At 56.1% G+C, this 45,538-nt stretch carries 48 protein-coding genes (1 of these 48 running past the window's edge); 19 read left to right on the plus strand and 29 right to left on the minus strand.

The features are described from left to right. Both IAE27_RS18230 and IAE27_RS18235 read right to left on the minus strand, forming a co-directional pair. Window positions 1-210, minus strand: partial view of an alpha/beta fold hydrolase gene (locus IAE27_RS18230; RefSeq protein WP_135800800.1) — the 5' portion only. Its footprint begins 561 nt before the window's first position; only the first 210 of its 771 coding nucleotides appear in the window; the start codon lies at window positions 208-210; its stop codon lies off the left edge, out of view. Between the two features lie 71 nt (window positions 211-281). Then, window positions 282-455 carry a GhoT/OrtT family toxin gene (locus IAE27_RS18235; protein WP_004101823.1) on the minus strand — a complete coding sequence of 58 codons (174 nt, stop codon included), beginning with the start codon at window positions 453-455 and terminating at the stop codon, window positions 282-284. 197 nt (window positions 456-652) lie between these two features. Here IAE27_RS18235 and yncL point away from each other — a divergent pair, with 197 nt between their 5' ends. Then, on the plus strand, window positions 653-745 hold the full coding sequence (gene yncL, locus IAE27_RS18240; protein WP_004101822.1) for a stress response membrane protein YncL: 93 nt from the start codon (window positions 653-655) through the stop codon (window positions 743-745). A 52-nt stretch (window positions 746-797) separates the two neighbouring features. Here yncL and IAE27_RS18245 read toward each other — a convergent pair whose 3' ends face one another. Further along, window positions 798-1,082: a hypothetical protein gene (locus IAE27_RS18245; protein ID WP_154022165.1), complete on the minus strand. Its 285-nt coding sequence runs from the start codon at window positions 1,080-1,082 to the stop codon at window positions 798-800. Between the two features lie 567 nt (window positions 1,083-1,649). Between IAE27_RS18245 and IAE27_RS18250 the strand changes: the two genes are divergently transcribed. Continuing rightward, window positions 1,650-1,772 carry a small membrane protein gene (locus IAE27_RS18250; RefSeq protein ID WP_004101819.1) on the plus strand — a complete coding sequence of 41 codons (123 nt, stop codon included), beginning with the start codon at window positions 1,650-1,652 and terminating at the stop codon, window positions 1,770-1,772. Between the two features lie 342 nt (window positions 1,773-2,114). Here IAE27_RS18250 and patD read toward each other — a convergent pair whose 3' ends face one another. The 6 genes from patD to IAE27_RS18280 all read right to left on the minus strand — a co-directional run bounded on the left by patD (window position 2,115) and on the right by IAE27_RS18280 (window position 9,172). Next, window positions 2,115-3,542 (minus strand): aminobutyraldehyde dehydrogenase, encoded by a 1,428-nt coding sequence (patD, locus tag IAE27_RS18255; RefSeq protein ID WP_064396094.1) that lies wholly within the window; start codon window positions 3,540-3,542, stop codon window positions 2,115-2,117. Window positions 3,543-3,564: 22 nt separating this feature from the next. Continuing rightward, window positions 3,565-4,371 carry an ABC transporter permease gene (locus IAE27_RS18260; RefSeq protein WP_017145957.1) on the minus strand — a complete coding sequence of 269 codons (807 nt, stop codon included), beginning with the start codon at window positions 4,369-4,371 and terminating at the stop codon, window positions 3,565-3,567. Next, on the minus strand, window positions 4,361-5,290 hold the full coding sequence (locus tag IAE27_RS18265) for an ABC transporter permease (protein ID WP_004112757.1): 930 nt from the start codon (window positions 5,288-5,290) through the stop codon (window positions 4,361-4,363). The genes IAE27_RS18260 and IAE27_RS18265 overlap by 11 nt, the downstream gene beginning before the upstream one ends. Window position 5,291: 1 nt before the next feature. Continuing rightward, window positions 5,292-6,302, minus strand: a complete 1,011-nt coding sequence (locus tag IAE27_RS18270; RefSeq protein ID WP_004112756.1) for an ABC transporter ATP-binding protein — start codon at window positions 6,300-6,302, stop codon at window positions 5,292-5,294. Between the two features lie 19 nt (window positions 6,303-6,321). Beyond that, complete coding sequence (gene ydcS, locus IAE27_RS18275; RefSeq protein ID WP_200092765.1) at window positions 6,322-7,467, minus strand: putative ABC transporter substrate-binding protein YdcS; 1,146 nt, start codon at window positions 7,465-7,467, stop codon at window positions 6,322-6,324. Window positions 7,468-7,759: 292 nt separating this feature from the next. After that, a complete protein-coding gene (locus tag IAE27_RS18280) occupies window positions 7,760-9,172 on the minus strand; it encodes a PLP-dependent aminotransferase family protein (RefSeq protein ID WP_004101808.1) in 1,413 nt (470 codons plus the stop codon). Window positions 9,173-9,499: 327 nt separating this feature from the next. On the opposite strand from IAE27_RS18280, the gene IAE27_RS18285 reads away from it, so the two are divergent. From IAE27_RS18285 to IAE27_RS18300, 4 genes are all read left to right on the plus strand, one after another. Next, window positions 9,500-10,897 carry a cytochrome ubiquinol oxidase subunit I gene (locus IAE27_RS18285; protein WP_070557556.1) on the plus strand — a complete coding sequence of 466 codons (1,398 nt, stop codon included), beginning with the start codon at window positions 9,500-9,502 and terminating at the stop codon, window positions 10,895-10,897. Continuing rightward, complete coding sequence (gene cydB, locus IAE27_RS18290) at window positions 10,897-11,907, plus strand: cytochrome d ubiquinol oxidase subunit II (RefSeq protein WP_004101805.1); 1,011 nt, start codon at window positions 10,897-10,899, stop codon at window positions 11,905-11,907. The genes IAE27_RS18285 and cydB overlap by 1 nt, the downstream gene beginning before the upstream one ends. Next, window positions 11,907-12,032 carry a DUF2474 domain-containing protein gene (locus IAE27_RS18295; protein ID WP_004112746.1) on the plus strand — a complete coding sequence of 42 codons (126 nt, stop codon included), beginning with the start codon at window positions 11,907-11,909 and terminating at the stop codon, window positions 12,030-12,032. Before cydB ends, IAE27_RS18295 begins: the two co-directional genes overlap by 1 nt. A gap of 168 nt (window positions 12,033-12,200) precedes the next feature. Continuing rightward, a complete protein-coding gene (locus IAE27_RS18300; protein WP_004101803.1) occupies window positions 12,201-12,434 on the plus strand; it encodes a DUF2554 family protein in 234 nt (77 codons plus the stop codon). A gap of 13 nt (window positions 12,435-12,447) precedes the next feature. On the opposite strand, the gene IAE27_RS18305 is transcribed toward IAE27_RS18300, so the two are convergent. Both IAE27_RS18305 and IAE27_RS18310 read right to left on the minus strand, forming a co-directional pair. Beyond that, window positions 12,448-14,412, minus strand: a complete 1,965-nt coding sequence (locus IAE27_RS18305; RefSeq protein ID WP_200092767.1) for a peptidase U32 family protein — start codon at window positions 14,410-14,412, stop codon at window positions 12,448-12,450. Window positions 14,413-14,660: 248 nt separating this feature from the next. Then, complete coding sequence (locus IAE27_RS18310; RefSeq protein WP_004101801.1) at window positions 14,661-15,197, minus strand: helix-turn-helix domain-containing protein; 537 nt, start codon at window positions 15,195-15,197, stop codon at window positions 14,661-14,663. Window positions 15,198-15,356: 159 nt separating this feature from the next. On the opposite strand from IAE27_RS18310, the gene IAE27_RS18315 reads away from it, so the two are divergent. Continuing rightward, window positions 15,357-16,544 carry a benzoate/H(+) symporter BenE family transporter gene (locus IAE27_RS18315; RefSeq protein ID WP_260616466.1) on the plus strand — a complete coding sequence of 396 codons (1,188 nt, stop codon included), beginning with the start codon at window positions 15,357-15,359 and terminating at the stop codon, window positions 16,542-16,544. Here the strand turns inward: IAE27_RS18315 and IAE27_RS18320 are convergent. Further along, window positions 16,524-17,390, minus strand: a complete 867-nt coding sequence (locus IAE27_RS18320) for an AraC family transcriptional regulator (protein ID WP_016807859.1) — start codon at window positions 17,388-17,390, stop codon at window positions 16,524-16,526. The two genes, IAE27_RS18315 and IAE27_RS18320, sit on opposite strands and share 21 nt — an antisense overlap. 182 nt (window positions 17,391-17,572) lie before the next feature. Here IAE27_RS18320 and IAE27_RS18325 point away from each other — a divergent pair, with 182 nt between their 5' ends. Beyond that, a complete protein-coding gene (locus IAE27_RS18325) occupies window positions 17,573-18,469 on the plus strand; it encodes a DMT family transporter (protein ID WP_023329643.1) in 897 nt (298 codons plus the stop codon). Between the two features lie 96 nt (window positions 18,470-18,565). Here IAE27_RS18325 and IAE27_RS18330 read toward each other — a convergent pair whose 3' ends face one another. Continuing rightward, window positions 18,566-19,234 carry a DUF3313 domain-containing protein gene (locus IAE27_RS18330; protein ID WP_032728184.1) on the minus strand — a complete coding sequence of 223 codons (669 nt, stop codon included), beginning with the start codon at window positions 19,232-19,234 and terminating at the stop codon, window positions 18,566-18,568. Between the two features lie 139 nt (window positions 19,235-19,373). Then, the gene (locus IAE27_RS18335; RefSeq protein WP_023320885.1) at window positions 19,374-20,966 is read right to left on the minus strand and encodes an ABC transporter substrate-binding protein; all 1,593 of its coding nucleotides are present in this window, start codon (window positions 20,964-20,966) and stop codon (window positions 19,374-19,376) included. 113 nt (window positions 20,967-21,079) lie between these two features. On the opposite strand from IAE27_RS18335, the gene pepT reads away from it, so the two are divergent. Continuing rightward, the gene (gene pepT, locus IAE27_RS18340; protein ID WP_004101787.1) at window positions 21,080-22,309 is read left to right on the plus strand and encodes a peptidase T; all 1,230 of its coding nucleotides are present in this window, start codon (window positions 21,080-21,082) and stop codon (window positions 22,307-22,309) included. Here pepT and tehB read toward each other — a convergent pair. Then, window positions 22,306-22,902, minus strand: a complete 597-nt coding sequence (gene tehB / locus IAE27_RS18345) for a tellurite resistance methyltransferase TehB (protein ID WP_049095637.1) — start codon at window positions 22,900-22,902, stop codon at window positions 22,306-22,308. The genes pepT and tehB overlap by 4 nt on opposite strands. A gap of 2 nt (window positions 22,903-22,904) precedes the next feature. Then, window positions 22,905-23,903, minus strand: coding sequence for a dicarboxylate transporter/tellurite-resistance protein TehA (gene tehA / locus IAE27_RS18350; protein ID WP_154022167.1), 999 nt, complete (start codon window positions 23,901-23,903; stop codon window positions 22,905-22,907). A gap of 110 nt (window positions 23,904-24,013) precedes the next feature. On the opposite strand from tehA, the gene ydcK reads away from it, so the two are divergent. After that, on the plus strand, window positions 24,014-24,994 hold the full coding sequence (gene ydcK / locus IAE27_RS18355; RefSeq protein WP_154022168.1) for a YdcK family protein: 981 nt from the start codon (window positions 24,014-24,016) through the stop codon (window positions 24,992-24,994). 119 nt (window positions 24,995-25,113) lie between these two features. Here ydcK and rimL read toward each other — a convergent pair whose 3' ends face one another. The 5 genes from rimL to IAE27_RS18380 form a co-directional block, all read right to left on the minus strand. Then, window positions 25,114-25,686, minus strand: coding sequence for a 50S ribosomal protein L7/L12-serine acetyltransferase (gene rimL / locus IAE27_RS18360; RefSeq protein WP_004101779.1), 573 nt, complete (start codon window positions 25,684-25,686; stop codon window positions 25,114-25,116). 75 nt (window positions 25,687-25,761) lie between these two features. After that, window positions 25,762-27,417: a glucan biosynthesis protein D gene (locus tag IAE27_RS18365; protein WP_004101777.1), complete on the minus strand. Its 1,656-nt coding sequence runs from the start codon at window positions 27,415-27,417 to the stop codon at window positions 25,762-25,764. 270 nt (window positions 27,418-27,687) lie between these two features. Next, window positions 27,688-28,311 carry an isochorismate family cysteine hydrolase YcaC gene (ycaC, locus tag IAE27_RS18370; RefSeq protein ID WP_004101775.1) on the minus strand — a complete coding sequence of 208 codons (624 nt, stop codon included), beginning with the start codon at window positions 28,309-28,311 and terminating at the stop codon, window positions 27,688-27,690. A gap of 173 nt (window positions 28,312-28,484) precedes the next feature. Then, on the minus strand, window positions 28,485-29,993 hold the full coding sequence (locus IAE27_RS18375) for a carboxylesterase/lipase family protein (protein ID WP_154022169.1): 1,509 nt from the start codon (window positions 29,991-29,993) through the stop codon (window positions 28,485-28,487). Window positions 29,994-30,035: 42 nt separating this feature from the next. Continuing rightward, window positions 30,036-31,379, minus strand: a complete 1,344-nt coding sequence (locus IAE27_RS18380) for a VOC family protein (protein WP_154022170.1) — start codon at window positions 31,377-31,379, stop codon at window positions 30,036-30,038. Between the two features lie 238 nt (window positions 31,380-31,617). On the opposite strand from IAE27_RS18380, the gene pcaH reads away from it, so the two are divergent. From pcaH to IAE27_RS18395, 3 genes are all read left to right on the plus strand, one after another. Further along, window positions 31,618-32,358 carry a protocatechuate 3,4-dioxygenase subunit beta gene (pcaH, locus tag IAE27_RS18385; RefSeq protein ID WP_004101761.1) on the plus strand — a complete coding sequence of 247 codons (741 nt, stop codon included), beginning with the start codon at window positions 31,618-31,620 and terminating at the stop codon, window positions 32,356-32,358. Beyond that, entirely contained in the window at window positions 32,355-32,975 is a 621-nt protein-coding gene (gene pcaG, locus IAE27_RS18390; RefSeq protein WP_004101759.1) for a protocatechuate 3,4-dioxygenase subunit alpha, read from the plus strand. Before pcaH ends, pcaG begins: the two co-directional genes overlap by 4 nt. A gap of 172 nt (window positions 32,976-33,147) precedes the next feature. After that, on the plus strand, window positions 33,148-34,071 hold the full coding sequence (locus tag IAE27_RS18395; protein WP_004101757.1) for a LysR substrate-binding domain-containing protein: 924 nt from the start codon (window positions 33,148-33,150) through the stop codon (window positions 34,069-34,071). 82 nt (window positions 34,072-34,153) lie between these two features. On the opposite strand, the gene IAE27_RS18400 is transcribed toward IAE27_RS18395, so the two are convergent. Then, on the minus strand, window positions 34,154-34,339 hold the full coding sequence (locus tag IAE27_RS18400) for a hypothetical protein (RefSeq protein WP_154022171.1): 186 nt from the start codon (window positions 34,337-34,339) through the stop codon (window positions 34,154-34,156). Window positions 34,340-34,378: 39 nt separating this feature from the next. Between IAE27_RS18400 and IAE27_RS18405 the strand changes: the two genes are divergently transcribed. Together IAE27_RS18405 and IAE27_RS18410 are read left to right on the plus strand one after the other, a co-directional pair. Next, entirely contained in the window at window positions 34,379-36,751 is a 2,373-nt protein-coding gene (locus IAE27_RS18405) for a membrane-bound PQQ-dependent dehydrogenase, glucose/quinate/shikimate family (protein ID WP_070557550.1), read from the plus strand. A gap of 276 nt (window positions 36,752-37,027) precedes the next feature. Beyond that, complete coding sequence (locus IAE27_RS18410) at window positions 37,028-37,306, plus strand: hypothetical protein (RefSeq protein ID WP_004101752.1); 279 nt, start codon at window positions 37,028-37,030, stop codon at window positions 37,304-37,306. 52 nt (window positions 37,307-37,358) lie between these two features. On the opposite strand, the gene IAE27_RS18415 is transcribed toward IAE27_RS18410, so the two are convergent. The 4 genes from IAE27_RS18415 to cybB form a co-directional block, all read right to left on the minus strand. Next, window positions 37,359-38,477 (minus strand): S-(hydroxymethyl)glutathione dehydrogenase/class III alcohol dehydrogenase, encoded by a 1,119-nt coding sequence (locus IAE27_RS18415; protein WP_004101749.1) that lies wholly within the window; start codon window positions 38,475-38,477, stop codon window positions 37,359-37,361. A gap of 22 nt (window positions 38,478-38,499) precedes the next feature. Next, the gene (locus IAE27_RS18420; RefSeq protein WP_004101746.1) at window positions 38,500-38,775 is read right to left on the minus strand and encodes a metal/formaldehyde-sensitive transcriptional repressor; all 276 of its coding nucleotides are present in this window, start codon (window positions 38,773-38,775) and stop codon (window positions 38,500-38,502) included. A gap of 104 nt (window positions 38,776-38,879) precedes the next feature. After that, on the minus strand, window positions 38,880-39,353 hold the full coding sequence (locus tag IAE27_RS18425; protein WP_004101741.1) for a GNAT family N-acetyltransferase: 474 nt from the start codon (window positions 39,351-39,353) through the stop codon (window positions 38,880-38,882). Between the two features lie 90 nt (window positions 39,354-39,443). Next, on the minus strand, window positions 39,444-39,971 hold the full coding sequence (gene cybB, locus IAE27_RS18430; protein ID WP_004101740.1) for a cytochrome b561: 528 nt from the start codon (window positions 39,969-39,971) through the stop codon (window positions 39,444-39,446). A 215-nt stretch (window positions 39,972-40,186) separates the two neighbouring features. Between cybB and IAE27_RS18435 the strand changes: the two genes are divergently transcribed. After that, window positions 40,187-40,429 carry a DinI family protein gene (locus IAE27_RS18435; RefSeq protein ID WP_004101739.1) on the plus strand — a complete coding sequence of 81 codons (243 nt, stop codon included), beginning with the start codon at window positions 40,187-40,189 and terminating at the stop codon, window positions 40,427-40,429. Between the two features lie 383 nt (window positions 40,430-40,812). On the opposite strand, the gene IAE27_RS18440 is transcribed toward IAE27_RS18435, so the two are convergent. Further along, window positions 40,813-41,010 (minus strand): hypothetical protein, encoded by a 198-nt coding sequence (locus tag IAE27_RS18440; protein ID WP_004101732.1) that lies wholly within the window; start codon window positions 41,008-41,010, stop codon window positions 40,813-40,815. A 279-nt stretch (window positions 41,011-41,289) separates the two neighbouring features. On the opposite strand from IAE27_RS18440, the gene ydfZ reads away from it, so the two are divergent. After that, entirely contained in the window at window positions 41,290-41,493 is a 204-nt protein-coding gene (gene ydfZ, locus IAE27_RS18445) for a putative selenium delivery protein YdfZ (protein WP_004101729.1), read from the plus strand. An 81-nt stretch (window positions 41,494-41,574) separates the two neighbouring features. Here ydfZ and IAE27_RS18450 read toward each other — a convergent pair whose 3' ends face one another. Continuing rightward, complete coding sequence (locus IAE27_RS18450) at window positions 41,575-42,546, minus strand: sensor domain-containing diguanylate cyclase (protein ID WP_004101728.1); 972 nt, start codon at window positions 42,544-42,546, stop codon at window positions 41,575-41,577. Between the two features lie 131 nt (window positions 42,547-42,677). Beyond that, entirely contained in the window at window positions 42,678-43,604 is a 927-nt protein-coding gene (locus tag IAE27_RS18455; protein ID WP_064407050.1) for a LysR family transcriptional regulator, read from the minus strand. 86 nt (window positions 43,605-43,690) lie between these two features. On the opposite strand from IAE27_RS18455, the gene IAE27_RS18460 reads away from it, so the two are divergent. Both IAE27_RS18460 and gap read left to right on the plus strand, forming a co-directional pair. Further along, window positions 43,691-44,185, plus strand: a complete 495-nt coding sequence (locus IAE27_RS18460) for a GNAT family N-acetyltransferase (RefSeq protein ID WP_004101724.1) — start codon at window positions 43,691-43,693, stop codon at window positions 44,183-44,185. A gap of 258 nt (window positions 44,186-44,443) precedes the next feature. Then, window positions 44,444-45,442 carry a type I glyceraldehyde-3-phosphate dehydrogenase gene (gene gap / locus IAE27_RS18465; RefSeq protein ID WP_154022173.1) on the plus strand — a complete coding sequence of 333 codons (999 nt, stop codon included), beginning with the start codon at window positions 44,444-44,446 and terminating at the stop codon, window positions 45,440-45,442. Window positions 45,443-45,538: the final 96 nt, after the last annotated feature.

Here is a 45,538-nt window from a genome sequence, read left to right on the forward strand (position 1 = left end):
GAAAGATGGCGGCTTGTCGCTGTAGCCGTATCCGGGTAAATCGACCAGAATCGTTCGCCGTCCGGCCAGCGCAGGATCGGCGGCCACGCGAGGATAGTCATAGGTTGAGGCGCAGCCCAGGCCGTGGATAAAGATAATCGGTTCACCGCGGCCGGGCAGGTCCAGCCAGCGCACGTTGCCGCCGGCCTGAGAGGAATAGAAACTGTTCATCGAAGATCATCCGTTAGTTGAGCCTGTTTTTTTATACAGTCATCACTAAAAGTTAGCCATCGATTTTTCAATCAGAACAAAGAGACCAGCAACGCCATGGGAAAGCTGAACGGCCATGTCGCGCCAATCAGCAGCGCCGCCAGCAGGCGGATCCAGCGGCTCTCTTTCGTTAAGAACCAGCTTATTACCGCGCAGATACAGCCCATAACTGCATAAAAAACCAGCATTTTCTGGTACAACGTCATTTTTCTTCTTCCTTCCCTGAGAGGCATTTTCGCGTCAAGCGATGCCTTTTCGTACCCCAGCGTACGTCAGAGTTTATGGCATAATAAAACGAGTCACGGCTTTAATTTTCAGAAATACGCCCGATTCGGCTTAGTCCGATAGCGCAACCTTTGACCTCGTACTATAACTGTAGAGGCTAATTCATTAAGGTGGCGTTATGGATGTTTCCAGCAAAACCGTCCTTCTGATAAATGTCGGCGCAGCGCTTGCGCTAATCGGCCTGTTGTCCGTTCGTTTTGGTTGGTTTTAGCGATTTTACTCAGCAATGAAACCTAAAAAAGCAGCCTTTGAAGGCTGCTTTTTTACGATTTAATAGCGCTTGCCTCAGCTGCAGAGGCGTGTTGTTGCACGGTCATCAGCTTCTGCAATTCAGGATCCCACGCCGAGAGCAGGTCAACTTTTTCACTGTCCCACGCGGCCGCAGCACAAACCGCTTCTGCTACGCCCTGTTTTTCACAATCAACAATCTGTTTAGCGGGAAAATTCCCGTAAAGCATCGCTGTGGCGCAGGTCACGAAGAGAAAACACGCTATTTTTTTCAAAACTATATCAACGTCGAAGCAACAAATTGCGCCGAATGTTCGCATGAGCGGCTATATAAAGTCAAACCCGCTTCCCTGCCCCACCAGCCGTCATCATCGCGACTTATTTAACATAAACATTACATATTCGCTAAATTTAAAGGGGGGCACGAAAATATTAATGGCGATAAATGAATATCTCTTGCCTTTCAGAACTTATTCTCACAACCCGCAGTTAATAACACCTTTATTTATAGGGTTATATATTTGATGGCTTGAGTTTAAATAAGCCTTATTTGCCGCAATCAGCGCTGCGCGCTATTCTCCGAAGCTCACGGGCCTTTCCTGGCGCAGGGCAATTGTTCACTATTCTTTATCCAATCATCAGCATTGAGCCAAGAGGCGATCATCATAATTAGCGGGTTCAATGGCGGCCAGGATACAGTAAAACGGGTTAAAAAGATAAAATATCATTATTTATCAATAACTTATAAAACAAAAATAGCGATAAAACTTTTCTCTCGACTTTAAATGATAAGAAATATCATTTGCCTTGTTTCGCATAAAATCATACATTCATAATTACAAGTTATGCGAAGCTTGTTTTTTACTCATTGCTTTTTGAGGTGGTACATGTCCGGAATCGCCGTGCTTATTGTGGCGTTAATTTTACTTATTGCTGCAATTTATAATCTTTTTTCTTATGTTCGCGAGCGTCGTCAATCAAGTTTACCGAGCAAAAAAAACAAACGTTAGCCTGTTAATCATTTGCCAAAAAATAAATAACGCCGTACGTATTTAATTTCTGATGACCTGATATCAGGCAAAATCACAGCAACAAGTTAATATCTCCAGCGCAACAAAAAGCCCCTGCATTGCCTGCAGGGGCTGGCGAACTTTTCCGTCAGTTAACGAGAGGACCCGGAAGAGCGCATCCCTCGCCCCGAGGACTAACCGGCCCCACCCGGCGCTTATCTCCGGCACTCATCATGGCTTAGCTCTTGAAGGGGCTTAAGAATATTCTCATAAACGCACGCTTCTGTTTTAACATTTTTTGCTATGGTAACTATTAGCAGGCTAATCTGAATCACTCATCCTCTACCCGTGCTTGATCATCACATGACGGATGGTCGTATAATCCTCCAGGCCATACATCGACATATCCTTGCCGTAGCCGGAGAGCTTCTGCCCGCCATGCGGCATTTCGCTAACCAGCATAAAATGCGTATTGACCCAGGTACAGCCATACTGCAGGCGGGCGCTGAGCCGGTGCGCTCTGCCGACATCGCGAGTCCATACCGACGAGGCAAGACCATATTGGGAATCGTTGGCCCAGCACAGCGCCTGCTCTTCATCGCTAAATGCGGTGATGCTGACAACCGGACCAAAAACCTCCCGCTGCACAATCGCATCGTCCTGCTTCGCCCCTGCCAGCAGCGTGGGCTGGAAGTAGTAACCATTGCCCGGCGCTTTGCTGCCGCCGGTCACCACCTGAATATGCGGCAAGGCACGAGCCGCATCGACGGCGGCGCTGACCCTGTCCAGATGCGCCTGCGAGCTCAGCGGGCCCAGTTCGGTCGTTTCATCGTCCGGCGGTCCAATCTTCAGGCTGGCGACCGCCGCGCCGAGCTTTTCCACCAGTTGGTCATAGATTCCGGCCTGCGCGTAAATGCGGCAGGCGGCGGTACAGTCCTGACCGGCGTTATAAAACCCAAAGGTCCGTACCCCCTCCACCACCGCGTCAATATCCGCATCATCAAAAACGATAACCGGCGCCTTCCCGCCCAGCTCCATATGGGTTCGCTTAATCGACGCCGCGGTATGGCCGATAATATGCGCGCCGGTAGCAATCGAGCCGGTTAGCGACACCATGCGAACCCGGGCATGGGCGGTCAGCGGATCGCCGACGGTTGCTCCGCGCCCGAACAGAACATTAAGCACCCCGGCGGGGAAAATCTCCTGCGCCAGTTCACCTAACTTCAGCGCGGTGAGCGGAGTGATCTCAGAGGGTTTTATTACCACGCAGTTGCCTGCCGCCAGCGCTGGCGCCAGTTTCCAGGCCGCCATCATGAGCGGATAGTTCCACGGCGCGATAGAAGCCACCACGCCGACCGGATCGCGGCGGATCATCGAGGTGTGGCCTTCGAGGTATTCACCTGCCGCCATACCCGGCAGACAGCGCGCTGCACCGGCGAAAAATCGGAAAACATCGGCAACCGCCGGTAGCTCATCGTTGACCACGCAGTGCAGCGGTTTGCCGCAGTTCAACGACTCCAGTTGAGCCAGCTCCTGGGCATGTTCAGTAATCAGGTCCGCCAGCCGCAGCAGGCATTCGGCGCGGGTTTTCGGCGTCGTCTGACTCCAGCCGGCAAAGGCCTGGTCAGCGGCGTCAACCGCGGCATCAACCTGCGTCGCCGAGGCCTCCGCAATCGACAAAATCTCTTCGCCGGTGGCTGGATTTAACACCGGCACAGTCTCGCCTTCGCCAGCCACTAACTTACCGTTTATCAAAAGGTTATTTTGCATAGCATTATCCTGTATCGGTTTTTTATTTTCCGTTTTCCGCGCTGATGTCGCCGTCACGAGTGAGCCACCAGGCCCCCAGAATCGGAAACATCGTCACCAGCATGACCAGCAGCGCGACGACGTTGGTGACCGGGACATCGCGCGGGCGCCCGAGCTGATTAAGCAACCAGAGCGGCAGCGTACGCTCGTGCCCGGCGGTAAACGTGGTCACGATAATTTCATCAAACGACAGAGCAAACGCCAGCATTCCCCCCGCCAGCAGCGCCGATCCCAGATTGGGCAGTACCACGTAACGAAAGGTTTGCCAGCCGGTTGCGCCTAAATCCATCGACGCTTCCACCAGACTCCATGAAGTGCGGCGAAAGCGGGCAATCACGTTGTTAAATACCACGACCACGCAGAAGGTCGCGTGTCCCACGACGATAGTCAGCAGCCCGGGTTCCAGATTGACGGCCTTAAAGGCGGTCAGCAGCGCAAGCCCGGTAATAATGCCGGGCAGCGCAATCGGTAATAGCAGCAGTAGCGACACGGCGTTTTTGCCAAAAAACGTGCTGCGCCACAGCGCACCTGCAGCCAGCGTGCCAAGTACGAGAGCGATGGCGGTCGACAGCGCGGCGATTTTGAGTGACAACGTCACGGAATCGATAATATCGCTACGCCCCGCCGCTTCGCTAAACCAGCGCAGCGTCAGGCCTGCAGGCGGAAAGCTGAAGGCGGCGTCTTCGGTATTGAATGCGTAGAGAGCGATAATCAGCAGCGGGAAATGCAGGAATATCACGCCACCCCAGGTGGCGACCTTCAGGAACAGCGGTGCGCGATCAGAGTGCATCAAATGCTCCCAGACGTTTCACGAACGCCAGATAGAGGGCAATCAGTACAATGGGCACCAGGGTAAACGCCGCCGCCATCGGCATGTTGCCAATCGCCCCCTGCTGGGAATAGACCATATTGCCGATAAAGAATCCCGGCGGCCCCACCAGCTGCGGCACGATAAAATCGCCCAGCGTCAGGGAGAAGGTAAAAATGGACCCCGCCGCAATGCCGGGGATCGCTAACGGCAGCACCACATAGCGAAAGGTCTGGCGCGGACGGGCGCCAAGATCGGCGGAAGCCTGCAGCAATGAAGACGGCAGGCGTTCCAGCGCCGCCTGCACAGGCAGGATCATAAACGGCAGCCAGATATAGACGAACACCAGGAAGCGCCCCAGCCCAGAGGTCGACAGCGTATTGCCGCCGACCGCCGGGATCGTCAGCACCATGCTCAGTACGCTTTCCAGACCAAGATGGCGCAGGAACCACTGGGCGACGCCATCTTTAGCCAGCAGCAGCGTCCAGGCATAGGCTTTGACGATATAGCTCGCCCACATCGGCAGCATCACGGCGATATAGAAAAAGGCTTTCATCTTGCCACGGGTATAGCGGGCCATATACCAGGCCATGGGCAGTGCCAGAATCGCGCTGGCGACGGTCACCGATAGCGCCATCACCAGCGTGCGCACAATAATGTCGTAGTTAGCCGGATTAAACAGCGCGCGCAGATTGGCCAGCGTCAGGTCGTTGGTGACCGACATGGTGAAATCATCAAAGGTATAGAAACTTTGCCACAAAAGGGTCAACAACGACCCCAGATAGACAATGCCAAACCACATGAGCGGCCCCAGCAGTAGCAGAAACAGAGCCAGCGAGGGATGACGCCAGAAGGTGCCGGCCAGGCGTCCACCTCCGGCAGAGGGTATCGCCATCGTCATATCACCCTCCGCTCTCCAGGGGGACCATCGCCGCACGCGACCATGAAGCCAGCACCTGTTGCCCTACCGGAGGGGCGTTCAGCGCAGCCTGACCATCGACATTCGCCTGACTCACCAGCAGCTTCTCGCCGTCAGCCAGCTTCAGCTCGACGCGCGTGGCGGCGCCCATATACTGCACCGCCTGCACGATCCCCTGAATCTGCACCTCCCCGCCGGCATTCAGCCGAATATGCTCCGGACGCAGCGACCAGGCGCCCGTCATCGCGCACAGCTTCTGCGCCAGCTCGCTGCTAAACACGTTGGCGGTACCGACAAACCCGGCGACAAACGCCGTTCTTGGCCGCAAATAGAGATCCTGAGGCGCATCAACCTGCTCAATGCGTCCCTGATTAAAGACCGCCACGCGGTCAGACATCGACAGAGCCTCTCCCTGATCGTGGGTCACAAAAATGAAGGTGATGCCCAGCGCCTGCTGCAGTTTTTTCAGCTCCAGCTGCATCTGTTCGCGCAGTTTTAGATCCAGTGCCCCCAGCGGTTCATCCAGCAGCAGGACCCTGGGCTGATTCACCAGCGCCCGGGCGATGGCTACTCGCTGGCGCTGGCCGCCGGAAAGCTGAGAAGGCTTGCGCGCATGCACAAAAGCGAGCGCCACCTTCTCCAGCGCCTCCTGCGCACGGGCGTGGCGCTCCTTTTTGCCGATCCCCTTAACCATCAACCCGTAGGCGACGTTATCGAGTACCGACATATGAGGAAACAGCGCATAATCCTGGAAAACGGTATTCACATCGCGCTGCCAGGGCGGCAGCGCGCTGGCCGGTTGGCCAAAAATACGTATCGTTCCGCCCGAAAGCTGTTCAAATCCGGCAATCAGGCGCAGGCAGGTGGTTTTGCCGGAGCCAGATGGCCCCAGCATAGAGAAAAACTCGCCGTCGCGAATAGCGATGCTGACGCCATCCACCGCCCGCACGTCGCCGTACAGGCGCGAAACATTATCCAGCTCTACCGCGTGCATGTTCTTCGCCTCCGGCGACTTAACGACCGCCCATAATCGCGATGTAATCCTGCGTCCAGCGGCTGTAGGGGACGAATTTCCCGCCTTCGGCAACCGGCGTTTTCCAGAACGCAATTTTGGCGAATTCGTTGTAACCATTGGTTTCGCAGCCTTGATCCCCGAGCAGCGCGCTGGCTTTGCAACCCGCAGGTACGACCGGCAGCGAACCAAACCAGGCGGCGACATCCCTCTGCACTTTCGGGGTGAGCGACCAGTTCATCCATTTATAAGCGCAAACCGGATGTTTAGCATCGCTGTGCAGCATAGTGGTATCCGCCCAGCCGGTGACGCCCTCTTTCGGAAAAACGGTGGCGATCGGCTGGCCTTCCGCTTTCAGACCGTTGGCCTGATAGGGCCAGGCGCTGGAGGCCACCACGCCTTCGTTTTTAAAATCGCTCATCTGCACGGTGGTATCGTGCCAGTAGCGGTGGATCAGCGGGTGCTGTTCGCGCAGGACTTTCAGTACTGCCTGATACTGCGCTTCGGTAAGTTGATAGGGATCATTAATACCCAGCTGCGGCTGAGTGGCTTTAACGAATAGCGCGGCGTCGGCAATATAAATCGGCCCATCATAAGCCTGTACGCGGCCCTGATTGGTTTTTCCGTCCGGCAGATTTTGTTTTACGAACACCACGCTCCAGCTATCCGGCGGCGTCGGGAAGGTTTTGCTGTTGTACATCAGCAGGTTTGGCCCCCACTGGTACGGAGTGCCGTAGACCTGTCCGCCGACGTTAAACCACGCGCCTTTTTCCACGCGCGGGTCGAGGGAGTGCCAGTTAGCAATCAGCGCAGTGTTAATCGGCTGCACGCGCTTACCCATAATCAGGCGCAGCGAAGCGTCGCCGGACGCGGTGACCAGGTCATAGCCTCCTTTTGCCATCAGGCTGACCATCTCATCGGACGTGGCGGCGGTTTTGACATTAACCTGACAGCCGGACTCTTTTTCAAACTGGCTCACCCAGTCGTAGCTTTTATCGGTTTGTCCCCGCTCGATATATCCCGGCCAGGCAATAATATCGAGACGACCTTCGCCTTTATCGAGAGAAGTCGGCGGCTCGGCGGCCTGCGCCGTCAGGAAAACCATCCCCAGCACGCAAAGGCTGCCACGGGCAATTTTTTTGCTCATCGGGTCATACTCCTGTCACAAGAAAATGAGCGGCAGCCGTGCCGTAAAAATATCTTCCTTCATAACAGTAGACGGCGCGCCTGGGGCCCCCGGGGAAATTTATTCAGGTTGTGACAAGGGGCGCATTACGCAAAAAACGGCATACACGGAATAACTTTATGGATTATAGACAAGGAGTTAGCGAGGCAATACGACTATGCGAATTTCCTATGGTTGGCATCAGTAAAATAATAACCCACCTGTTCGCCGGCTTATTTTTCGGCCCGGTATCACTGGCGGGAAATAAATAACGCTAAGCCAGCATTTCGCGAATCAGTTCGCCCAGGCGTTTAACCCCCAGCTCCTCTTTTTCGCCCCAGCCCCACGCGGTATTAAAGCGGAAGAATGAAGTCCAGCTGGCGGTGGTGGAAAACATTTTCCCCGGCGCAATGCTGATGTTATACGCCAGCGCGCGGGCGCTCAGCTCCCCCGCATCGGCTCCGGCGGGAAGCTCAAGCCAGAGAAAATAACCGCTATCGCTATGATGAATTTTTACCTCTGCGGGAAGATGGCGCAGCAGGGCCTGCCAGGCCAGCTGTTTGCGCTCGGCAAGCTGGCGGCGTAAACGGCGCAGGTGGGCATCGTAGCGTTTAGTCGAAAGGTAATCGACCAGCGCCAGCTGCATTGGCGAACTGGTGGAGAGCGTACTCATCAGCTGTAGCTGCTGGATCCGTCGGGCGTGCTTGCCCGCCGCCACCCAGCCGATACGGAACCCGGGTACCAGACATTTGGAGAAGGAGCTGCAGTGCAGCGTCATATCGTCGCGATCCCAGTATTTTGCCGGCAGCGGTTTCTCACGACCAAAGTAGAGCTCGCTGTAAACATCATCTTCAATCAGCATCACGTTATAGCGCGCCAGCAGTGCCACCAGTCGCGCTTTTTTCTCCGCGCTGAGGGTAAAGCCGAGCGGGTTTTGCCCATTGGTCATCAGCCAGCAGGCTTTCACCGGATAGCTCTGTAGCGCCTGCTCCAGCGCGGCGAGATCGATCCCCTCTTTAACATCCGTGGCCACCGATAGCGCTTTCAGGCGCAATCTTTCAAGAGCCTGCAGCGCCCCGTAGAAGCAGGGATTTTCCACCACCACCCAATCGCCCGGTTCGGTGACGGCCTGCAGACTAAGGTTCAGCGCTTCCAGCGCGCCGGCGGTGATCACGATGTCGTCCGGCGAGATATTCATTCCCTGCAGCGCGTAGCGCCGGGCAATCGCATGGCGCAGTTCATCGTTCCCCGGCGGCAGGTTTTCAATCACGCTCATGGCGGTTGCGGTTTTGCTCACCTGCGCCAGCGAGCGGTTGAGCTGCGGTAAGGGGAACAGTCGCGGATCGGGAAAAGCCGAGGCGAAGGGCAACATAGAGGCCTGGCGGCTGGCCTGCAGCACTTCAAAGATATAAGTGTTGATATCAACCGCTTCATCACGCGTTACCTGGGCGGGCGGCGCGGGCTGCCGCGGTTTAGTGGGCTGCGGCGCGACATAATAGCCGGACTGCGGACGGGCGATGATGCGTCCCTGGCTCTCCAGTAGCTGATAGGCGTGGCTGACGGTCATAAAACTCATTCCGCTGCTTACCACCTGTTCGCGCAGCGAGGGCAACCTGTCGCCGGGTAACCACACCCCAAGCGCGATCTGTTCAGTAATCTGCTGCGCCAGCCGCTGGTACTTTTTCATCCGTCGATCCGTGTCGCTATTCGTAAGGTCAATTATATATCAGATGAGAAATAATGGCAGTTTATAAAAACTGTTATGGTGTGTAGTGAAATAATACCTTACCGGAGGCGTTGCTGGCGCATCTATCCGGGCTAGCGGACCGCAGACGGCTGGGAGCCCGTAGCCCGGCTAAGCGCAGCGCAGACCAGGAGAGCGCCATTCTGCGTTTTGCCAAAAGGTCATAACAGCCCCCCAACTGTTATAGGGAAAAACAGCGTTTCTGTTCCTGCAACCCGTTATCAACGAAGCCTAGAATTGCGCTGAGTCAATTTTGTTGCGGAGTTCTGCATGTTCGGTCTTGATGCATTCCACCTGGCGCGGATCCAGTTCGCTTTCACCGTGTCATTTCATATTATCTTCCCCGCCATCACCATCGGGTTAGCCAGCTACCTGGCGGTACTGGAAGGCTTATGGTTAAAAACCAAAAAACCGACCTGGCGCTCGCTGTACCACTTCTGGTCAAAAATCTTCGCCGTTAACTTCGGCATGGGAGTCGTCTCCGGCCTGGTGATGGCCTACCAGTTCGGTACCAACTGGAGCGGATTCTCGGAATTCGCCGGGAGCATTACCGGCCCGCTGCTGACCTATGAGGTTCTGACCGCCTTCTTCCTTGAGGCCGGATTCCTCGGCGTGATGCTGTTCGGCTGGAACCGTGTCGGACCTGGCCTGCACTTTTTCGCCACCTGTATGGTCGCGCTGGGGACGATTATCTCCACCTTCTGGATCCTTGCATCTAATAGCTGGATGCAAACGCCGCAGGGATTTGAGATCGTCAATGGTCAGGTGGTGCCGGTGGACTGGCTGGCGGTGATTTTTAACCCGTCTTTCCCTTACCGCCTGCTGCATATGTCGGTGGCGGCTTTCCTCAGCAGCGCGCTGTTCGTCGGCGCGTCGGCAGCCTGGCACCTGCTGCGAGGGAACAATACCCCCGCCGTCCGCGCGATGTTCTCCATGGCGCTGTGGATGACGCTGATTGTCGCCCCTATTCAGGCGCTGATTGGCGATATGCACGGGCTGAATACGTTGAAACACCAGCCGGCCAAAATCGCCGCCATTGAAGGGCACTGGGAGAACGCGCCCGGAGAGCCCACCCCGCTGCTGCTGTTCGGCTGGCCGGATATGCAGCAGGAGCGTACCCGCTATGGCCTGGAGATCCCGGCTCTCGGCAGCCTGATTCTCACCCACAGCCTGGATAAGCAGGTGCCGGCGCTGAAGGAGTTCGCCCCGGAAGATCGCCCTGACTCCACCATCGTATTCTGGTCCTTCCGCCTGATGGCCGGGCTCGGCATGCTGATGATCCTGCTGGGCGCGCTGGCCTTGTGGCTACGCTATCGCGGCCGCCTCTATCACAGCAGGCCCTTTTTACGCTTTGCGCTATGGATGGGACCTTCGGGACTTATCGCGATTCTGGCGGGCTGGGTGACCACCGAAGTGGGCCGCCAGCCGTGGGTCGTCTATGGCGTTCAGCGCACCGCTGATGCCGTCTCCGCTCACGGCGACCTGCATATGTCGATCAGTCTGCTGACTTTTATCGTTGTCTACGGTTCGGTGTTCGGCGTCGGCTACAGCTATATGCTACGCCTGATTCGCAAAGGTCCGCAGACCGCGCAGCCGCCGGCCTCCGGTACGCCAGCGCGTCCACTCTCCGCCGCTACGGGCCATGAACAGCAGAAGGAGTTCCGCTAATGGGTATCGATTTATCGGTTATTTGGTTTGTTATTATTGTCTTCGCCACCCTGATGTATATCGTAATGGATGGCTTTGACCTGGGCATTGGCATTTTATTTACCACTACCCGGGACACGGCGGACCGCGACGTGATGGTAAACAGCGTCGCCCCGGTCTGGGACGGCAATGAAACCTGGCTGGTGCTTGGCGGCGCGGGGCTGTTTGGCGCATTTCCTCTGGCCTACGCGGTCATTATTGATGCGCTGGCGATCCCGCTCACCCTGATGTTGATCGGTCTTATTTTTCGCGGCGTTGCCTTTGAATTTCGCTTTAATGCGACGCCATCGCATCGTCCATTCTGGGATCGCGCTTTTATGGTCGGCTCCCTTCTGGCCACCTTCACCCAGGGCATGGTGGTCGGAGCGGTGATCAACGGTTTCCCGGTCAACGGCCGCAGCTTCAGCGGTGGGATGTTTGACTGGTTTACGCCGTTTACCCTGTTCTGCGGTCTGGGGCTATGCGTTGCCTACGCGCTGCTGGGCGCCAGCTGGCTGGTGATGAAAAGCGAAAATGCGCTCCACCGCAATATGCGCATGACCGCGCGCGGCTTGCTGTTGGCGCTGCTGGCGGTCATTGTCGCCATCAGCATCTGGACGCCGCTGGCGCAACCGGCCATCGCCCGGCGCTGGTTTAGCCTGCCTGACCTCTTCTTCCTGCTGCCGGTACCGCTGCTGGTGGCGGCGATCGGCGCCTGGCTCTGGCGAACGCTTCGCAATAGCGCCAGCCACCTGCTGCCTTTTACTCTCACGCTGGGGCTGATCTTCCTCGGCTTTAGCGGGCTGGGGATCAGTATCTGGCCGCATATTATTCCGCCGGACATTACCCTCTGGCAGGCCGCCGCGCCGCCGCAAAGCCAGGGCTTTATGCTGGTTGGCGCGCTGCTTATTCTGCCGGTTATCCTCGGCTACACCTTCTGGAGCTACTACGTTTTTCGCGGCAAAGTTCAACACGGCGAGGGGTATCACTGATGCAACGAGTATGGCTTAAGCGAGCGGTATGGATGATAGTGCTGTGGGGAGGCAGCGTGCTGGCGCTGGCGGCGGTGAGCATGGGGTTTCGGCTGCTGATGACGGCCGCCGGGCTGAAGGTTTGAGCCGCCCGTGACGTCATTTTAGTCGGCCCGACGGCTCCACCGTCGGGCTTTTTTTCGCCATCCGTCAGGGAGCGCTGACAAAGGCTTTTCCCATCTTTGATAAACGCGGAAATAAGCTCAACAAATCCCTGGCATAGTAGCCCCACTCACCGACAGAAGGGAAAAGATATGCTCAGAAGATACGTTTCAGCGCTACTGCTGGTGTGCGCCCTGTTTTCCGGCCACGTGCTGGCCCACCAGCACGGACACGATTTCTTCCCGGTACAGGGCCTCGAGCAGCAGCTACAGCACGAAGCCGATAGCGATGAGCTACGCAGCCAGAGCGAAGAAGCCGCGTCCGATCTGCGCGAACATCACCGCTGGCAAAATGCGCGAAAGCCGAAAATGCACTTCTATCCCTAAGACCTGTCAGTCATCAGGCGCCCTTGCGTTTCGGCAGGGTTTTCATCAGCTCATCCGGGCTGACGGACGCCACGATGCTGCCCGGTAGCGGCATTTTAAGGATATGATTTTTTATCTTACCGACGACGTGCATTTCGCAGGGGCGGCAGTCAAATTTCAGCGTCAACACTTCATCGCCGTGAATCAACTGCATCGGCGTGGCTTTCCAGCTCTTAATCGACCCTTTAGCCTGTTTCGGACACAGATTAAAAGCAAAGCGCAGGCAGTGCTTAGTGATCATGACCGGCACATCGCCCTTCTCCTGATGCGCTTCATAGGCGGCATCGATCAGCTGCACGCCGTAACGCTGGTAAAACTCGCGCGCCTTATGGTTGTAGACGTTCGCCAGAAACGACAGGTGCGTTTCCGGATAGACCGGCGGCGGGACGGAAACCGGCTTGCGGCAGCCGCGCACCACGGCTTTCAGCCGCGCGTCATCCAGCATATCTACGGTTTCCCGACGCAGCTGGTTCAACAGGCTGTTCGGCACGAATAGCGCACCCGGCAGGTTAATTTCCATGTTGCGCGAGTAGTAAAGGGTCTGGCCCAGCTTCGCCAGGCCGTCGCGCAGATTCGTCAGCGCTTTCTCCGCCTGGGTCGCTTCGGCAAAATCGCCGTCCAGAGTATGGGTGACGCTGACGCCCTCCTCGCTGGTCATGGTTAAGACCAGCTGTTCCTGCCAACCGCTCAGTTCGATATCCACCGCGATGCGACGCTCGCTGGAGGTTTTTAGCAGCGCCTGCTGCCAGTTATGATCGAGGTTGCGGTTTAGCGGCTGATGCGGGCGCACTTTGTATAAATCCGCGGGCATCTCGTTCGGCCATACGCGGTAGCGATTTTCGCCCGTTTTTTCAACCGTGTTGGCGCGAAAGCCAACAACCTCACGTTTGATCATCACGTTCAGGCCGTCGCCGTTGGTCAGGGCTTCGCTCACCTCAACGTCGAGAAAATCCTTGCCGACTTTCAGCACTTCACCCACCGGCAGGCCAATAAACTTCGGCGAATCAAACGCGCCGATATCGCCTTTGCGGGCGTTGACAAAATAGTCGGTGCTGCCGCGATGGAAGGTTTTATCCGTGGACGGGATGAAGAAGTGCTCCGTACGTCCCAACGACGAGCGGGCCAGATCGCCGCGATCTTCAATGATGGCGTCAAGCATCTGGCGATAATGCGCGGTAATATTCTTCACATAGCTCATGTCTTTGTAGCGTCCCTCAATCTTAAAGGAACGCACTCCGGCATCGATCAGCGCGGCCAGGTTGGCGGTCTGATCGTTGTCTTTCATCGACAGCAAATGCTTTTCATAGGCCACCACGCGGCCCTGGTCATCTTTCAGGGTATAGGGCAGACGGCAGGCCTGCGAGCAGTCGCCGCGGTTGGCGCTGCGCCCGGTCTGAGCATGGGAAATATTGCACTGACCGGAATAGGCCACGCACAGCGCTCCGTGGATAAAGAATTCGATGGTCGCGTCGGTATTATCGTAAATCGCTTTGATCTGCTGAAGATTCAGCTCGCGGGCGAGGACGATTTGGCTGAAGCCGACATCGGAAAGAAATTTCGCTTTCTCCACGCTGCGAATATCGCACTGGGTGCTGGCATGCAGCTCAATCGGCGGAATATCCAGCTCCAGCACGCCCATATCCTGGACAATCAGCGCGTCCACGCCGGTTTCGTACAGATCGGTTATCAGACGTTGCGCCGGTTCCAGTTCATCATCATGAAGAATGGTGTTCAGGGTCACGAACACCTTCGCGCCGTAGCGGTGGGCAAATGGCACCAGTCCGGCGATGTCGCTCAGGCTATTGCTGGCGTTGTGACGCGCGCCGAAGCCCGGTCCGCCGATATAGACCGCATCCGCGCCGTGTAAAATCGCTTCACGGGCGATCCCGGCATCGCGGGCAGGACTCAATAGTTCAAGATGATGGTTTTGCAGGCGCATACGCTCGTCGTTATCCATTATAGGGGGTCGAAATGGCGGCTATTGTAGTCAGAACTGCGCGCAGACCAAAACATTTTCCACCGCCGCCGCAGGGGGAATTTTCACTTTTCAGCAAAGTATTGAAGGAAAAGATATTTCCCACAAAAAGCGCCTGAGGATACAGTCATCGCGTATTCCGGATTTTCCTCGTCACGTTGTGATTTGTTGTCTCAGTCATTTGCCTGGCCGCGAGTTTGCTCGCGGCTTTTTTATTGTGCTTTTGGGTAGTGGATCAGCGAATGGAAATGGGCGGTCTGCGCGCCGCTATTGCGGTAGGCGTGCGCTAAATCACCGGCGAAACGCCGCCCTTCCCCTGGCTGCAGCGACAGCCACTCGCCCTGCAGGCACAGATCCAGCACGCCGCTAATCACCACCACATGTTCGATAACCCCTTCCTCGTGCGGCGTGGACTCGCTTAGCGCGCCGGGCGCCAGGGTAATGGAGAAGTGATCGAAACGCAGCACCGGGTCCCAGGGAAAAACAGGCGTCACAACCATCGCCTGCTGCTGCGGGTCGAAGGCGGCTGGTTCAGCGCTATCATCGGCGATAATAAAGGCGGAAAACGGTACGTTCAGGCCGGTGGCAATTTTCCACAGCGTCGCCACGGTCGGACTGGATTCGTTACGTTCAATCTGGCCCAGCATGGCTTTCGATACGCCGGTTTCTTCCGCCAGGCGCGACAGGCTCCAGCCGCGCTGCTGGCGCAGCGTTTTTAGCGTCGCCGACAGATGTTGCGCAATATTCATTCAACCTCCCAATAATCTCTTAGGGAATTATACGCACATTTGCCTGATTCTACAGGGTAACGACATCATCAGCCCCCTCTTCGCAGCCCTGTACTGGCCCGGCGGTGGTGAAAGGTAGTTGTGCGCTATAACGCACAATGCTACATTACAACGACCGTTATAACGCACAAGGTAATGTTTATGCGCTCTTTTACTCTGCCTTTTCCGACTCTGCTTGCCGGTTTTGTCGCAGTCTTAGTCGGCTACGCCAGTTCTGCCGCCATTATCTGGCAGGCAGCGGCGGCGGCAGGCGCTGATGCGTCGCAAATCGCCGGCTGGATGACCGCCTTAGGCCTGGGAATGGGCGTGAGTACCCTTGCGCTCACCTTATGGCGGAAGGTACCAATCCTGACGGCGTGGTCAACGCCCGGGGCGGCGCTGCTGGTTAGCGGCCTGCACGGCGTCACGCTGGCGCAGGCGATTGGCGTGTTTATCTTTGCTAACGGCTTAATCGTACTGTGCGGCGTAACCGGTCTGTTTGCCCGGCTGATGAAAATCATTCCCCATTCGCTGGCGGCGGCGATGCTGGCCGGTATTTTGCTGCGTTTTGGTATGCAGGCTTTCTCCAGCCTGCAGGGCAATCTGCTGCTATGCGGCAGCATGTTAGCCGCCTGGCTGATATGCAAAGTCTGCCTTCCCCGATTTGCCGTGGTGGCCGCCCTGCTGGCGGGAATCGCGGTGGCCGCCCTCAGCGGAGATGTGACAGGGTCACATATCAGCTGGCGCTTTGTCGCCCCCGCTTTTATCGCTCCTGAATTTACGCCCGCGCTGCTGCTTAGCGTCGGCGTACCCTTTTTCCTTGTTACCATGGCTTCGCAGAATGCCCCCGGCTTTGCTACCCTGCAGGCTTCGGGCTATCGGGTTCCGGCTTCATCGCTGATCGTGGCGACCGGCGGTCTGGCGCTGTTGCTGTCGCCGTTTGGCGTCTACTCGATCTGTATCGCCGCGATTACGGCCGCGATTTGCCAAAGCCCGGAAGCCCATCCGGACCCGCAAAAGCGCTGGCTCGCGGCGGCGGCGGCGGGCGTTTTTTATCTGCTGGCGGGAATCTTCGGCGGCTCCATCACTTCGTTGATGTCGGCGCTGCCGGCGGCATGGATCCAGATGCTTGCCGGACTGGCGCTGCTGGGCACCATCGGCGGCAGCCTGTTTCAGGCGCTCAATCATGAGCGTGAACGCGATGCCGCGGTGGTGACTTTTCTGGTCACCGCCAGCGGCGTGGAGCTGGCCGGTATCGGCTCTGCTTTTTGGGGGCTGGTTCTCGGCGGCGTCAGCTACGTTTTACTGTCAGCGCTGCGCCGCGCGTAGCTGCGAGGGCGTCAGGCCGGTGGCGCTTTTTACCCGATTGCTAAAGTGGCTGGCGCTGCTAAAACCGCAGGCCATAGCAATATCGGTTAACGGCAGCAGACTGCGGGTAATGAGCGCCTGCGCTTTAACCATCCGGCGCTGCATCACGTACTGATGCGGCGCCATTTTCATTGACTGGCGGAACATCCGCGCAAAATGGTATTCGCTGAGCGCCGCTTCCTGCGCCAGATCGGCAAGGGTGAGCGGCCGGTCGAGGTTCTCCTCAATCCATGCCAGCAGATTACGCAAGACGTGCGGCGCCAGGCCGCCGGTCACCGTCGGCAAACGCCACTGAACGTTTGAATAATGCTGAATCAAGTGCGTGAGCAGCAGCGTGCTGGCGGAACTCAACGTAAGGTGGTTCGCCTGCTGCTGCCAGTCGTTGTCCAGCAGAAACTGGCGATAGACAGCGGTAATTTTATCATCGCTGGAAAAGGTTTTTTCCTGCAGCGTGAACGAAGCCGGGCTACGGTCCCAAATCTGCTCGCCTACCCGGCGGAGATGTTCATCGGTGCAGTAAAGATGGACAAAAGAGAGGTCGCCGCGAATATCCCAGGTGCTCTCATCCCCTTTCGGCATCAGGCAGAAACGATCGGGCCCGCCGCCGTTTTTCCAGCCATGTGGCGTCTTCTGGTAGCTTTCGTAGCCATCGGCAATATACAGGCTCAGAGTGTGGTGATCGCTTTGTACCGTTATGGTATCGAGATTGTTATACCACGCCGCCAGCTGAATCCCGGAGTTGAGCTTAACCGTCTCCCGCAGCACGGCATTTTTTTGACGCAATGTTTCGAAAGTCCCGTAAGCCATAGCCTTCACAATTCAGTTTCCGCAGATCCCTAGTCTAAGAAGAGTCGCTGACGGTTACCAGCTTTCGCCCGCCGCCAACGCAAAATAAGCGCAAGATTTTGCAAGTCGGCAACATGTGGATGACAGCGCGGAGCATGGCGAGGCTGCAAAATGACGGGTAAAACACTCACAGGAGAGACATTTTGAACGCATTACTCTACGGGTTAGTCGTCGTTATCTGGGGTACGACATGGATTGCTATCTTTTTGCAGCAGGGGCCGGTCGCCGCGCCGGTGTCTATTTTCTGGCGTTTTGCCGTCGCCAGCATCACCATGCTGACCATTCTGCTGGTTACCCGCCGTCTTCGCCCGCTGGCCGCCCGGGACCATCTTTTCTGCCTGCTGCAGGGCTGCTGCGTCTTCTGCTTTAATTTCTGGTGTTTCTATACCGCCGCTGCGTATATCAATACCGGGCTGGAGTCGGTGATCTTCTCCATGGCGGTGCTGTTTAACGCGATTAACAGTTTTCTCTTTTTCCGCCAGCAGCCGCCGGGCCGTTTCTGGCTGGCCGCCGCGCTGGGACTGGCGGGGATCGTAACGCTCTTCTGGGATGATTTGTGGGCCAACGGCCTCAATGCATCGCTGCTGCTCGGTATTACGCTCAGCGCATTAGGCACCTACGGATTTTCGCTCGGCAATATGCTCAGCCTTCGCCACCAGCGCCGCGGCCTGGAAACCTTGACCACCAACAGCTGGGCAATGCTTTACGGCACGCTGGTCATGGGCGCTATCGCGCTGGTACGCGGCGATAGTTTTGCCCCGCAGTGGACGCTAAGCTATATGGGCGCGCTGCTGTATCTGGCGGTGTTTGGCTCGGTGATCGCTTTCGGCGCCTATTTCACGCTGGTGGGGCGAATCGGCGCCAGCAAAGCCGCCTACAGTACCCTGTTGTTTCCGCTCGTCGCGCTGACGATTTCCACCTTTTATGAGGGCTACGTCTGGCATAGCAACGCCGTCGCCGGGTTAGCGCTGATTCTGCTCGGCAATCTGGTGATGTTTGCTCGCCCGGAGCAGTGGCTGCTGCGGCGCAGGCTGGCCTGAGTTCGCTCGGATCGCTGCTGATGCTCGCGCTGCCGTCGAGGAGAAATGAAAAAGGCGCTATCAACCACTAGCGCCTTTATTCACGGATACGCCTGATTAACGGTTATTGGGGTCGAACTTCACCGCGTCAATCGCCATATCATCGATCACCTGCTTCAGGGTCTCGACGGTGAGCGGCGTATTTTCGTTGGACAGGTTTTTACCTTCGCCCTTACGGACCACTTTGATAACCGGCTTTTTGGTCGCCGCGTCAATCAGCTCACCTTCAAAGAACAGGTTGGTGTCCATGGTACGGTGACCGGTTGCCGCCTGGGTACCGGCGATAATCATCGCCACCGGAATCACTTCGTAGAACTGCAGGCCTTCTTTGCTGGAATCCACGCCGGTGATGGCGCCGCGGAAGATCAGGCTGCGTTTCCCTGCGGTGGTAGCCAGCGGTTTACGCTCGGAAATAGCCTGTTTCATCTCTTTGTTGGTGTAATTCAGGATATCGCTGAGCGCCTTTTCGCCAACCTGGGTCGTCGGTTTAGGGACCGGATAATAGGTGATGGGGTTATAAACGATATTGTCATAGTTGTTCGGATTGTAATCCGCAGAAATCCAGCGCAGCTCCGGTTTACCGGAAGCGGAGGTGGTTTCTTTTAGACCAGAGTAATCTTTTAAAAAACCGGAATATTGTTCAGGTTTAGCCAGTTTTGATGAACAACCGGCCAAGGCTAACAGGCCAGCCAGCGCGGCGACCTTAAAAAATAACTGAGTACGCATATAGGTTGATCCCTGTGAATACCATCTATCGGCAAGTGTTATAGCAAAAGACAGGGGTAAGTTTTGTGGCAAAAGTGGTGGTACGTCAAGTAGCGTAAAAAAATAAACCCGCCGCTGCCGGCGGGCCGTTTTTTCGTATTTATTTTATATCAACCTGATAAAAAATATGCTTGCCGAAGGGGTCGATTTCGTAACCAGAAACGTTTTTACGTACCGGTTCAAAAATTGTCGAGTGGGCAATCATCACCGCCGGCATCTGGTCGTGCATCATCTGCTGCGCCTGCAGATAGAGCGTCTCGCGTTTTTGGCGATCGGTTATCGATTTCGCCTCGGCGATGAGGTTATCGAACGGCTGATAGCACCATTTCGCCGAGTTAGAGCCGCCGTTTGCCGACTGGCAGGTAAACAACGGGCCAAAGAAGTTATCCGGGTCGCCGGTCGCGGTGGTCCAGCCCATCAGCGCCGCCTGGTGTTCACCATCCTTAACCCGCTTTAAGTATTCACCCCACTCATAGGTTGTGATCTTAGTTTGCACGCCGATTTTCGCCCAGTCGGCCTGAATCATCTCGGCCATGCGTTTGGCGTTCGGATTATAAGGACGCTGCACCGGCATCGCCCACAGGTCGATGGTTATCGGCCCGGAAACGCCCGACTCCGCCAGCAGCGCTTGCGCTTTCTGCGGGTCATACTCGTAATCTTTAAGCTGGCTATCCGCGCTCCATACCCCCGGCGGCAGCAGGTTTTTCGCCGCCGTACCGGTGCCGTGGAAGACGGCTTCAATGATCGCCGGTTTATTGATCGCCATCGCTAAGGCCTGGCGCACCTTGACGTTGTCCAGCGGCGCTTTTTGCGTATTAAATGCCAGGAAACCGGTGTTGAGGCCCGCTTTGCTCATCAGATTGATCGCGTTGTTCTCTTTCATTCGCGGCAGGTCTGCCGGATTGGGGAACGGCATTACCTGGCACTCGTTTTTCTCCAGCTTGGCGTAACGCACCGAAGCGTCCGGCGTGATGCTGAAAATCAGGCGATCGATATGGGCTTTCCCCTGCCAGTATTCCGGGAAAGCGGTGAAGAGAATGCGGGAATCTTTTTGATACTGTGCGAGTTTGAACGGACCGGTGCCAATCGGGTCCATGTCCACGCGTTCTGGCGTGCCGGCTTTTAACATCGCATCGGCATATTCCGCCGATAAAATAGAGGCAAAATACCAGGCAAGATCGGCGACAAATGGCGCTTCAGGATGCGCTAATGTAAAACGCACCGTATATTCATCAGGCTTATCGATTGCGGTAATTAACTGACCAAACTCCAGGCTTTCAAAATTAGAATAATTGCCGTTGGAGACATTGTGATAAGGATGATGAGGATCTTTTTGCCGCATAAATGAAAAAATAACATCATCGGCATTAAAATCGCGGCTGGGTTTGAAATATTTATTACTCTGGAATTTAACGCCTTTACGTAAATGGAAAGTATAAACTTTGCCATCTTCGCTGACTTCCCAGCTTTCGGCCAGGCTCGGCACTAATTCCGTAGTACCGGCTTTAAAGTCAACCAGCCGGTTATAGACCGGTACCGCGCTGGCATCCACGCTGGTTCCCGAGGTATAGAGTTGAGGGTTAAAGTTTTCCGGCGATCCTTCTGAACAGTAGACCAGCGTTTTTGCGCTAATAGCTGAGCTGGCCGTCAGGGCCGCTACCGCCAGAGCAAGCGTCGTGAATCTGCGTTGCATATGTTTTCCTTTTTAATTTGTCAGCTAATGAATAGCTTGTTGTTTTCCCTTCCATACATAACACTAAAGCCTGATTGCAAACACCTGAAAACTCGAATAAAGAAGGAATCACTATGTCATCAGCCCTGGCCAGTCAATTAACCCAACGCTTCTTTCGCTATCTGGCGATAACCAGCCAAAGCGATCCGCGAGCGTCCACCCTACCCACCACCGCCGGGCAACACGCGATGGCGCAGGCCCTTGCGGATGAGCTACGCCAGCTTGGGCTGGATGACATTGTGATTGACGAACACGCCACCGTGACGGCGGTGAAAAAAGGCAATGTCCCAGGCGCGCCGCGGATTGGCTTTATTACCCACATCGATACCGTTGACGTTGGTTTGTCACCGGAGATTCATCCACAAATTCTGCGCTTCACTGGTGAAGATCTCTGTTTGAACAGCGAGAAAGATATCTGGCTGCGCGTCGTCGAGCATCCGGAAATCCTCGCTTATCCCGATGAAGAGATTATTTTTAGCGACGGTACCAGCGTGCTCGGGGCGGATAACAAATCCGCCGTCACGGTGGTGATGACGGTGCTGGAAAACCTCACGGCGGAGCATCGCCACGGCGATATCGTGGTGGCCTTTGTGCCGGATGAAGAAGTGGGTCTGCGGGGAGCGAAAGCGCTGGACCTCTCGCGCTTTGCCGTCGATTTTGCGTGGACCATCGACTGCTGCGAGCTCGGCGAAATCGTCTATGAGAACTTTAACGCCGCCGCCGCGGAGATCCGTTTTACCGGCGTCACGGCCCATCCGATGTCATCAAAGGGCGTACTGGTGAACCCGCTGCTGATGGCCACCGATTACATGAGCCATTTCGATCGCCAGCAAACGCCGGAATATACGGCCGGACGCGAAGGCTACGTGTGGTTTAACGGCATCCAGGGCGATCAAAATAGCACCCTACTGCAGGCCAGCATCCGAGACTTCGATCTCGCCAGCTTTAATCGCCGCAAGCAGCAGATCGGCGAAGTGGCGCAAAAAATCGCCGCGCAGTATCCAACCGGTAAGGTGGAATTTCACGTCAGCGATACCTACAGCAACATTAGCAATGCGATTGGCGAAGATCGCCGCGCCATTGATCTGATGTTCGAAGCAATGGAAAGCTTAGGCATTACGCCGAAACCAACGCCGATGCGCGGCGGCACCGACGGCGCGGCCCTGTCGGCAAAAGGGGTGTTAACGCCAAACTTCTTCACCGGCGCGCATAACTTCCACTCGAAGTTTGAATTTCTGCCGCTGCGCGCCTTTGAAGCCTCTTATCAGACCGCGTTCCAGCTCTGCCTGTTAGCCGCGCGTTAGGCCGGTTTGCGCGCCAGCATGGTGGCGAAACGCAGTTTGATGCGATTGCCGTTGGCGTCGGTGCGGTGGAGTTCACCGACGTCTTCGTTGTACTTGAGGAACGCCCAGCCCTGGTAGTAGTGGCTAAGCTCACCCGGTTTAAAGGCGAACGGGAAGCCAACGGTGCACGGATAATCGTCGGTATCCATAGCGGCAACGATCAGATTGTAGCCGCCGGGTTTAGTACAGCGTTGCATATTGGCGATAAGACCCGGGATGGTCTGCGCATCAAGGAACATCATCACCACGGTGGAAAGAATAAAGTCATACTCGCCATCAAAGCTCAGGGCGTTAAGATCCTTAATCGCCGTCCGCAGATTCCCCAGCCCTTCCGCCTGACGAATGCTCTCAAGATTACCGATGCTGGCAGGGTTTTTGTCCCACGCGGTAACATCAAACCCGTTGGCTGCCAGATACAAGCTATTGCGACCGTTGCCGCAGCCCAGATCCAGCGCCCTGCCCGGGGCGATCAGCGTGGCGGCGTGCAGCACCTCCGAATGGGTGCGGGTCATGCCGTATTTATCGGTAAAGTAGTTTTCGTCACGAAGCGTCATGATTAATCCTTATTTTTTAATAATGCGTCGCGTTCAACGCGAATAAGCAGTTTACCGCGCACCAGCAGCAAGAAGGTACGAACCAGCAGCAGGCCGACGATCAGATTGGTAAACAGAAACAGCGGGAACGCCAGAGTATGGAAAAAGCCGCCCGGATGCTGATGACCGAGATGCAGCCCGGTCGTCGCCAGCGCGGAGATGCCAAATGAGAAGCTCCAGAAAGAGGCGTTAAACGGCTGGCGTAGATACCATGGCATCAGCCGCAGCATAAACAGCAGCTGGAGCAGACCATAGCCGAACAGCAGCTTAGCGAAGGTATCCGTCTCGCCGCCGTTTACGCTCAGCCAGGCGCTGCACGCCACCAGCGCCGGCGCCAGCTGAATGCCGAGCGAAGTCCGCATCGCCGTCGGCAGTTCTCCATCGCTGCGCAGGCGCTGCAGGATAACCGGCTCCAGGCTTAGCCAGGAGAAGATCCCGGCGCCAAGAAACACCAGTCCGGCGTCGTTAAAGCCCAACGCGCCGCAGGCCATGGCGCTGATAAAGTTATTCGCCACCGTCGGTAGATAGAGACCCGGCGTAGTTGCCTCGCTGGGATGTTTCCCCCGCCATAATCCGGCGCTCTGCCATGCCGAATAGCTCAGCTGCAGCACCACCCCAATCGCGAATAATACCAGCGACAGCGGCCGCATCCAGGGAACAAAGCCGATGGCGACCAGCATGGTGGTCGCCGGAAACAGGCTGACAAAACTGCTGGCCACCGGATGTCGCATCTCCTGCAGTACGCTGTGCGGGAAACGGACCGCCCGGGTAATAAATGCCAGCGCCAGCAGTAGCCAGATGAGCGTAGCCGCGATCACCAGGGCGTCACCGACGACCCGGCTCACCGGCCAGATGGTGCTGGCGTAGCGCCAGGCGAAGCCCATGCCGATAATGCCCAGTACCATACCAAAATAGCCCGCCGGAAGATTCAGCACCTGGCTCGCGCGCTGCGTTTTATTCATTTTGTTTAAAATTTAAAATTATATTAAGTTGCATTTTAAAGGAACCTTCAAAAACGCGCTACGGAGTTTTTTGCTATGTTTATGTTAACCATACGTAATGAGATAGTCAGATGCGCAAATATTACCTCAGCGAGAAGGTTCGCCAGTTTCACTATGAGGCCGACGGCAACAAACATAGCGTAAATCTGCGGCAAATTGTCGCCTTACGTGATTTCGCTGACGTAAAAAGCGGTGATGAAGGCGGCTGGCTGGACGATGAAGCAGCCCTTAGCCACGAGGGCGCGTGCTGGATTTATGATCCTAATAGCGCCGTATTTGCCGGGGCAAAAATTGAGGGCAATGCGCGCTTAACCGGCGAGTGCATTATCAGCCATGGGGCCATCGTCAACGGTAACGCTTGTCTGGATAGCACCGCAGTGAGCCATAATGCGCAAATAGGTGACAACGTCACCGTTTCACACTCGCACATTCGCGGGTGCTGCCACCTGGCCGACCACGCGCGGATCCTCCCCCACTGTTTAATTATCGCCGCTCAAGGTCTGACTGCCGACAACGATAAAATCCTGCGCATTTATCAGCGGGCCACGGTCAGCGCATCGCGCGTCGTTCACCAGGCACAAATTTACGGCGATGCGTTTGTCGAACACGCTTTTGTCGAGCACCGGGCGGAAATTTTCGATCATGCGCGGCTGGAAGGTAATGAAGAGAACGACGTCTGGGTCTGCGATAACGCCCGCGTTTATGGCCATGCGAGGATTATCGCCGGGCGGGAAGAAGACGCTATCCCGACCCTGCGCTACAGTTCGCAGGTGGCGGAGCACGCTGTGGTCGAAGGTAACTGCCTGCTGAAGCATCGGGTGATGGTAGGCGGCCATGCGCACCTGCGGGGCGGGCCGATTCTGCTGGACGATAGTGTGTTAATTGAAGGCCATACGGTGATTTGCGGCGATGTGGTGATCGAGCATCAGGTCACTATCGGCGATGAAGCACGCATCGAAGCCAGCGAGGGAGACGCCATTTCTATCCGGGGCGCGAAGGTCATTAACGGCGACGAACATTATACCCGCACGCCCATTGTTGGCTTTCTTTAACCTTTGCGCCCGGCTGCGGGGTTTTCAGCCTCCGGCCCCTGCGCTCTGTTCCCGGTGGCGGCGCTCTACGCGCCTTGCCCGGGCTACCTGGCCGTGCGTCCTGTCGCCCGGGTAAAGCGTCAGCCGCGCCCCGGGAATTCATCAATAATGCGTCCGTAGATATTCTGATCATCATACGAACCGTTGAGATACTCAGCCTGCCTGAGGCACCCTTCGAGGCTAAAACCGTTACGCAGGGCCACCTGATTGCTTTTGTGGTTCGCCACCCGACACTTAATCACAAAGCGGCGGACCGTACCGCTGCGGGCAAAATAGTCCATCAGCGCCTGCAGAGCCTGCGAAAGCAGCCCCTGCCCCTGATGGCTTTCATCAATCCAGTAGCCAATGTAAGCGGTCTTGTTGATTGGCTCTATCTGATTGAACGACAGCACGCCGACAATCTCCTCCTGCAGAAAGAGCAAAAACATCTTGGCATAGCCGCGCTGGTGGAGCATCACGTTGCCCTGCACGTGGCGGCGGGTCTCCTCTTCGTGAGTCACCTCAGCGGGCCAGCTCAGCGACTGCTGAAGCCAGCGCTGGTTTTTCATCACCAGCTGATGCAGTTCCGGCACGTGACGCTCGTCAACCGCGCGCAGGGAGAGAGAATCCGTAACGGGGATATGTTCGATAGCAGATCTGTTTTCGGCGGACATGGCGCACTCTGATTAACGATGTGATTAAAAAAATACGCGCCCGCGCGGTTACCCGGCGGGCGCAGTAACGGACACTTACCTCATTACCCGATCGTCGACATAGTTGCGTTTATCCGGCGGCGGCGGGAAGTACTGATAAAGCCAGGTCTCGCTGATAGCCTCCCCCTGGCAGCGCAGGAACATGCGCATCTCAACCGGGTCAGTCGAATCCGAAGTCGGATACCAGTCAAACTGAATGCGGTAGCCATCAAAGGGTTCAACGTAGAGGATTTCTATCTGTTTTGCTTCACCGCTCGACAGGGTAATGACCGGCTCGATGCCTTTAGGCGCAGCGGCCTTCAGGTCGCCGCCGACAAAATCGATGGCAAACCGACGGGTCCATTTATCCGGATAGTGTTCGCCCGGCGCCCAGCCTTCCGGGAAACCGCCCATCCCCGTCCGCGTTGCCATCACCCGCGCCAGCGGCGAGCGTACCGGCGGCTGCGCGCTCCAGTAGAGACGATAGCGGAAGTCCAGTTCATCCCCGGCTTTCACCGGCTTCTCCGGCTGCCAGAAGCAGACGATGTTATCCAGCGTTTCGCCAGTGGTCGGGATCTCCATCAGGTTGACGGCCCCCTTGCCCCACTGGTTACGCGGTTCGACCCACAGGCTCGGGCGCTTGTTGTACCAGCCCATAATATCCTGATAGTGGGAGAAGTCGCGATCCAGCTGCAGCAGGCCAAAACCGCGCGGATTCTTATCCTGGAAAGCGTTGAACTGCAGCTTTTGCGGGTTATTCAGCGGGCGACAAACCCACTCGCCGTTGCCCAGCCACATCGACAGACGGTCAGAGTCGTGAATTTGCGGATGGATGGTGTCGCACATTCGTCGTTCGTTATTACCGCAGCTGAACATACTGGTCATCGGCGCGATGCCCAGCTGCTTGATGTCTTTGCGCGCATAGATATGGTTTTCCACATCCATGATCACCTGCGTCTCCTGACAGTTAACGATGAACTTATAGGCGCCGGTGACGCTTGGGCTGTCGAGCAGCGCATAGACGGTAAATACCGTGGCTCCCGGTTTAACGGTCTCAAACCAGAAAGAGGTGAAGTCAGGAAACTCTTCCGGCGTATCGGTAAAGGTATCGATCGCCAGGCCGCGGGCGGAAAGACCGTACTGGTAAGTGCTGTCCACCGCGCGGAAGTAGCTGGCGCCAAGGAACGCGACGATGTCGCGACGTGCCAGTTCAGGGGCCTTAAATACGCGAAAACCGGCAAAACCCAGGTCGCTCTGGCCCACCAGCTGTTTGGTGTCGACGCCGGCATCATTGTATTTAAACAGTTCAGGCCGGAAGTGTATTTCACGTGCCTGTTGAGTTTGTGAATCCAGCGAGAACATTCTCACGCGGCGGCGGAACCCCATTCCCACGTGAAAAAACTGGATATCCAGCTTGCGCTCTTCAATGTTGCTCCACAGGGAGTGCGCGGCGTCATACTGAATGCTGTTGTAGGCCTGCGGCGTCAGGGTTGCCAGGGTTGGCGGCAGATCGCGAGGCGCGCCGCCCCATGGCTGACGGGCAAGATCGTGGGCCATCGACTGGAGGACACTATAATCAAAACGGCGCGTTTGCCCATCGGCAATTCCCGAATCTTCGGCGAATGCGGCTTTAGAAAATAGAGAGGCGACTCCTGACGTTCCGCATACGGCGGCAACAGCCATGGAAGATTTGAGAAAACGTCTGCGGTTCATGCCTGAGAGAGCATCCTTCTTCATATGTGAATTGAGACGCGACGTAACAAACCCATGCGTCGTGAATGTCGCTCACTCTAGACAAAAACGATTGATAATCCAATTGTTGAGGGCAGAAATCAGGTGAAAAAAATATGTCCACCGGACCAGACCGAATTGCCGATAGCCAGGGGCGGCGATGATTTCGCCAACCGGCGGCGTTTGATGCTTAATTCAGCGACAGTGAAGAGAAAGAGGAAGCGGCCAGCCGAGCGCCGGCCGCAGAGAAGCTTATTTTTGATTCAGAAGATTAAAGCTGGTCATCAGGTTGCGATAATCCGGGATATGGTTGGAGAACAGCGTGCCCAGTCCTTCGATATCATTACGCCAGTCGCGATGCAGTTCGCAGGCAACGCCAAACCACGACATCAGTTGCACGCCAGCCTGCGACATCCGATCCCAGGCCGCATCGCGGGTAATCGGGTTAAAGGTGCCGGAAGCGTCGGTCACCACAAATACATCAAACCCCTCTTCAATAGCCGATAGCGCCGGAAAAGCCACGCATACTTCCGTCACCACCCCGGCAATGATCAGCTGCTTCTTGCCCGTCGCTTTCACTGCCTTAACGAAATCTTCGTTATCCCAGGCGTTAATATTACCCGGGCGCGCAATATAGGGGGCATCCGGGAATTGCTCTTTCAGCTCAGGCACCAGCGGACCATTAGGGCCGTTTTCGAAGCTGGTGGTCAGGATGGTCGGCAGACCGAAATACTTCGCCAGGTCGCCAAGGGCAAGGACGTTGTTCTTGAATTTATCAGGATCAATATCGCGCACCAGTGAAAGCAATCCGGTCTGGTGATCGACCAGCAGCACGGCGGCATCATTTTTATCCAGACGAACATACGGTTTGGCCATGGTTTCTTCCTCATTTTAACGTCAGATTTTCCGTCAGAACGCCGGTTCTGCGGAGATGGTGTTAATAAGGCTGATCATAGTGTAATCACTGGCTGAGGATTAGCCGCCGAAAGTGGGACGCATTGTCCCATTTGCAGAACGCCACCCGGCTAGCGGAGATTTTGTGAATAATGTTAATCCAGCGTCACATGATGCTTCATGACCCGCCGAAACAGCGCCAGACGCGCGCGCATAAAGCGGTTCTCCACCTTAAAGCCGGCCCGTTTGTGCAGCCCGATTCGCAGCAGGCGATCCCGTCCGCGCACGCTGGCGGGCCAGCGTACCGGCCCTGAGAGTTCATGACAGTCATTGCCGGCGAAGCGAGCGAAGTTCGCCCAATAGTCGGCGACCCGGGCGGCAAAGTCTCTGTCGCGATCGTTGGCATAATTTCGTACCGGTTCGGCAAGGTCGAGATTGTCAAAAACGTATGCCACTTCATTACCGTGCCACGCGCCGTGCGGATAGGTCTGGTGTTCCGCCTCGGCCACGTAGTCAAACCAGTAGCGCCAGCACGGTTGCCCTACTCGCTGCTGAGCCTGCATCACCACATAGCCCAGAGTGGTAAAGGCCATATCCCGGCAAACTTCGCGCCCCAGCGCTTCATCTCCCTGCACGCCGGGATAGAGCAATTTAATTAGACCCAGACCGAAACGGCGTTCACGGCGAAGCTTCTGGATCTGCCCGGCGATATCGACGCCAAACACCGCCATGACGCTCGCCTCATCGCTGTTCGAACCGATCATCACCGGCAGGGGTTGCTGACGTCCGCTAAAAAAAGTCTCCAGCATCGGCTGCGGCAGCACGGCATCGCCAACCACGGGCGCCGGGCCGATGGTCAACGGCGCGGTCAACGACCAGAACGCTTGCGCCGGAATCGCCCGCAGCTGTTCGGCGCTGGCCTGCGGCAAAGAAAAGTGTTCCGCAATAAGCTGCCCCTTCGCCAGCGCCTTCTCTCGCGGCAGATCGGGCAAGGTATAGCCGCTCTGGATTATCGCTTTATGGAACAAGCCTCTGGACTTTGGCGAAACCATCAGCGACAGCACGCTGCGCGCGCCGGCGGATTCGCCGAACAGCGTCACGTTAGCCGCATCGCCGCCAAAGGCGTGAATGTTCTCCTGCACCCACTGCAGGGCGGCGATCTGATCGAGTAGCGCGAAGTTATAGATACGCTCGCCGTCTTCCCCTTCCAGCGCCGGATGGGCAAAAAAGCCCAGATGCCCGAGCCGGTAGTTGACCGTCACCACTACCACGCCGCGAGAAGCTAAGGCTTTGCCGTCATAGGGCGGCAAACTTCCCGCGCCGATGGTATAGCCCCCGCCGTGCAGCCAGACCATGACCGGCAGCGGCTGCGATCGGGCGGCGGGCGACCAGACATTAAGGTAGAGGCAATCTTCGGAAAAGCTACCGGGATCGCCGCCGCCGAGCTCGCGGCAGTATTCAATATCCTGCCAGCTGGAGGCCGAGAAGGTCTCTGCCCGGCGCACGCCCTGCCAGCGGGCAGCAGGCTGCGGCGAGCGCCAGCGAAGATCGCCGACGGGCGGCGCGGCATAGGGAATACCGCGCCAGATATGAATGTTCTCTTCAGAGGTGCCGGATAGTATCCCCTGCCGGGTTTTCACCAGCGGGGTGGACGGATTCTGCATGACCTGCTTCCTTTAACGACTCATGCCAGCAGAGTACTGATTTTACAGCAGACCGCAACGTCGTTTGCTGCGCTCTTCCGCCTGCTGATAGAGGGTGAACTCGTCATAAACCGCACAGCCCAGCGCCTCCTCAAAGGCCTCCCGGCTGGCGTTGCCGTGGCTGCGGGTCTGCACCTCGTTGCCCAGATTCGACTGAAATATCCCGGCGGCGCTTACCGGTAAAAAGTCTTCATAAATAATCGGTTGCGCAATCACCCAGCCGCGTTCGATCAGCGGCTGCGGATCGTCTCCGGGGCGAAACGCCTGACGATGGGCTTCTCCGGCAGGGGTCAGGCGGTAGCGGAAGTATGCCAGTCCCTGCTGACGCAGCAGGAATTCGCTGTCCGGAAACGCGCTAAACACCTCCTGCAGATGACGCTGATGGTTGAGGTTATCCTTGCCCACCCCCGCCTCGCCCAGAAGACGATCGTAGAGCGCGCGGCCTTTCGGCGTCAGGGCAATCCCGCGCTGCTCGATTTCACCAAAGCGAGCGGTATGCGTGCCTTTATGCTCTCCGGCAAACATCACCGGCTCCTCGAGAGCCTTAAAGCTGGTCTGGCGCAGTAAAATAGGCACTTCGCGGCGCGGCGGCCCTTCTATCAACGCCTTCGGGGCGATGCCGCATTCAGGCATCAGCGCCTGTACCCGATCGATATCCAGGGTGCGCGGAGTCAGATGATTGATGTGGCAGCCGGGGAAACAGACGACATCGGCAATCAGCCGGTGCTCATCGTGCAGCGCATGATAGGTTTCTTCATCGACGAGGGTCTGTCGATGCCAGCGAAAGGTTTTCAGCGCCTGTTCGACGAACTCCCGGGCCTCTGCGGCGGTGAACTCCCCTTTCTGTTCATAAAGCGCAATCAGTTCACGACAGCGTGGGGTGAAGATATCGCGCCCGGAAAGGATTTGCGTCGCCCGCTTACGCAACGCTTCATTAGCAATAAGCTCAAGGCGCAGAAGCGAAGTAAAAATACGAAACGGGTTGCGCGCCAGCGCGGCGTCATCAACGGGACGAAACGCGGTGGAGTGAACCGGCACGCCAGCCTGCGACAGATCGTAATAACTAACGGGATACATTCCCATAATGGCAAACATGCGACGCAAGGTCGCCAGTTCCTCCGCCGTACCAACGCGGATCGCGCCGTGGCGTTCAACGTTCAGCCGCGCCAGTTCATCGGCGTTAGCCAGTTGTTCATGCAGCTTCGGGTTATTCTCCAGAATAGCCAGATTAACGTCGGCCACCAGCTCCAGTAGCGTCCCGTACTGCGGAACTTCCTGCTGGTACATCGCCGACATCGCCTGCGAAAAGCACTCCCGAATCTCATCAGCCGTGATGGTGTTCGCCATGATGTCTTACCTCCAGTGAATTCTCCCTGGAGTGTAGAAAAGCTGTCTGAAGACGGTGGGAAGAATTTACAAACTGTGATGCCGGTAGCTGCCCGTTTAATTTCGCCTGAACACTTCATAACCAGTAGTTATGTTAAACACCCTTTAATTTCACTTTAAATTAACAAAACATTTACACACACTGCTTGTGGCGACATAACAACGATATGCCTCTCTACCGATAAAACGGAGTACCCTGATGAACGACAAATGGTCACCGCGCGAGGTTCTGCATCGCGACTATAGCAGCCATCCTCCGGCTTACGCGCCGGGCTATAAAACCAGCGTTCTGCGCTCGCCGCGCAATGCGCTTATCTCCCTACAGAATTCACTTTCGGAAATCACCGGGCCGGTTTTCAGTAGCGACGATCTCGGCGCGCTCGATAACGACCTGATCCTGAATTACGCCAAAGACGGCCTGCCGATTGGCGAGCGAATTATTGTGCACGGCTACGTACGCGATGGATTCGGTCGGCCGATGAAAAATACGCTGGTCGAAGTCTGGCAGGCCAACGCTGGCGGACGCTACCGACATAAAAAGGATCAATATCTGGCGCCGATCGACCCGAACTTTGGCGGCTGTGGACGCGTGCTGACCGACGAGAACGGCTATTATTGTTTTCGCACCATCAAACCCGGCCCCTACCCGTGGCGCAACCAGGTAAGCGACTGGCGCCCGGCGCATATTCACTTCTCTCTCTCCGGAGACGCCTGGGCACAGCGTTTAATTACGCAGATGTATTTTGAAGGCGATCCGCTGATCAAACAGTGTCCTATCGTCAAAACCATCAATAACGACGATGCCATCAGGACGCTGATCGCCGAGCTGGATCCCCATGCCGCCGTACCGCTGGACTCGCTGGCTTACCGTTTTGATCTCGTGCTGCGCGGCCACCGCGCCACGCTGTTTGAAAACCGCACGCAGGGGGCCGCCCGATGAGAGATTTTTTACCCGAAACCGCTTCACAAACCGCCGGTCCTTATGTGCATATCGGCCTGGCGCCGGACGCCGCCGGATTTCATATCTTTGAGAATAACTTTGGCCCAACGCTGACGACCCCTGCGACCGAGGGTGAGCGCATTACCATTGAAGGCAGAGTCATCGATGGCTCCGGAACGCCGGTGCGCGATGTGCTACTGGAAATCTGGCAGGCCAACGCTGCCGGGCGCTACAATCACCCGGACGATCGGCAGCAAAACAAAAAGCTGGATGCGGAGTTTCGCGGCTGGGGGCGCAGCTGCTCGGACTTTACCAGCGGTATCTGGCGCTTCGAAACCATTAAACCCGGCGCCGTGGTGGGCCGTGATGGCCGCGTAATGGCCCCTCACGTCAATTTATGGGTGGTGGCGCGCGGAATAAACATTGGCCTTAATACGCGGATGTACTTCTCCGACGAGCAGGACGCTAATCAGGCCGATCCGGTGCTCAATCTGATTGAGTGGGAAGTTCGCCGTCAGACCCTCATCGGGCAGCGCGAAGTGCGCGGCACGGAAATCGTTTATCGCTTCGATATTCACTTACAGGGCGACAACGAAACCGTGTTCTTCGATATCTAAATTTGCCCGTTCCTTCTCCGCCTCTGCCAGCCAGAGGCGGCGCTTTTCCACAATCTCAACAAAATCAACTTGTAAAATAATAATATAAAATGTTAATAATATTTTGCTATGAAGTTAACAAATTTAAACACCCTTACTTGTCACCGGTCAGCCTCAGTTCTTAACATTGATTATGCAAAAAAATGGTCTTTTCAGTCAGCGCATTCGCTTGCGCCATCTACATACCTTCGTGGCCGTCGCTCAACAGGGAACTCTTGGGCGCGCGGCTGAAACCTTAAACCTTAGCCAACCGGCTTTGTCCAAAACCCTGAATGAACTGGAGCAGCTTACCGGTACGCGGCTGTTTGAGCGCGGACGCCTTGGCGCTCAGCTCACGCTGGTCGGGGAACAGTTTCTTACCCATGCGGTGAAAGTGCTGGACGCGCTCAATACCGCCGGGCAAGCGCTGAATCGTAAAGAAGGCCTCAGCAACGACATCGTGCGTATCGGAGCGCTGCCAACCGCTGCGCTGGGGATTCTGCCCTCGGTGATTGGCCAGTTTCACCAGCAGCAAAAGGATATCACCCTGCAGGTCGCGACCATGAATAACACCATGCTGCTGGCGGGCCTGAAATCGGGAGAAATCGATATCGGCATCGGAAGAATGTCCGATCCGGAGTTGATGAGCGGTCTGAACTATGAGCTGCTGTTTCTTGAATCGCTGAAGCTGGTGGTTCGTCCGGGGCACCCGCTGCTGCAGGAAACCGTTACCCTGAGCCGGGTGATGGAGTGGCCGGTGGTGGTATCGCCAAAAGGCACACTGCCGCGACAGAATGCGGAAGCCCTGCTGCAAAGCCAGGGCTGTAAAATTCCCACTGGCTGCATCGAAACGCTGTCGGCCTCGCTCTCGCGCCAGCTCACCGTCGATTACGACTACGTGTGGTTCGTCCCCTCCGGCGCGGTGAAGGACGATCTGCGCCGTGGACTGCTCGCCGCGCTGCCCATACCCACTCAGGGCGCTGGCGAACCTATCGGTATTCTGACCCGCGTGGATGCCACCCTCACCGCCGGTAGCCAAACGTTGCTGAGCGCCATTCGCAAATCTATGCCGGTCTGACCGGCGTCTTCCGCTTTTCTCCCGGCGCCGCCCCTCCAGCCGCCGGGGAAACGCAGCCTCTTTTTCCAGCGATTCACTAACGTCATTCATCACAATAATCAATTAGTGCGAAATCATTCATTAACAATTGCGCAAATTTATTTAACAGATCTATCATAGCCATGATTTCACCAAATGGTTCACTCGAAATCAATAACAGCAAAAAACCCGCTTTTATGAAGGCCACGGTCACTTCATTCAAAAGAGTTAACTTGAAAATTTGATTCATCTGGTTCACGCCTGTTCAGGGGTGGTTAAGGAGACAAAAATGGCAACTGGCAACGTGCCGCGAGGGTTCCCACGGATCCTGCAGTGGCTTCTCGCCGGACTGATGCTGATCATCGGTCTGGCTATCGGTATTCTTGGTGCAAAGCTCGCCTCGGTCGGCGGGACGTTCTATTTTGCGATTATGGGCCTGGTGATGGTGATCGCCTCAGCGCTCATTTTCCGCAACCGTCGCGGCGGCATACTGCTGTATGGGCTGGCGTTTCTCGTCTCGATCGTCTGGGCGATTAGTGACGCGGGGTGGACTTACTGGCCGCTGTTCTCGCGCCTTTTCGCGCTCGGCGTGCTGGCCTTCCTGTGCGCGCTGGTGTGGCCGTTCCTTTCCCGCCAGCCTGCGAAAAAAGGGCCCGCGTTTGGCCTGGCAGCGGTGTTGGCAGTGGTCCTGTTGGCAAGTTTCGGCTGGATGTTCAAATCTCAGCCTCTGGTCAGCGCCAGCGAGGCGGTGCCGGTTAAACCGGTCGCCGCCGGCGAGCAGCAGAAGAACTGGGCGCACTGGGGCAACACCACCCACGGCGATCGCTTCGCCGCCCTCGACCAGATTAACAAACAGAACGTGAACCAGCTGCAGGTCGCCTGGATCGCCCATACCGGCGATATCCCGCAGAGCAACGGCTCCGGCGCGGAAGACCAGAATACGCCGCTGCAGATTGGCGATACGCTTTACGTCTGTACGCCCTACAGCAAAGTACTGGCGCTGGATGTCGATAGCGGTAAAGAGAAGTGGCGCTATGATTCAAAAGCCACCGCGCCGAACTGGCAGCGCTGCCGTGGTTTAGGCTATTACGAAGACAGCCAGGCCCAGGTGTCCTCTGCCGCCGATACGCAGCCGGCCGCCTGCTCCCGCCGTCTGTTCCTGCCAACTACCGACGCCCGTCTGATCGCCATTGATGCCGATAACGGTAAACTGTGCGACGCATTCGGCGACCACGGTATCGTTGACCTTAGCGTGGGGATGGGGGAAATCAAAGCAGGTTACTACCAGCAAACCTCTACGCCGCTGGTGGCGGGTAACGTCGTCGTGGTTGGCGGTCGCGTGGCGGATAACTTCTCCACCGGCGAGCCTCCGGGCGTGGTTCGCGCCTATGATGTTCACACCGGCAAGCTGGCGTGGGCATGGGATCCGGGCAACCCGAACCTGACCGGTGAACCGCCTGCAGGGCAAACCTACACCCGCGGTACGCCGAACGTCTGGTCGGCCATGTCCTATGACGCGAAGCTGAATCTGATTTACCTGCCTACCGGTAACGCTACCCCAGACTTCTTTGGCGGCGAACGTACCGCGCTGGACGATAAATACAGCTCTTCCATCGTGGCCGTTGATGCGACGACCGGACAGGTACGCTGGCATTATCAGACCACCCACCACGATCTCTGGGACTTCGACCTGCCTTCGCAGCCGCTGCTGTACGATCTTCCTGACGGTAAAGGCGGCACCACCCCGGTACTGGTGCAAACCAGTAAACAGGGCATGATCTTTATGCTCAATCGCGCCACCGGTGAACCAGTCGCCAAAGTTGAGGAACGCCCTGTCCCTGCGGGCAACGTCAAAGGCGAGCGCTACTCCCCGACCCAGCCCTATTCCGTTGGCATGCCAATGATCGGCAACGAGACGCTGACAGAGTCGGATATGTGGGGCGCGACGCCTGTCGACCTGTTGCTGTGCCGCATTCAGTTTAAAGAGATGCGCCATCAGGGTGTCTTCACCCCTCCAGGCGAAGATCGTTCGCTGCAGTATCCTGGCTCGCTGGGCGGGATGAACTGGGGCAGCGTGTCGGTTGACCCGAATAATAGCCTGATGTTCGTCAACGATATGCGCCTTGGCCTCGCCAACTATATGGTTCCGCGCGCCAACGTGGCGAAAGACGCCAGCGGTATCGAAATGGGGATAGTGCCGATGGAAGGCACCCCGTTCGGCGCCATGCGCGAGCGCTTCCTGTCGCCGCTGGGCATTCCTTGCCAGAAACCGCCGTTCGGCACGATGTCAGCGGTCGATCTGAAAACCGGCAAGCTGGTGTGGCAGGTTCCGGTGGGCACCGTAGAGGACACCGGTCCGCTGGGGATCCGCATGCATATGCCGATCCCTATCGGCATGCCGACGCTGGGCGCTTCGCTTGCCACCCAGTCCGGCCTGCTGTTCTTCGCGGGTACCCAGGACTTCTACCTGCGCGCGTTTGATACCGCCAACGGTAAAGAGATCTGGAAGTCGCGTCTGCCGGTCGGCAGCCAGTCCGGCCCGATGACCTATGTCTCGCCGAAAACCGGTAAGCAGTACATCATCATCAATGCGGGCGGCGCTCGCCAGTCCCCGGACCGCGGCGATTATATTATTGCCTACGCGCTCCCGGAGCAGAAGTAATCCTCAGGGCCCCAGCCGGGGCCCTTTTTACTGGCGAAGTACCTTTCCTGGATATTGCCCGGTGGCGTAAACGCCTTACTGTGCCTACCAGTGGTGGTTATCCACGGTGTTGCAGGTCGGGTCAGGCGCCAGCCGCTACCCGACATCACGACATCACGACATCACGACATCACGACAGCGAAATTGTCTTCTCATCTCCCTGAACGCGCCATTTTCATTCAGTCATGTTATTATTGCGAATGGTTATCAATAATAAAAACTGAACAAGGATAATGGATGAAAAGTTCAACCTGCCGCCTGCTCGCAGGCACCGTTTTGGCGTTAGCCGCTGCCTCCGCACAGGCGCTGAAGGCCCCGGAAGTGGACCTGCGCGATCCGACGATCTGGGAAGAGAAAACGGCCAACCCGCTCACCACTGACCAGCCGCCCTGCGAGGTTTTTAGCGGCCCGCACTGCGCGGTCTGGGAAGATGAAAAATCTGATATTCAGCGCGAACGGGAGCGTCGGGAACAGCGGCGGTGGCATAGCGGTTATGAAAATTTGCGGCGAGAATAGCGTATATTCAGAAATAACCCGGGCAAGCCCGGGTTATGTTTGGACTGAAAAATCAGTTGTCACCGAAATGGATGACGGTACGAATTGATTTCCCTTCATGCATCAGGTCAAAAGCTTCGTTGATCCGATCCAGCGGCATACGGTGGGTAATAAACGGGTCGAGGCGAATTTTGCCCGCCATCGCGTCTTCCACCATGCCCGGCAGCTGAGTGCGTCCCTTGACGCCGCCGAAGGCGGAGCCGCGCCAGACGCGCCCGGTGACCAGCTGGAATGGCCGCGTTTTGATCTCCTGGCCTGCGCCAGCAACGCCAATAATCACGCTTTCGCCCCAGCCTTTATGGCAGCATTCGAGCGCCGCGCGCATCACGTTCACGTTACCGATACACTCGAAGCTAAAGTCGACGCCGCCGTCGGTCAGCTCAACAATCACATCCTGAATCGGCTTATCGTAGTCATTTGGGTTGATAAAGTCGGTGGCGCCCATCTCTTTGGCGAGGGTGAATTTTTCCGGATTAGTATCAACCGCCAGAATGCGCCCGGCTTTCGCCTGTACCGCGCCCTGAATCACCGCCAGACCAATGCCGCCAAGCCCGAAAACGGCGACGGTATCGCCCTCTTTCACTTTCGCCGTGTTGTGCACCGCGCCGATGCCGGTCGTGACGCCGCAGCCCAGCAGGCAGACTTTGTCCAGCGGCGCCTGCGGGTTTACTTTGGCCAGCGAAATTTCGGCCACTACGGTGTATTCGCTAAAGGTGCTGGTCCCCATGTAGTGGTAGATTGGTTCACCGTTATAAGAGAAACGGGTTGTGCCGTCCGGCATCAGGCCTTTACCCTGGGTAGCACGAACCGCCTGACAGAGGTTGGTTTTGCCTGATTTACAGAATTTACATTCGCCGCATTCGGCGGTGTAGAGCGGAATAACGTGGTCGCCCGGCTGCAGGCTGGTTACGCCTTCGCCAACCTCGACGACAATACCGCCGCCTTCATGACCCAGCACCGCCGGGAAGACGCCTTCCGGATCGTCGCCGGAGAGGGTGAAAGCATCGGTATGGCATACGCCGGTATGGGTGATCTTCACCAGCACTTCGCCCTTTTTCGGCGGCGCGACGTCAATCTCAACGATTGAAAGCGGCTGGCCTGGGCCAAACGCGACGGCTGCACGTGATTTCATATCTCTCTTCCTCGTGGTGATTTTATTTTAAATAGGATCGTAGCAGATGCCCGACTTCCGCCATTCTGGCGGCGCGCTGGTCTGGCGTCGTTTCGCCGCTAACCAGTTCGTCCTGCAGATGAATCTCAACCATCTCCCCCATCAGGCCGTTAGCGGCGCCGCGAATAGAGGCAATCTGTTGCAGAATGGTCATACAGGGTTCGCCAGATTCCAGCGCCCGCTCGAGCGCTTCAACCTGGCCGCGGATGCGCCTTACCCGGCTGAGGGCACGCTTTTTATCTTCAGGTGAATGTGGCATGGTGTCGCCCTCCATATCATATAGGGGGGTATACTATATTTATTATTGCCATGAGGCAAATGGCTTCGCCGCTTTAACCGTAGCATAGCGGCGAGAATTTGCGCTCAATCGAGGCTAAGGATCATCGATTCACAGCGTAAGTCGGCGTTCGCCATGTTCGAATGCCAGCGCTTTTCGCCGGTTGAAGTGAATCCCAGGCGCAGATAAAAACCGGCCGCGTTTGGCGTTGCATCGAGGGTAATGTGCCTGAACTTGCGTTGTTTCGCCTCCCCGATAATCGCCGCCATAATCATGCTGGCGCAGCCTTTACCCTCCCAGGTCGGCAAAGTAAATATGGCTTCAACGCTACCCGCTTTGATATCCAGATAGCCGCTGGCGACTGGCTTGCCCTGCCCATCATCAACAACAAAAAATGGATTATCGCGCACCGCATGGCGATAACCTTCAGGCATGTTGTCGGGAGTCCAGGCCTGGAGGACTTCCGCAGCATAGCTTTCACGGCAGCCGTGGCGAATCGCCTGATTACGAACTTCCCAAAGGGCCGGAGCCTCTTCTGCGATGGCAAGTCTGACTTTCATACCGTTCCCCTTTTTTTATTGTTGATAACATTTTTATCACAATTAAAATAAAGAGCGACAAAAAACCCGCCGAAGCGGGTTTAGCGGGGTTTAACGCTTACGCGGCATCATCCGCAGCAGCGTGTTATCTTTCCAGAAATAATGGTGCATCAGCGCCGCCAGCGCGTGCAGGCCGATAATAAAGTAGCCGGTATTGGCCAGCAGCTCATGCCACGCTTTCAGATTATCCACCAGTTCAAAGTCGCTTTCCGCTGCGTGCGGCATGGTCAGACCAAAAGCGAACCACGGGTTGCCGCGATAGTACATCATGACCATGCCGATGATCGGCAGCGCGATAAACAGCAGATAGATCACCAGATGCCCGAGATGCGCGAAGCCGGTCATCATCGGCGATGGTTTGGGGACTATCGGCGGCGCCGGTGATTTCAGGCGCACGATCAGGCGCGCCACCATCAGAACAAAGATAGAAATACCGCACGAGACGTGAATCATATTAATGGCAGGCCGCGCGCTGCGCGGGAAAAAGCCCCGCAGCTCCATCGCCGCGTACGCGCCAATCACTAATAAAAAAACCAGCCAGTGGATGCCTATCTGCAGGCCAGAGTATTTATCGCGCATGGAAAACCCTTAAAAAGATGGTGATGGAGTCAACATAACCACCTTTTATTAAAAATTCATTAACTTTTACGTACTTATAAAAAAACAATTGCCCTACTCCGGCATTTGATGCAAAAGCAGAGATCGCGCCTGCGCGAGGAACTTATTCTGTCGCCTTGACGCTGTATATAATTACAGTACAATACTGGCTGTCATCAAAATAACCGGGATAACGCATGTTTGTAGAACTGATTTATGACAAAAGAAATTTCGAGGGATTGGCCGGCGCTAAAGAGATCATTCTTAATGAACTGACGAAGCGAGTTCACCGCATTTTTCCCGATGCCGACGTCCGCGTAAAACCGATGATGACTTTAGCTTCGATTAATACCGACGCCAGCAAGCACGAGAAGGAGCAGATCAGCCGCGCCGTGCAGGAAATGTTTGAAGAAGCCGATATGTGGATGCAGGAAGATTAACCGGGTTCCGGTAGATTTCGAATCGCGGTCTATGCCTTCTTAACCGCGAAGCCACTTGCGGGAATATTGACGAATAAGGCCTCAGGGAATCATGAACACATTTAGCATCATAGCTATCCCATTCTTTGCCGCAGCTATTGTTCTTCTGGCCTTAGCCGCGAGCCGAAAGAACCGAACCTGTTATATCGTTGGCGGCGTGTTAATGGCTTCATCCGTGGTTAACGCAGTGATTGGCATGGCGCTGTAGAGTCAGGTGGTAAAATGAGTTTTGTCTGGTATATGACGCTGATATGCATTTTTTTAGCCTGGCTAATGATGACTTTGCTCCCGGTGTAATCCCGGGTTTTCTGATACCCGGGCTTCGTTTATCTCTTTATCGGGGTTTATATCCCCTTTCGCACCAGCGTTGCCGCTTTTTTAAAAATCTCGTCCTCGACGCCATCTCCCTTCTGCCTGCCTAACCGCATCAGTTCCTCAACAATACTTTCCCGATTAATTGGCTTCTGGTCAGACACCAGGCCAATGACCGCTGCGCCAATCGCAAGCCCGATCAGCCCCGTTTGCTCGTCTTTGTTGTTCATCGTTCCGCTCCGTTATGCCCGCCAAAAGTTTAGCAGCCGCAACCGCGTCTGCAACCTGAGCATCCGCAACCATAGTGTACAAAGTCAAAGACCTGCGGAAGCATAACGCGCGGACGAACGGTCAGGAAATGGCCTTCGCTGACCGCTAAAAAGTGTGATGTTGATCAAAAACAAAAAAACGCCAGCCTCAGAGGCGTATTTGTATTACGTCCGTTGCCGGGAGTAAGCCTGGTGGTTAAGCGGAGTTTTATTTGCAGATTATTAAGAGGAGAAATAGCCATGATCACTTACGATCGTAACCGCAACCCTATTACTAACGGTAGTCAGGTAATGATTAACGGGACGGGTAAAACCGGTAAAATTGTTGCTATACATGCCAATGGTCTTACTCCTGCCCAGCTGCGTCGTAATAAGACAGTAGAAGTTGAAGGCGCTGAAGGCAAATTCGAGCCCGTTGAATTGATCCGTCTTGGACTCCACTAAGATTGCGTAAGCTGCGGCGATCACTCGCCTGAACCGCAGGGGATGCCGCAGACGCCCGGCAGACGACGCCGGGCGACACGCCTACCGGCGCTCTGCGCCATGGCTCGTTTTAGCCTGATACATCCGCCGGTCGGCCACTGCAACGATGTCATTGAGACTATGGTGCTCATGGGGATCGTATTCAACGCAGCCCCATGAGAACGCCAGCTGCCACGGATTACCCGCTTGCTGATTATACTCGGCAACATTCTGGCTAAGCTGCTCCATCGCCTTGTTCGCGGCCTGCTGGGCGGTATTGGCAAGCAGGATGATAAACTCATCGCCGCCCTGTCTGGCAATTAAATCCGACTCTCTGAAGGTAGACTTCATCACATCGGCGATTGCCGTCAGGGCTTTATCCCCTTGCTCATGGCCCCAGGTATCGTTAATCAGCTTAAAGCGATCGAGGTCGATAAACACCAGGCTCGCCGGTTCACTTCGCCGTCTGGCTGTTAACAGCGCATACTCCGCTAACGACAAAAATCCCCTCCGGTTAAATAACCCCGTCAGTTCGTCGGCGGTCGCCGCATCCAGCACCTTGAATTCATCTTCTACAATGGCGGCCAGGTCACTCAATATCTGAATTTCATGTCCGGAAAAAGCGCGCGGCTTATGATCCATAAGGCAGAACGAACCTACCGTCGCGCCGTCAGGTAGCTGAACCGGATACCCGGCATAAAAGCGAATAAACGGCGCTTCCGTCACCAGCGGGTTATCGTGAAAGCGCATATCCTGCTGCAGGTCGTTGACGATCAAAGGATCGGTTTGCAGAATGGTGTGCGCGCAGAAGGTGATATCCCTTGGCAGCGTATCTACATCAAGTCCGGCGCAGGATTTAACATGCAGGGTGTTCTCCCCGACGAGGCTAATCGACGCCACCGGCAGATCGTAGAGCGTACGCGCCAGCCTGGTCAGGCGATCGAAGCGCTCTTCTTTTCCGCTATTCAGCAACCCGGATGCCCGCAGCGATTGCAGACGACGCAGTTCATCTGGATGAGGTCCGGCTAATTTCAATTTGTCTCTCTTATCTTTTATGGATGAGCGGCGCAGCGCGTAGAGTCAATGCGCGCCTTGATTGTTAACACAGATTTTACATTTCTGATATCATGAGTTAAGCATATATCGCTGACTCGTCAAACCCGCCATCAGATGCCCTCCGGCGCCGCCCACTCCCGCAGCGTGTCTTTCAGCCACTGGCTTGCGCCGCGCTGACCGCTGCGCTTATGGGAATAGATTTTCACTTCAAATGGCGGCACCTCAAACGGCAGTTCAAAAATCTTGACCCCGGCGGTTGCGAGCATCTTTTCAGCAGCCGAGCGCGGCATCGCCATCAACAGTTCACTTTGCGCAATAATAAACGGTGCGCTCAGCATTGAGGGGGTTTTGATGGTGATATGTCGCGTGAAGCCCATTTTCGCCAGCTGCACATCGAGAACCCCCTGGCTTTCATTCCACGGAGTGACCACCAGATGCTGGGCCGCCAGATAATCCGCCAGCGTGAGTCTGTTCCGCCTTTCGTTACTCATCGCAACATAGTCATCCTGCAGCCAGCGAATCTCATCCAGTTCCGGATGTTCCGCTTCATTGAGCGCGCTGAAACCCAACGCCAGGTCCACCTCTCCGGCCAGCAGTTCCGTCAGCGCCGGACTATGCGGCAGATAACGCAGTTCGAAACGCAAACCCGGCGCCTGGTGGTGAAGTCTGGACATCAGGGTTGGAAAAACGCACTGCGCGGTGAAATCCGTGATCGCGATCTGTAGGCAGTCGGTACTGGCGGAAGCGACAAACTTTGGCTGCGGGGTGAGCTCCTGATTTAAAAACTTTAACGCAGATGATATCGACGGCGCGAGCTGGGTCGCATATACGCTGGGGCACATGCGGTGACCCTCACGATAAAAAAGCGGATCGTTAAGCGCCGCGCGCAGCCTGGATAGCGCGTGGCTTAACGCCGATGTGCTCATTGCTAACTCTTCCGCCGCCAGGCGGACCGAGCGATAGCGGTAGACCGCCTCGAATACCGGCAGCAGGTTTAAATCAAGACGGCGAAGGGCGGGATGCATAATATTCATCATTCAGTGATTTCATTGCACTTAATTCTTCTAACCTTAACGTTTATGCTTTGCGGTATCAAACTCACGACGGCACAACAGGTAATTCAATGAATATGACCATTCGTCAGGCCAGCCCGGCGGACGCAAAAGCAATTTATGACATGATTTATGAGCTCGCAGTGTATGAAAAAGCGCCGGAGCAGGTGGTTACCACGGTCGAGGAGATCCAGGCCACCCTTTTCGCCAGCGACAGCAAAACGGAAGCGCTGATCTGCGAGATAGAAAATAAGGTCGCTGGGTATGCGGTGTTCTTCACCAGCTATTCCACCTGGCTCGGACGCAATGGCATCTATATGGAAGACCTGTACGTCTCGCCCGAGTTTCGCGGCAACGGCGCGGGAAAAGCACTCTTGCGCACCATTGCTCAGCTAGCGGTTAAAAGAGAATGCGGCCGGTTAGAGTGGAGCGTGCTCGACTGGAACCAGCCGGCCATCGATTTTTATCTGAGCATTGGCGCGCTGCCGCAAAGTGAATGGGTGCGCTATCGTCTTGACGGCGCCGCGCTAGCCGCTTTCGCTGAATCAGGCGCTTTGGCCAGATAATCGCCATCGGCGGGTCTTTACGGGTCCGCCCTTTCCTTTTCTCTGCGCAGCCAATATGCCCGTGGCGTATAACGCTGAAACAAAAAATTATTAGCCGTTTCCGTCATACCCTCAACCTCCCGGATTTACACGCTTTTCCCGCTATATTTAGCGGCCACCTTTCTCGCGGCAAAAAATTCGCTGGTTGCCCTATCCTGACTGCTGGACTAAGCCTGGAGAAGTTTTCACATCACGATTCAACTGACCTGGAGATTCTTCATGAGCAAACTCGGGATTAATGGATTTGGGCGTATTGGACGGCTGGTGCTGCGCCGGTTACTGGAGGTTAATAGTTCCTTAGAGGTGGTCGCCATTAACGATCTCACCTCACCGAAAGTGCTGGCCTACCTGCTAAAGCACGACTCTAACTACGGACCTTTCCCCTGGAGCGTTGATTTTACTGAAGATGCGCTGATCGTTGATGGCAAAAAAATCACCGTTTATGCCGAAAAAGAGGCCCAGCATATTCCGTGGAAAGCGACGGGCGCTGAACTTATCGTGGAGTGTACCGGCTTTTACACTTCATCAGAGAAAGCGCAGGCGCATCTGACCGCCGGAGCCAAAAAAGTTCTGATCTCCGCGCCGGCGGGCGATATGAAGACCATCGTCTATCACGTTAACGACGATACGCTGGACGCCAAGGATACGATAATTTCTGTAGCATCCTGCACCACCAACTGCCTGGCGCCGATGGCGAAAGTGCTGAATGACGCCTTTGGTATTAAAGTGGGAACCATGACCACGATTCACGCCTATACCGGCACCCAGTCGCTGGTTGATGGCCCGCGCGGCAAAGATTTACGCGCATCCCGCGCGGCGGCGGAAAATATCATTCCGCATACCACCGGGGCGGCGAAAGCTATCGGTCTGGTCATCCCTGAACTTAGCGGCAAGCTGAAAGGCCACGCTCAGCGCGTGCCGACCAAAACCGGTTCGGTAACCGAACTGGTGTCGGTGCTGGAGAAAAAAGTGACCGCCGAGGAGGTTAATCAGGCGATGAGGGAGGCGGCGGCGAACAATGAGTCATTTGGTTATACCGAAGAGGAGATCGTCTCCTCAGACGTAATCGGCAGCCATTTCGGTTCAATTTACGACGCCACCCAGCTGGAGATCGCAGAAGTTGGCGATCTCCAGCTCGTAAAAACCGTCGCCTGGTACGATAACGAATACGGTTTCGTGACCCAGCTGATTCGCGTGCTGGATAAATTCGCCAAATAACTCCCGGGGGCGACGCAACGCGCCTTGCCCGGGCTGCGAGACCGTAGACGGCTGGTAACCTGTAGCCCGGACAGATGCGCAGCATCGCCTCCGGGA

It is taken from the genome of Klebsiella sp. S69 (genome assembly GCF_016516145.1).
In the GTDB taxonomy this organism is placed as follows: domain Bacteria; phylum Pseudomonadota; class Gammaproteobacteria; order Enterobacterales; family Enterobacteriaceae; genus Klebsiella; species Klebsiella oxytoca.

What these genes read in the sequence shown, in the direction of transcription:
- IAE27_RS18235 (WP_004101823.1), bottom strand. Translation starts at nt 455, where the DNA reads ATGACGTTGTACCAGAAAATGCTGGTTTTTTATGCAGTTATGGGCTGT.
- yncL (WP_004101822.1), top strand. Translation starts at nt 653, where the DNA reads ATGGATGTTTCCAGCAAAACCGTCCTTCTGATAAATGTCGGCGCAGCG.
- IAE27_RS18245 (WP_154022165.1), bottom strand. Translation starts at nt 1,082, where the DNA reads ATGCGAACATTCGGCGCAATTTGTTGCTTCGACGTTGATATAGTTTTG.
- IAE27_RS18250 (WP_004101819.1), top strand. Translation starts at nt 1,650, where the DNA reads ATGTCCGGAATCGCCGTGCTTATTGTGGCGTTAATTTTACTTATTGCT.
- patD (WP_064396094.1), bottom strand. Translation starts at nt 3,542, where the DNA reads ATGCAAAATAACCTTTTGATAAACGGTAAGTTAGTGGCTGGCGAAGGC.
- IAE27_RS18260 (WP_017145957.1), bottom strand. Translation starts at nt 4,371, where the DNA reads ATGCACTCTGATCGCGCACCGCTGTTCCTGAAGGTCGCCACCTGGGGT.
- IAE27_RS18265 (WP_004112757.1), bottom strand. Translation starts at nt 5,290, where the DNA reads ATGACGATGGCGATACCCTCTGCCGGAGGTGGACGCCTGGCCGGCACC.
- IAE27_RS18270 (WP_004112756.1), bottom strand. Translation starts at nt 6,302, where the DNA reads ATGCACGCGGTAGAGCTGGATAATGTTTCGCGCCTGTACGGCGACGTG.
- ydcS (WP_200092765.1), bottom strand. Translation starts at nt 7,467, where the DNA reads ATGAGCAAAAAAATTGCCCGTGGCAGCCTTTGCGTGCTGGGGATGGTT.
- IAE27_RS18280 (WP_004101808.1), bottom strand. Translation starts at nt 9,172, where the DNA reads ATGAAAAAGTACCAGCGGCTGGCGCAGCAGATTACTGAACAGATCGCG.
- IAE27_RS18285 (WP_070557556.1), top strand. Translation starts at nt 9,500, where the DNA reads ATGTTCGGTCTTGATGCATTCCACCTGGCGCGGATCCAGTTCGCTTTC.
- cydB (WP_004101805.1), top strand. Translation starts at nt 10,897, where the DNA reads ATGGGTATCGATTTATCGGTTATTTGGTTTGTTATTATTGTCTTCGCC.
- IAE27_RS18295 (WP_004112746.1), top strand. Translation starts at nt 11,907, where the DNA reads ATGCAACGAGTATGGCTTAAGCGAGCGGTATGGATGATAGTGCTGTGG.
- IAE27_RS18300 (WP_004101803.1), top strand. Translation starts at nt 12,201, where the DNA reads ATGCTCAGAAGATACGTTTCAGCGCTACTGCTGGTGTGCGCCCTGTTT.
- IAE27_RS18305 (WP_200092767.1), bottom strand. Translation starts at nt 14,412, where the DNA reads ATGCGCCTGCAAAACCATCATCTTGAACTATTGAGTCCTGCCCGCGAT.
- IAE27_RS18310 (WP_004101801.1), bottom strand. Translation starts at nt 15,197, where the DNA reads ATGAATATTGCGCAACATCTGTCGGCGACGCTAAAAACGCTGCGCCAG.
- IAE27_RS18320 (WP_016807859.1), bottom strand. Translation starts at nt 17,390, where the DNA reads ATGGCTTACGGGACTTTCGAAACATTGCGTCAAAAAAATGCCGTGCTG.
- IAE27_RS18330 (WP_032728184.1), bottom strand. Translation starts at nt 19,234, where the DNA reads ATGCGTACTCAGTTATTTTTTAAGGTCGCCGCGCTGGCTGGCCTGTTA.
- IAE27_RS18335 (WP_023320885.1), bottom strand. Translation starts at nt 20,966, where the DNA reads ATGCAACGCAGATTCACGACGCTTGCTCTGGCGGTAGCGGCCCTGACG.
- pepT (WP_004101787.1), top strand. Translation starts at nt 21,080, where the DNA reads ATGTCATCAGCCCTGGCCAGTCAATTAACCCAACGCTTCTTTCGCTAT.
- tehB (WP_049095637.1), bottom strand. Translation starts at nt 22,902, where the DNA reads ATGACGCTTCGTGACGAAAACTACTTTACCGATAAATACGGCATGACC.
- tehA (WP_154022167.1), bottom strand. Translation starts at nt 23,903, where the DNA reads ATGAATAAAACGCAGCGCGCGAGCCAGGTGCTGAATCTTCCGGCGGGC.
- ydcK (WP_154022168.1), top strand. Translation starts at nt 24,014, where the DNA reads ATGCGCAAATATTACCTCAGCGAGAAGGTTCGCCAGTTTCACTATGAG.
- rimL (WP_004101779.1), bottom strand. Translation starts at nt 25,686, where the DNA reads ATGTCCGCCGAAAACAGATCTGCTATCGAACATATCCCCGTTACGGAT.
- IAE27_RS18365 (WP_004101777.1), bottom strand. Translation starts at nt 27,417, where the DNA reads ATGAACCGCAGACGTTTTCTCAAATCTTCCATGGCTGTTGCCGCCGTA.
- ycaC (WP_004101775.1), bottom strand. Translation starts at nt 28,311, where the DNA reads ATGGCCAAACCGTATGTTCGTCTGGATAAAAATGATGCCGCCGTGCTG.
- IAE27_RS18375 (WP_154022169.1), bottom strand. Translation starts at nt 29,993, where the DNA reads ATGCAGAATCCGTCCACCCCGCTGGTGAAAACCCGGCAGGGGATACTA.
- IAE27_RS18380 (WP_154022170.1), bottom strand. Translation starts at nt 31,379, where the DNA reads ATGGCGAACACCATCACGGCTGATGAGATTCGGGAGTGCTTTTCGCAG.
- pcaH (WP_004101761.1), top strand. Translation starts at nt 31,618, where the DNA reads ATGAACGACAAATGGTCACCGCGCGAGGTTCTGCATCGCGACTATAGC.
- pcaG (WP_004101759.1), top strand. Translation starts at nt 32,355, where the DNA reads ATGAGAGATTTTTTACCCGAAACCGCTTCACAAACCGCCGGTCCTTAT.
- IAE27_RS18395 (WP_004101757.1), top strand. Translation starts at nt 33,148, where the DNA reads ATGCAAAAAAATGGTCTTTTCAGTCAGCGCATTCGCTTGCGCCATCTA.
- IAE27_RS18400 (WP_154022171.1), bottom strand. Translation starts at nt 34,339, where the DNA reads ATGAATCAAATTTTCAAGTTAACTCTTTTGAATGAAGTGACCGTGGCC.
- IAE27_RS18405 (WP_070557550.1), top strand. Translation starts at nt 34,379, where the DNA reads ATGGCAACTGGCAACGTGCCGCGAGGGTTCCCACGGATCCTGCAGTGG.
- IAE27_RS18410 (WP_004101752.1), top strand. Translation starts at nt 37,028, where the DNA reads ATGAAAAGTTCAACCTGCCGCCTGCTCGCAGGCACCGTTTTGGCGTTA.
- IAE27_RS18415 (WP_004101749.1), bottom strand. Translation starts at nt 38,477, where the DNA reads ATGAAATCACGTGCAGCCGTCGCGTTTGGCCCAGGCCAGCCGCTTTCA.
- IAE27_RS18420 (WP_004101746.1), bottom strand. Translation starts at nt 38,775, where the DNA reads ATGCCACATTCACCTGAAGATAAAAAGCGTGCCCTCAGCCGGGTAAGG.
- IAE27_RS18425 (WP_004101741.1), bottom strand. Translation starts at nt 39,353, where the DNA reads ATGAAAGTCAGACTTGCCATCGCAGAAGAGGCTCCGGCCCTTTGGGAA.
- cybB (WP_004101740.1), bottom strand. Translation starts at nt 39,971, where the DNA reads ATGCGCGATAAATACTCTGGCCTGCAGATAGGCATCCACTGGCTGGTT.
- IAE27_RS18435 (WP_004101739.1), top strand. Translation starts at nt 40,187, where the DNA reads ATGTTTGTAGAACTGATTTATGACAAAAGAAATTTCGAGGGATTGGCC.
- IAE27_RS18440 (WP_004101732.1), bottom strand. Translation starts at nt 41,010, where the DNA reads ATGAACAACAAAGACGAGCAAACGGGGCTGATCGGGCTTGCGATTGGC.
- ydfZ (WP_004101729.1), top strand. Translation starts at nt 41,290, where the DNA reads ATGATCACTTACGATCGTAACCGCAACCCTATTACTAACGGTAGTCAG.
- IAE27_RS18455 (WP_064407050.1), bottom strand. Translation starts at nt 43,604, where the DNA reads ATGATGAATATTATGCATCCCGCCCTTCGCCGTCTTGATTTAAACCTG.
- IAE27_RS18460 (WP_004101724.1), top strand. Translation starts at nt 43,691, where the DNA reads ATGAATATGACCATTCGTCAGGCCAGCCCGGCGGACGCAAAAGCAATT.
- gap (WP_154022173.1), top strand. Translation starts at nt 44,444, where the DNA reads ATGAGCAAACTCGGGATTAATGGATTTGGGCGTATTGGACGGCTGGTG.